Here is a 57,671-nt window from a genome sequence, read left to right as displayed (position 1 = left end):
CATTGATACAAGGTGTTGGTAAAGTTGACGGTTATTTAGATTCACATTACGTCATTCCTGCGGTCAACTCAAGTGCTGTTAAACCTTGGCAACTCGATTACTGGACACCAGAAAATACCGATGCTGAATTTCCACGAGTTTCCCTTACCTCTACAAACAATACACAAAACTCAACCAAATGGATGAGAAGTGCAGCGTATATGCGCCTCAAAAATGTACAAATCGGATACGAACTGCCTAAATCTTTTACAGACAACACATTTCTGCAAAGCATTTACCTCTACCTAAATGGACAAAATCTCTTGACTGTCACTGATTTTTATGAAGGATATGATCCTGAAATTAATTATAATCTTGGAAGCTCTGACGGTGTTGCTCTTGGAGGCGGAAATTATTATCCACAAGTAAAAACATTCTCATTCGGTATTGATGTTAAATTTTAATTCTAAAAAAAAATGAAAAACTTTATAAAAATATTTTTATTGGCGACAATTACTTCGTGCTCAAGTGCCGATATGGATTTAGAACCGCTTAATGGACCAACATCAGGAACATTCCCTGCTTCTTATGACGAAGGAAAGATGGGTCTTTTTGCAGCGTACAGAAACCTAAGCACTATCGACGCTGCAAGTACTCCTATTTGGCATGTCATGGATAATATTACAGATATCGGATATGCAAGACCAGGAACAAACTATACCTCTCCTATCACAAGTTCTATTACTACGACCAATGCATTAACCATAAAACCATGGGAAATTCATTATAAAACCATTGCAAGATGTCATGCAGTACTTGATAAATTGGATGGAATTGCAGGACTTACCGCTGCACAAAAGTCGGAACTTGGTTCAGAATTGAGATTTGTTCGTGCTTATGCTTATTCTCAACTGATTGAACTTTACGGAGATGTTCCATTAATAAAATCATCAGTTACGCTTGAAAATGCTAACGTTGCAAGAACACCTGTTGCTGAAATTCAGCAGTTTATTATTGCAGAACTTGGAGCAGTTGCACCACAGCTTCCCATATCACAATCGCAATACGGGAATGTGCGTGCATCTCGCATCGCAGCTTTAATGCTAAAAGCAAGAGTAGAACTTTATTCTAAACAATACGCAGCGGCAGCAATTACTTCAAAACAGGCTTTAGATGCAGCAGCAGGTGTTTACAGTTTGACACCCTTCAATGCTTCAGTAAATTTTGCAGGTAAAGATCATACTGCAGGAGAGCCAGATCCAAGCAATATTTTTGGACATACCGGTTTTTCGACAAGCAAAGAATGGATCTGGGTGGCAGAATTCAACAAAAATGTACCAGGATATCTGCATAATCAGCAATATTATGCTGCATCTCGTTTGGGTAAAGGAGTTTGTTATTGGGGGCCTACTCAGAATCTTATCGACTCTTATGAAATGACAGATGGTCTGTCAATACTGGAATCTCCGCTGTATGATAATACAAATCCGTTTAAAAACAGAGATCCACGTTTGGATATGTACGCAGTAAGACCACATTCAAGATATTTGGGATACCAATTCGAGCCTCATACCTCTTTCACAAAAGTTAATAATTATTGGTCGGCCGGAGCACCAACCCAAGTTACCAATGCAGATGCGACCAATGCATATCGTTCTTTCAGCGGCTATCTTTGGAGAAAAGTAGTTGATCTTGCTGATTTTAATTCTACTTCAGTAAGTGGAAATTCAGATTTAAATGTTGGGATTTTCAGATTATCAGAATTAATGTTGATTTACGCAGAAGCAAAAATTGAGTCGAATCAGTTGGATAATTCGGTTTATGATATGATTAATCAGATCAGATTGCGTGCGAAAATGCCGGCTTTACCGACCGGAATGTCACAGGCTCAATTGAGAAAAGCCCTTCGATACGAAAGAAAAGTAGAACTGGCAAATGACGGCTTGAGATGGTATGACATCAGACGTTGGGGCATTGCAAACACCGTGATGAACGGATATTTATACCTAAACCGTAACGGAAATAACTGGACAAAATCTGTAATAACAGGTTTTGATGAAAGCGCGAATCCTATTTATAATCATTCACAAGCTTCAGCATCTTTCTCAACACAGCAAGTGGTGTACACGCCAAATAAAGATGAATATTGGCCGATACCACAATCAGAAATGGACGCAAATCCATTATTAAAACAGAACCCTGGTTATTAATTTTAAAGAAAAATTATGAAGAAGAATATATCAATATTGCTTTTACTACTGTCTGCAGTGATTTTTGCACAGGACAAATTTCAGACTCCAAAATTAGATAATGAAAAATCATGGAGCATCATCCTGATACCGGACACCCAAAACTATGTGAAGTGGAACAGAAACCAGCCTGTTCTAGATTTGATGGTAAGATGGATTGAGGATAATATTTCTCCGTTAAATATTAAAATGGTTTGTCAGGTTGGTGACTTGGTGGAACATAATAACATACTTAATCAAGGATATGATGGCGACCAAAGTGCAGATGGCCAATGGAAATCTGTGCAGTCAATCTTAGGAAGGCTGAATGGAAAAGTCCCTTACGTTGCTGCAACGGGAAATCATGATTTTAGTATTAATGAAGAAGGCAGAAGATTTTCTCGTTACAACGAGTTTTTTCCGTCTAATTTTAATTATTTAAATCAGAAATATTTAGCACAGAACTTTTTTAATGATGCCGGTGCTCCAAGCATGGAAAATTCGGTTTTAGAATTGAAAGGATTAAATGGCCAGGACTATTTATTTCTAAGCCTTGAATTTGCGCCAAGAAATAAAGCATTGGAATGGGCTAAAAAAGTATTGGATATGCCTCAATACAAAAACCATAAATCTATTTTAATCACCCACGCCTTTTTAAATGAAAAAGATAAGAGAACCGAGAAGGATAATTCATGGTTTATGTATGAGCCTTTTTTGGTAAACAATGTACCTCAAAAGTCCAAAACTATTAAGCTTCCGGAGTCTAATAATGGTGAAGAGATATGGAAAAAGCTTATTGAGCCTTCACAAAATCTCCAGTTGGTATTAAGCGGGCATATCTCAGGAGAAGGTTTTCGTGTAGATCCCAACAGTTTCGGAAAAAATGTAAATCAGATGCTTTTTGATATGCAAAGTGAAGGCGGTGGTCATCGTGATGGAAATGGAGGTGATGGCTGGCTGAGAATTATTGAGTTCTATCCGGATAATAAAACGGTAAAAGTGAAAACATACTCTCCTCTTTTCGGTATTTCGCCAATTACCCAAAAATATGCTTATAAAACAGATTCAAGAAACGAGTTTACTTTCAAACTTTCAGAATAATAAAGTCACATTATAATTGTTCAATTACTTATATTTTCAGCACAGAACATATAGTTTGCGATATAAGAAGTTGAAATTTTATTTTACATAAACGATATTAGACCGCTTGTTATGAGGAATTCTTTATGGTAAAAAGACTTGCACTTAATCCACCATTTAAAATAAATCATAAAGACTGGGGTTGTGAAACTTCCATGATTCTTTCTAAATCTTCCACCAGATATTCCGACATCTCTTCGGTTATGGGTACAATGCTAAATGGCGCCAACAAAAGACAGTTGGTGCCATTTGCTTTTATAGCATTTCTAGTATAAATAAAATCATTATTCGTCATAACATTTTAAATTTAGTAAAAAAAGCTCTTAAGCACTGAATTTCAAAGACTTGAAACTAATTTATATTATTATGAATTTACAATCACCACAACATAATCATCAGGTGCCGTTGGATCCAAATAAAATGATGTTACAGTCACATTAGCATCAGTATAATTCATAGGGTATGATAAACAAACATTCGGACTTCCCGGTGATTCCATCCGTACATCATAATTTAATGCAAAACCTCCATTGTCATAAGGCCCACCGATCGGATTCCAATACTCAACTTCAATCCCACCCCATCTTGCCAAAGTTCCAAACGGATTATCTAAAATAGGATTGTTTGCAGATTGAGTGACATAAGTATTTGCAGTAGTTGCAACCCTCCATTGGGTAATGGGAACAATGGCATTTTGAGAATTTCTAAATTTTTTGTAATAAGTCACATTTCTCCCTAATGGATCGCCATCAGGATATATATTATCACTGAATTCTCCTCGCAGTGCAGGAAAGCAATTGTCAGCACGAGCACTGATATGCCCACCAAGTGTATATCTGCTGTAATTAAGTATCTGCATCTCATCACTAATGCTATATGCTTTATAAAGTGGAACAGATGCTAAAGCGATACATAAGATTAATAATTTTTTCATGATAAATAGTTATTAGTTTGATTTAATTTTATTTCTGTATTGCGCAAGATTCTCATGATACACTGAGAATCCTTTTTTAAGAATTTTTCTTTTTTCCATTCTTTTAAGCTCAGTCTCTGACATGTTATTATCAATCAATAGTTGTGAAGCTGCTGGCAGCAAAACTTCGACACCTTCTTCATTAAGCGCTTTATTGCTATCAATAAATCTGGTCTGACCTTTTGCTATTGTTTTTAAAGCATTCTCGAAATTTTCCATAGCATCACTCTTTAGTGACACTACTGTTTCTGCCTGTTCTGTGCTTTGCCTTTGTTCATTTTGGCAACTGACTGTTAATAAGCTTAACATGGCTATGCAAGCAATTTTTCTCATTTTTTTTTTGATTTTTGGTTAATATATTTAGTTTAAACTATATTTAATTTTGACCCTTTAAAGTTGATGGTAGTTTTTTAACCCTTTTACCGACGCAACAAATAATCTCTGCAACAAAAACAGGAATAAACCCTATAGCACTATGATTCACAACAAGTTAAACTCATTAGTATATGTAAATATATGTTTTATGGGTAATGCAGAACTCAATACATAGCGAGGTAAATGCTCAGGCAGTGAAGCAATCACAAATAATATTGTAAGTGAATAAATTTCACGTTAAAATCTCCATTGAGATCTAATTAGACCGGTTTCGGAAGAGTCAAAATGAGCCTCTGAAACTTCTTCGTAATTGAAAGTTTGTGACGATAATAAGTGTGATGATGGAATGCAAATAAAGAAATAGAAAATTGCTTTATTTTACATAACATTTTAATACAAAAATGTATCATGTTAATAGTTTTGATGTGATTATTAGTGTAAATCTATCCAAAGAAGATTCGTGACAAATATATAAATTATTTATACACTTTGATGTTTTTGTTTTAAAAATAAAATTAAAACACAATATTAAATCGTTATTAATAATTAATTCGCAATTAAAAAAATCATAAAAAACAATTGATATGCAAATTTATTTTTTACATTTGTAACGAATTTCACTGTAAGTGATAGTCAACTAAAACCATTCAAATTATTAATATGAGATATACAACTATACAAAAATTGTATCGGGTAAAACATGCCCAGAAACTCCCTGATCTTTACAGCAAATTTACTTAGCAAACTCAAAATTCTGAGATGACTATCCTAAACTTTCTTGTATACCCTAGAAGGAGTTTAATGCATATATTTTGAAAATATTTCTCCTTAAAATTCAACCAATTTAATCTAGATCAATAGAAGATCATAGTAATCATTTCTTGTTTACATAAACATTACTATAAGAAACTTATCATAAAACCTAAAAACAATTTATTAAACAATTTTAAACATGAAAAAACTAACTTTTACATTGATGATTGCTTTAGCGGGACTATTTACGTCATGCTCAAACGAACAAACAGCTATCAGTACTCTTGAGAATTCGAAAACGCAGGAAATGAAAAATTTTGACGGCGCCTTAAAATCCCTGATGAAACCTGAAAACAGATCTACACCAGAAGAAAAATCCAGATTGGGTGCGCAGCTTAATGAACGAAGTCTTGACATACTCTATAAGGCCTCCAACAATTTATTAACAGTTAACCGTATTGAATTTGCAAAAGCAGAATCCAGAGAGGGTAAAGAAAAAGTTATTTCTCAGGCGACAAAGCTTTATTTTGAGAAATTACGCAGGATGGAACAAAATGCTAAATCAGAAAACTAAAAATTGAGCCATGAAAAAATATATTTCTATCACTCTGGTTCTTATATGTTCCTTTGCTTTTGGGCAGGGAAAAATAAACATATTTAATTATACTGCATATAATTTGAGTAATTCTTTGGTGGGTTATAATTCAAGCAATGGTAACTGTCTACCAAGTTTTAATGGAACTAATCATCCGGTTCCTGTTCCACCAGGGGCAGCTGTAACTTATAACGGCTATTACCAGAGCGGGCTCGTAAATCCTCCGATACCAAGCTGGACTGTATATACAGCAAGTGGTGCTGTTACCACTCAGGCTCATACCAACCTTATTTTGAATACACCTTATGCGACCACAACGTCTTGGCAACTCAATAAGTTCTCTCTGCATTATGTCAGCGGCGGCGGCGTTCCATATGGTGGCGGTAGCGTGGGAACTATTGTTTGCAATACCCCGCTTGTTGACTATGAAGGGGGCGCTCCATGGGCATACGAGGCATTTTGGTTCGTTTCAGGAGGTGAAACTTATTTTATAATTCAATAAAAAATATTATGAAAAAACTTTTTTTAATTTTAGTTTGCGTTATCTCAAATTCACTATTTTCTCAAGGTACATTAAATCTTTTTAATTATAGTGTTTACAATATGCAGGGAAGATTGTTTGCCAGAGGAAGCCAAAATTGCTTACCATCGGTGTGGACTTCATATGAATTTCCTGCGTCTACTTCTGCAACAATTTTAGATTACAATGATAGTTTACCCTATATAGGAGGCTGGTCAGCTAGAACTTCAGCTACAGGGGCAATTACCAACCATGTCCCTCCGAATTCAGGTTTTTTAACTACGGTAAGCCCAATTACCCGCTGGCAGTTTTCTTGGTTTTTGACAAAAGACGCAAACGGGGTACAGACTGGAGACCAGTATATGATGGGAGATGATGCTTTTTCTGCACCATGCGGAACAACGCCGGTATATGATTACCAGATTGGCAGCAATACACTTGTAGAATCCTTTTGGTTTTATTTGCCCGCAACAAATGAGACTTACTTGGTTGTGCAGTAAGTTTCAAAAAACTTATCAAACATCACCTCATCTTTCTCGTGTCATATTTTATGAGAAATATGTGGTACATATCTGGACTGATTTACACAGCAAATATTGCCAGAATATATTAATAAATAATCCCACATGGTTAGTGTGGGATTATTATTTTATTTCTTAATAATATTGTACGAAGCTATATAGCTGTCTGCGGTAATGTATCGTTAAGCTACATTTTTTTAATTTTTCGTTTCAATTAATTAAATTAGTCAACAGTTTTAATTTAAGTAAAGCCGCTACCCGTTTCTTAAATTTCTTCTTACAATTCGGATTTTTAAAGATAGCTGTGCCTGTGCTTTTTTGTGATATTCCTTATATTTTTTTATGCTTTTTTCAAGTTGACTTTTATTTTTTAGATATTCTTCATAAAGGTGACCAAGTTCTGAAACTTCCTCAATATCAATTGGGCATTGAGAATCATTATCTTTTTCTGATTCGATCAATAAGCAACGGTAATATTTAGCTTTTTCAATTAGATTATGATGAAACTTTGGCTCGATACCTTGCATATTTTATTTAAAATTTAATTTTGAAAGAACAGTAAAAGGACTATCACTTTGAAATAAGACTTTTACACTTGTTGATTGAGCTTCTGCATTGACGGACTTAGAGTAAATTTTATCCATCACAGAAGAAAGCAATATCTCGTTAGGATCACCTAAAGGAAGTAACGGCAATGATATAAATTCATTAACAGGAATTTGCGGAAAAATTCCGTTGTTATAATTACCTTCACCATTAGCATTGAATACTTTATAAATAACAGGATGTATCTGCCAGGTAATTTTTTTAGGTTTTCGTTTGTCGTCAATTACAAAGCCTGCCATGTCTTTTCCTAATGTATCTTCACCTACCTGAATGACCTCTAGGTAAGGTTTAAGATTATTGATAACAATTTCAGAAGCCGAAGCTGTACTTTTTGAGGTCAGAATATATACTTTTTGTAAACCAAGGGAATTGGCTTGTAAAGCATTGAAATCAACTGAATTGGAATCATAAGCAATTTGCTGTGAAAAAGATCTCTTAACTTCGCCCCCGTTTTTATTTCCTTTATAGGTAATAAACTGAGAATTTGTAGAAATCCCCGCCGGAATCAACGCACAAAGTGCCGCAGCTGATGAAACAGAACCTCCGTAATTGTACCGAAGATCAAGAACCAAATCCTGTACTCCTGCACTTTTAAATTCCGCGAATTTCTGATTGAGAGCCTGACTCATACCATCCGGAAAATCATAGATATAAAGATACCCTGTTTTCTTTCCGTTTTTATCAAATATTTTAGACATCAAAGGTTGCTCAAAAGTATATCCATAATAGACCGTCATGTTTTTTTCATTAACAACGGATCCGTTTTGCCAATTTCCTACGGTAAGCTCAATCACCGTTTTCTCGGCAATGGATGAGGTTAATTGTTCTGCATTAGAAGCGGTAATATTTTGCCCGTTGATTTTTTTGATGATCATTCCTCTTTCCAATCCGGCATTCTGAGCGGGAGAATTTTTTAAGACCAATTTTACTACCGTAACAATTTCACCATTTTCTAACTGTAAAACAGCATAATCAAAGCCGTACATATTTCTCACTGAACGAGGATAAGTAGATGCATCGCTTGTATTAACGATAAATGAAAAACGATCCTGAGGAAGCAGCAAACTTTTAAAAAATTCTTTTACAGGAAGATGATAATCGGGCTTTGCCGGCATATGATCTGCCCAATAGTAATATCGCCTCATACTGTCCTGAACCCAGACATTCACAGACTCGGTGCTTCCTTCGGGAAAATTGGGTATCTCATCATCTGTACGATTGCACGAAATGATCAAAAAAGATAATATAATTAAAGCCAGTAACTGAGTTTTAGAAAAAGTATTGCTCATAAAATTTAAAAATCATTTATAAATAATCAGCAACATCAATATCGCCTTTTACTACCAAAATTCCATTCTCCATTTTTTCCTGAAGAACAATCATATTAGCGCCAATATCCTGTTTTAAAGTCACTTTAATGATGCTTGAACCCGTGTAAGGAAGATTGGCTCCAATTTTATACAGTTCCAGATAAACAGGAGCCGTAGCGCTGAAAAATGTGTAAATTTTAACAGCTGTAAAATCTTTTTTTCCAATGTGATCAAATTCGGCAAGTACAGTTCCGTTTTCTCTCTTCAAAACACCTTTTACCCCTTCTGAAGATGCTCCCGAAAATTCACCAAGATTAGGAAAAATAAATTCGAATCCTACTCTACCCAAGTTAACCTGAGGTTTTACAGCATAGGTCTGTAAATAAATTCCGGGTAAATTGAAGAAATACAAATCTTTGTAATCTAAGGCATTATCAAAACTGATGTTGTATTTGGCAATCTGAGCTCCGGTTTGATTATTGTAAATTCCAATTTCGTCGGTCTCACCTTTGTCTACAACAAAATTGAGCTGAGTTTCTATTTTCTCGGTGTAAGAAGTATTTCCATTAACCGATATTGGCACTCCGTTGAGCCTCATCTGAATAATATCTGGTTTTGAGTATCCTTTAATATTTATCTGTGCTGCCCTCTGAATTTTATCATAAACTTCTAAAGAACTATTGTCTGTACAAGAAAAAAGCAGTGAAAATACAGTCAGTGCTAAAATATTTTTCATTTATTTAATTTTAAAAAAGTAAAACTGTTGATCATAAAAATTGCCTCAACCCAAACATAAAAGCTGAGGACAATTGCTTAATTATAAAAAATTACAGAGGATATGTTTTAGTTTTCATGGTTATAAGTTTTTATAAGAGAAATCTATTTTTTAATAAATTTCATTCGCTCAGAGACTATTCCGTCTGATACCTCAACAATATAAGTACCTGCCGGAAATTCTGCTACATTGATATTTTTAGAATATTTTGTTTTTAAAATCTGCTGACCACCCATATTATAAACACTTACTGTTGTGTTATTTTCTTTTAAAGCCGCATCAAGCTTTATTTGTAATGAAGATGATACCGGATTTTCTATTATTTTGCTTAATACTTTTCCCGTTTTTACTTCTTTTGTACTTAAAACAGAAGCATAGATTGCCATCTCATCTATATTGATATTCTGAGAATTTGGTGCTCCTCCTGATGAAACTCTGTTTGACCAAAGCCCTATATAAATTTTCTTTCCTGCAAAAGCTGAGATGTTTACCAAAGATTCTGCAAACTGTGTAAGATCAGAAGGAAGGTTACTTGAAGCACTAAATCTATATGTTGCACCACCTGCACTTTGAGCATCAGTTGCTAACTGTTGAAAATCTGCAAGACCTGGAACAGGCTTCTGAGACGTACTTACAAAAATGTATAAATCTCTGCTTACACTTGCATGGGTAGATCTTTGTCGCCCTACATATCCAGCTAAAGTAATATTTCCGCCAGCACTGGTAAGATCTATTTCCGGAGAAACTATCCAATCGTTTTCAGTTGCAAAACCTGTTGCATTACCTGTAGGAACCAAATTGATAGAATGACGAAGAACACCTGCAGTTCCGTATGCTAATGAAGTTCCGTTGTGATAGATATTTTGTCCTTGCATCCAACCGTTTCCATTTCCGTTTGTATCATAGAAAGTCCATCCTTGTAAGTCACTTGGTGTTTCAAATGTGTTCATCCAAACAGGGATTTGAGCAAATACCGCCTTCGATAAAAGTATTACAGATAATAAAATTATTTTTTTCATAATGCCAATTATTAATATTAAAAAAGTAAAAGCAGGGAATGTAAAAGCTACACTCCCTGCTTGATAAGTATTAGTCTATTGTACCAAAATTATATTTTGTCCAGATACCGTCGTAGTTACCACAGTTTCTTGGAGAAACATTCCAACCTCCGATGTTGAAAAACGGCTGGCTCATACCAAAAAGCTGAGCAGAAGCTCCCGTAAACAAGTTTCCAGAAGGAATTCCTGCTGTACCTAGACCTGTAACAGAAGTGGTAAACCCATGAACTTTGATCGAGCTATAGATAGATGCAGAAGATAATTCTGAACCAGAACCTTCTACTTTTATACCTGTAGGATATCCTGTAATAACAGCATCATTTAATGTTAATCTACCGTTTCTTCTGATATGAATTCCGTTTTCGTAAGCAGGACCTACCCCCGGAACTGTAGAAAATACATTTGTACTTGGTCCTACGATAGTAAGGTTATTGATTACAGGGTGGGTAAGCAACGAAGTTGAAGTACCTGAAGCATTGTTATCTAACTCGATACCGTTGGTATCAGAAACGCCACCACTTGTGGTATGTGACGAGTTGGTATCTGCTAATGCAAGAGCACAAGTAATTGTACCTGTATATCCGTTATCAAAATCGAAGTTATCATCTTCTGCAGCAAAAGAAATCAGGTTAGAAGCATTCACTGTTCCTCCGAAAAATTCAAAAGAATCATCCTGACCGAAAGAAACCTGAATATGATCTAAAGTAGTACCATTTCCAACACCGGCCAATGTCAAAGCATTAACTTCGTTACCAGAATTAGCACCTACAAAGTCATAACCTGCAAACTCGATACGAACATACTTCATGGTTCCCCCATTGTGAGCAGTGTTTGAACCCCCGAAATAAAAATCACTTCCTGTTAAACCTTCTACAGTAGTTGTTGTAGGAACGTTTGTAGGAGCATCTCCTAAGATCACTACTCCACCGAAATCTCCAGAAGTTGCCGTAGTATCTTCGTTTCCGTCTAATAAATTATAACTTGTAAAAATAATCGGTTGAGACTCTGTACCTGTTGCATTAATTTTACCGGTTTTTGTAATGACCAAAATACCAGAACCTTCACCTATCGCATTAGGTTTAGCTTTAATAAACGTACCTGGCATAATAGTAAGCGTGGCTCCGTTTTTTACAGATACAATACCGTTGATTTCTATTACTCCGCTCCAGACAGTGCTAGAAGTGATGTCACCGCTAACTGAAGTTACAGGAAGAGCAGATGCAGTAAGATATTCAGCAGAAGTAGCTTTCATGTTAAAAGAGTCTGAAGAATATACTAAAGAATCATGTTGACAAGCAGTAAGAGACAATGCTGCTACAGCGATTAAAGTTAATTTTTTCATTGTTAAAGTTTTTTGGACATCAAGCTTTCTGGTTAATATTTTCCGGCCTGATTTTTAAAAAATTTAGAAATACACGCCTCTGTATTTCAGCAATTTGGTTTTTATTACTCTACGCTACAGGAGGAGCTATATCGAAGAGTTCCCTTTTTCTTTGCCAATGTCTGGGACAACGGATGGCATTGGTTATTTTTTATGAATCTGAAACTGTGTTGCGCGTTCATCAGTTATATTTTTTTGATTCACTTTCAGGATACCAAACCTGTACGTTTCACTACTGAGCTCTTTTCTTTATCTTTATAATTAAAAAGTATAGTTCACACTTAAGCCGAATATTCTTCCGCTGTAAGCACGAAATAAAATTTTATCAATATTTTTATCATATTTATTGGTAGCACCGGGAAGAAGCTCCAGCATTTCTCTTTCTGTTTGTAAACCGCCGCCTTTGGATACCGAATAAGAATTGAAATTATTATAAAACTCTTTCACTCTATTGAAAAGATTTCTTGCATTAAACTTCACCTCCAAATTTCTGTTTCTTAAAAATTTGTACGAAAGCTGTGCATCTGCAACTGCATAAGGTCTTTGAATCTCTTCTCCGTTGTAACCATACCCTACAGTAATGTATTGCTCACCTTTTGCATTATACAAAAGACTTATTCCCAACCTTTCACCATCATACATCAGTCCTAAATTATAAGCATAAGGAGTTTGACCGTAAAGCGGTCTGTCTACCTCATATGTATCATCAAGATCTGTGGTTTTAGTTCTGTCTTTAAAAGATATTACCTTGGTATCGTTATAGGTAAAGTTTCCGCTGATAAAAAGTTTTTCGAAAAAAGAATCTGCTTCGATGAAACTTAAATTTTTTCGTACCTCAGCTTCAAATCCTTTCAGTTCTGCATTTTTAGAATTTCCGTTGTAAAGATGTAAGTTTCCTTCATTTGAAATATATCCTTCTCTTTCAATGGGTCTGTCGATATTTTTGTAGTACAATCCGACTGAGAATATTTCACCTAAACCGGGAAACCATTCCAATTTAAAATCATAATTATTCACCACAGACGACACCATTTCTGTATTATGAATCAATCCATTCGCAATAGGATCAAAATAGGGCAATCCGGTTCTTTCGTTAAACTGAGGACGAATAACCATTCTATTGTAAGCAAGCCTCACATTGGTTTTATTGGTCGGGCTGTAAGTAAAATTGGCAGAAGGCATGAATTGCCAAGGTTTGTCCTCCACCGCTTCTTTGTAAACATTCTGTGGATCATTAGGATCTAGCTGCTGAGAAAGCAATTTATATTTAAAATATTCGGCCCTCAATCCCCAAACCAACCTAAATTTGCTTTTCCATCGATTATCAAACATAATAAACCCTGCATGCTGCTCCACTTTACCTTTATATTGTTCGTCAGTGTAAAGCGGTCTTGTCTGCCATCCGATTCCACCAGGTACATAGTGCGAACCATCCAACCATTCAGAAAGTGCACCCTGCAAAGCCATAAGATTGCTTCCTGTTACTTTTTCGTCAACTCTTAAGAGAAATTTTTGCTGAAAATTGGTATTGCTTTTAGATACTCCTGCATAACCGGCCTTTATATCATTTTTAAAATCTCCTAAATCTTTGCCCCATTTAAAAGAAGCACCGTAATTATAATCTGTTTCTTTATTTTCTATATACCCTCTCGCAAAATCGCTGGAAGAGTTATTAGCTTCATGATACGCTATAATTTCATTCCCGATGAAATTATAAAGTGTATTGTGCAATGTATAATCTTTTGTATCAGATGCTACACCCGTTCTTGCCGCAAACCAGTCTACCGCTACATTACCTATTTTATGACTTCCTTCTATTTTATTTTGTAAAAGAGTTTGATAAATCGGGTAATTGGCATTATTTGTATAAGGTCTGTCTAAAGATTTTATCTGTTCGGGATCATTATTGGGAACAATTCCGTTGTAGAAATAATTGTAAGCCAATTCTGCATTAGCCGGCAAACCACTTCCTGAAGTATATTCATTCCAGCCTGTAATTCTCGTCAGGGTATTATCATAAATATGAGTATAAGAATTTCTGAATGAAAATCTGTTTTTACCCAACTGCAATCCAAAATTCAACATTCCGGCAACCGTAGAATTATAATTATAAGAGGCTCCCTGGTTTTTGAAGTTGTAAAATTCTACAGGATTTGAGCCGGTTGTTTGCCAATCCGAAAGCAAGTAACTTGTGTCTAACCAGTTTCCTCTTCCTGTGTGATCGATCTCTAATTTATTTTGTTCGTTTCTTACAATCAAAGCTCCCGCAAATCCCCATTTGCTATTATTTTTAAGCTTATAATTTCTTCCCAATGCGATCTGGAAATTAGATCCCATATCTGCTGTTGTAGCATAATTGGTAAAATTATCATTCTTAAACTGTCTCGATTGTTCAAAGAACAAAGGGTTTTCCCAATTTGTAAACTTCAAGCCCAAAGGGAAATCTCTCGTTCCGTCATCATACCCGAAGTAATCATGTTTTCCGCGTTTTCTGGTAAGAAATTCCTTAAAAGTTGTCTGGTCATTGTAAGAAGTTCCCATCGTTACCGTTGTGAAATTTTCATTGGGAATATCTTTAGTTTTAACTTCTACAAAACCTCCTGCAAAGCTTGCATTCATATCCGGAGTGGCTGTTTTACTCACAATCACACTTTCTACCATAGAATTGGGAATAATATCGAACGAAAAATTTTGGTTATAAGCTTCTGTACTTGGAAGATTAATCCCATCCATCGCTGCCGTATTCCAGCGTTCTCCCATCGAGCGCACCACTACATATTTATTATCAATTGTAGTAATACCTGTTATCCTTTTCAGCGTTCCTCCCAAATCATTATCGGGTGTTTTGGAAATTTGTTCAGCCGAAATTCCATCACTCATCTGTGCTGCTTTTTTCTGTAAAGCCAGTAATCCTGCCTGTGTATCTGCTTTTCGAGTTCCTGTAATCACAACTTCTTTTATACTCGCGATCTTATCAGAAGCTGACCTCATAACAAATGAAACGGTGTTGGTTTGATTATTTACGATCGATAATTTTTCTACACGTAGAAGAGTGTATTTCGTAGCTTTCACAATTAATGTATAAGATCCCGAAGGAAGCTCTATCGAAAAATCACCATTGCTATCAGTAATTGCATTCTTTCCAGCAATGCTTACGTCTGCACTGATCACAGGGTTACCAATTTCATCTACTATCTTCCCGGAAACTCTGCCATCACCTACAGCAGAGACATCCGACCCTTGATATTTTATTGAAATGAGATCTCCCCGAAGACGATGCACAATAGGAAGACCACTTGTAATATCTTTTAAACATTCATTGACAGGAATATTGTCACACTTAATACTTTTTACCTTTAATTCTTTAATATCTGTTTTGGAATATACCAGTCTCATTCTGGTTTTTCCGGCAAATTCTTCCAAAACTTCTATCAGTGGTTTACCTACCGGCGCAGAAAAAGATACTTTTTGAACTAATTCCTGGGCTTCTATTGTTACTGTAAGGAACAGAGCCGCAATTGTAAAACCACATTTCACACTTTTCATTTTTACGTTTTCTTTTAATTAAAATTTTATCTGATTATTAGTTTTCAATGCTTACAAAAGGCTATTTTTTGAAAATATAGGTTTGCTTTTCTTTCTGAACCTCCAAGTCTAGGATAAATGCCAATGCCCCAATATTCTCATCGGTATTTCCGCCAGTGAAATCTGCCGTTATTTTCTTCTCTGCCAATTCTTTGGGGTAAATAATGCTGATGCTGTAGTTTTTCTGAAGAACCTCTGCTACTTCCTTCAGCATAACATCATTAAAACTTAAGGATAATAATGAGGGTAATTTTTTGGTTGATGTATGAGCAACTGTAAATGAAATGACTGCTGCTGTACGAGATACTCCAAAGTTTGTCCATTTCTGATTAGGTTTCAGAAATGTAACAGGTGCACCTACATACGAAACGGCTACTTTTCCTTCATAAAGATCCACCGCTTTATCATTACCAGACTGTGTAATTTTAAACACCGTTCCTAAAACTTTGGTACTGAAACCATCTGCACGAACAATGAAAGGATGTTTTTTAGATTTTGCAACCGAAAAAATAGCGTCCCCTTTTAAAGCAACCACTCTGGTATCTGCCGGAAATGATTTTTCAACAGTAAGTTCTGCACCCGGAAACAATGTAACCACCGAACCGTCTTTGAGATATATTTTTTGATTTCCTTTTTCTGTGACATAGACATCCGGCTTAAAGAAAGTATTATAAGAGAAAATGCCTCCTACTGAAAACAGAAGTAAAATGACAGCTGCAATTTGGTAAAAATACTTTCTAAAGCCATTCGGATGATTTATATAGGTTGTTTGTGTTAAATAAGATTCCAAAACCAAGAGAACTCTTGCTTTAGACTCCAGAATATGATTGCTTTCCAGATCTTTCTCTACATTGATCTTCCACTGATCAAAAAGTTCCGTTTCTTTCTCCGAAATTATTTCGTCTGAAACCTCTCTTTGCCAAAGCCTGAAAACAAATGCCTGAATATCTTTAAAATTTAAATTTCTCATATAGATTTTACTATCAATTCGTAGTTACATCTATAAAACAGCAGAATTTTAAAACTTCCCCAACTTGGTTTTAACATTATATTCACATTGCAGATCATTTTCCTTTCATTTCACTATTTATCAATATCTGATTCATATTATAAGCGTCATTTCTTCAAAATAATTAACATGGGATTCTTTAAAGTTCACAAAACGTTAATTTTCCTTTAGGTAATTTTGCAACATCATTATGAACCCAACAGACAGAATATTACTACATAAAATAAAAACAGGCGACCGACCTGCTTTTATGACACTCTATGAGCGATATTGGGACAGTTTGTACCGTTTTGTTTTTGCTCGTACAAAAGATAAAGAGGTCACCGAAGAGCTGTTGCAGAATCTTTGGATAAAAATTCTTGACAATACAGAAAGTATCCAGACCAATGATGAGGAAAGTGCCAAAGGATATCTTGTAAAATATCTTCACTATAGAGTTATCGATTATTTCAACAGTCATAAAAACGTATCCTCAACATTGCGTATTGATGAGGCCGAAAACTCTATCGACATTACAGACACGGATTATTTCGAAATACTAGAAGAAAATGATATTTCAGTTCTTTTCAGTATGATCGATGAAGTCGTTTCGCAACTTCCGGTTACTGAGCAAAAGATTTATGATCTGAGAATCCGTAAAAATTTGTCGGTCGACGAAACAGCAGAGATTTTAGGTTTAAGCAATAAAACAGTGAGCAATAAACTAAGCAAGGCTATTGGTAAAATCAGGGAAGAATTAACTCCCGAATATAAATCATCTAAAAAACTTATTTCTTTGCTGGTGCTTATGGAAATTTTGGTGAGGTAATTTAGTAGATATTATCTTGGGAAAAAACTTTTAAAATATTTTAAGATTCCCTTAACACATTCTTCTAACGAAACAGATGCAATATTCTGTATCATAATAAATTTCTTATATAGCGTTTTCGGTATAAAACAGCAATATTATTTGGTCCCAATCAACTTTCTAAACATATCACTTTTGAAACTTTAAAAAGGGTAAAAATTGCATAACTATTTCAAAAGAATCATCTTTATTTTTTTGATAATCGTAATTCATATGTTAAAAATGAAGATATTTGCCATACTTTTATCATGTGGTTAATTTTTCTTATGTTCAAATGGTCATGAGCTTGTTAGCAACTCAAAATGATCAAAGAATTTATGGGATAAGTAGCGTTTCAGTAAAGTAGAGAACCAATTACTTGTTTTTATATTATCATTAAACTTATTTCAATGCCGAAAAAAATTATTAGAAATCTTCAGATTGGTGTCGTACTTTCTTTATTACTGCTAATTGCGAGTTCTATAGCATCTTATGTTAGCATACAGAAGCAAATGGAGAATAGGGAAAGCTTTTTAAAAAGCAAGGAATCTATAAGTCTGGTAAAAGATGTTTTAAACTCGCTCTTAGATGCAGAGACAGGTAACCGAGGATATCAAATTACGGGTCAGGAAGATTTTCTGGATCCCTTTAACGAAAGTGTAAAGCAATATCCAGCGCTTATTTCCAATGAAAATAGGCTGAATATCAAAGATAAACATCAAATAGAGCTTATCAATGAACTCTTTCGTACTTCCAAAATGATGATGGAAGAGGATATCTTGTTAATTCAAAATCGGAAAAAGGGAATATTAATGACCCCGGAAGAACTTCTACAAAATAAAACAACTATGGACAGGTGCCGTATACTTGTAGAGAAATTTGTAAAATATGAGGAGGCTCAATTGGCTATTAAAAATAAAGATCTCAACAGGTCTTCCAAATCGACAGTTTTATTCATCATTTTTTCTGCTCTTGCAGCTATTGGTGTTACAATTTTTTTCTACAAACAAATAAAATCTGACATTATCCGCAGGCAGAAATTAGAAAAAGATCTTTTTTACACTAAAGAAATTCTTGAGGAAACAAGTACGGTAGCACAAGTGGGAGGCTGGGAACTGAACATGAAGACCAACAACTTTTTCTGGTCTCAGAGTACACGAGATATTCATAAAATAGAAGATGATTTTGTTCCGGATTTCGAAAATGCCATCAAATTCTACCAAGAAGAAAGCAGAGAAAAAATAAAATATCTTTTCGACATGGCCATAAAAGAAGGAGCTCCCTTTGACGAGGAGTTTCAGCTTGTCCGGTACGATGGTGTTATGATCTGGGTAAGATTAAAAGGAATTCCCGAATTTGAAGGTAATGTCTGCAAAAGGGTTTTCGGAATCATTCAGAATATTGATACCTTCAAAAAAATGTTTCTGGAAGTGACCAGAAAGGAAGCCATGATGCAGTCTTTTGTCACTGACGTTCCTATTCCTCTGGCAATGTTTGATAAAAACCTTAACTATGTGTCTGTAAGCACTAAATGGAGAGAAGAATTCAATATGACCGGTGTCGATCTTATCGGAAATAACCTCTTTACCATATCTCCGGATATTTCCGAAGAAAGAAAAATAATCTATAAAGATGCTCTGCTAGGAAAAACTTATATAAATGGTAACTTTCCTATAAAGGTAGACGGTCGGGAAGAAATTCAGCATTACGACCTTAAAGTCGGACCATGGTATCTGACAGAAGATGAAATCGGAGGTATCATTATTTCCGTACAAAATATTACAAAAGCCATAATGGCAAATGAAGAACTTAAAAAGGCCAAGGAAATAGCAGATATAGCAAGCAAAGCAAAATCTGAGTTTCTGGCTAATATGAGCCATGAGATACGTACTCCTTTAAACGGGGTCATCGGATTTTCAGATCTTCTCCTCAAGACGCCACTGAATGAGATGCAGGCGCAATATATGAAGTACATCAATGAATCTGGAGAGAATCTCCTCAACATCATTAATGATATTCTTGATTTTTCTAAAATAGAATCTGGAAAAATGGATCTCTTAGTTGAAAAAATGGATCTTTATGAAACCGTGAACCAGGTCATTAATGTCATTCTCTATCAGTCTAGGAAAAAAAATATCGAGCTTCTCCTTAATATCGAGCCCGGACTACCTAAAACGCTTATCATTGATCAATCAAGATTAAAACAGATCCTGATTAATCTTCTGGGCAACGCAGTGAAATTCACAGAAAAGGGAGAGATCGAGTTGAAAGTTGAAAAGTTACGCATAGATGAGAAAAATATTGCCTTACGCTTCTCTGTAAGAGATACAGGCATAGGTATTCCTGTCGAAAAACAGAAATATATTTTTAATGCTTTTACACAAGAGAACAGTTCTATTAGCAAACAATATGGAGGAACAGGTCTCGGTCTTACCATCTCGAACAATATTCTCAAGTATATGGGTAGCCATTTATCGTTGATCAGTGCACCAGAAAAAGGTTCCGTATTTTTCTTCGACGTTGAGATTCCATATGAAATTTCTGAGTTTAGAAAAGATGAAGATATAACCATCAAAAAAGCTTTGGTGGTAGATGATAATGAAAACAACAGGATAATTCTTCAGCAGATGCTTGCTTATAAGAATATAGAATCTACGCTGGCTGCTAACGGAATGGAAGCTTTGAAGATCCTACTGAAAGGAGATCGGTTTGACGTAATCCTGATGGATTATTATATGCCGGTTATTTCCGGATTGGAAACAATAGATAAAATCAAAGAACTTTTTCATAAGAATAAAGAAAATACTCCATTCATCATACTTTCTTCATCATCGGATGAACTAGACGTAATTACTTCAATTCGCGAAAGAGAAAATACATATTTCCTGTTGAAACCAATCACATCAAATGGTTTATACAAAGCCCTACAAGGAGCACCACAGAGTAATGTTGTAGAAATTCCTGAGGATCAGTCCGAGAAAGCTTCTTATGCATTTGAGCCGGAACTTGATGTTCTTTTGGTAGATGACAATCCAGTGAATATGGTATTGAATAACAGGATGATGAAATCCCTGGCTCCAGATGCACACTTAACGGAAGCTGTCAATGGTCTGGAAGCTTTAGAAGCGTGTAAGAAAAAGCATTTTTCCATTATTCTTATGGATGTTCAGATGCCAATCATGAGCGGTATCGAAGCGACACAACAGATACGGATGCTGCCCGGATACGAAAATATACCCATCATAGGGGTTACAGCCGGAAATATTCTGGGTGAGAAAGAAAAATGCCTTGAATCAGGTATGACTGACTTCCTTCCCAAGCCTCTCAGGCAGGCAGACCTTCTTGAAATACTAAAAAGAAATATTGGCAGTAACGGCTATCTACATTAAAGAAAATTATAAACTAGGATATTGTTGGAAAAATCCACCTCTACAATTTAAGAGGAAACTCATTATGCATTTACCCGTCTGTAGGATTCATTAGTAGTAATTCTATATATTAAGGTTCAGGCTGATGCATCATGACTTAATTCTGGAAATTAAAGAGAAACAGCATAAATGTTGTATTGGGCCACTATTTAATATTTCATTTCTATTAATTGTGAAATTCTTTTTAAATCTTCAACTAAAAGTTTTGATATTTCTTCGGTTATTGGATACCTTTTTACAATCAATAAGTTAAAATTTATCAATGCTTTACTTATTTAATTATTATAATATGTTAAACACTAATAATCAATTAATTAAAACTTTATAATTAATATTTTCAATTTTTTAAAGGAACTGTTTTGAAAATTCTTTAATCATGTGGAGTTTTTGCTCGCATATTCTTTTTCCGCATAAATATCTGAAATATCCATATTTCTCTACCAATTTAGGCAAAAGTTGAGAAGGCGAATCGGCGCCTATCAACAAATCGCTACCCAATTGGTCTAGTTGATCCTGCAAATCGACAACAGACTGTTGCATAAATTAAACCCATTAATATCACATTTTTTAATTCCTAGATCCAGTTTTTTTGAAATGGCCTTTTTCTGTTGGATAGCAGAAAATAATTTCATCACATTCCTCAATTGCTTTTGTTAAAGCTTCATTATCATAATCCTTAAATCATTTTTAAACCAAACCAATCCTGTTTTCATAGCAGCTTTTTTTTAATGCTAACAAATTCAAAGCCTTTTAATCTTTAATTGATTCAATCTTTTTAATTTTTAGGTCACAAGCGGCGTACTTTTTGACATGAGATCAAGAAATATCTAAACATGAACATCAAATCTCTATTTTATACGTCCTCCATTATATTGCTTGCAGGAATTACCTCAATACAGTGCAGCAGCAACAATGATAACGATAACGCTTCAAATCCTGTCTATGTGGAGTAAGATTGAAAGTGGAAATATTACGTACGATATCAGAATCGGAATTTTGAATTAATTGATGTAAAAAAGTTTACCAATAATTCGACTAAAGGATATACTGACGAAAATACAATTTTTACAGAAACGAATTTTGATTTAGTTAAAGGGATCAGAACCGAAACTGATGAAATATTTGGTTCAGAAAAACCATTAAGTAAACGAAAAAAAACAAAATTAATCAGGCCCTTACCTAAAATACAAGATTTCAAATATTCCGATAAAAATTTATATTAAGACTCGTGCAGTTCTCTTATTTTAACGTCTTCTTCTCATTCTTAAATTCAAGTATTAGCAAGTATTGGAAATGGCTTAAATTTTCCTCAAGGGTTCGATCTGCTTCCAGTCCGAAAAAATCGAATATCTCCCTTTTGACATCAATTTTGAGCAGGTTTCTAAGATCCTATTTTTTATCATACAAGTGATTGCTTTCCCAAAAGGGTTTGTTCGATTGGCTTGCAATACAACCTTTAAGCTTTTAGTATCAGATCCATAACCGATCGATTCTTTTCTGTACGGATTTTCATTGTAATCAGTATACAAATAAATAAGCCCGTATTGCAGGTAAACAGTGTTTTTATCATATGAACTGATGCTTTTGCTGTACAATATCATCATATTATATTCTGATAATGCTAAATTCTTATATCCTATGATCACCTTTTCTCCATAAATTACAGCCTGTGATGGTAAAACTCATGACTTTGAAAGTTGGTCCAGATTAAAATCAAGTGTATTGCTAATTTTTTGAGACACCCTTGACAATTAAAGTTTCTCCCATCAAATGAGTTAAACCGTAACTTTTACTATCCGTTAACCTATCTGTTTTTACTTGGTTAGCAACATTGTAATCTTCTCCAAAAGCTAGAGTAATGATTTAATAAAGATATTGCTATTCAAAATGTATTTTATTAATAAGTATTTATGATTATCACGTTTTTCTTTGAATTTACTCATTAAAAAACAGTAAAAAATCGTATTTTTTTGTGAGTTTAGTTATGTTTCTATATATTTGAAATGTCAATAATGGCAGAATAAACAAAATTTTTAACATGAAAAATCTTAAGAAAATTTTAAGAAGTGATCTAAAAACAATTAGTGGAGGAAAATTACCGGGAGGTGGCGCTTCATTTGAATGTTGTTGTGGAAACGATTCTTTAGGGCAGTTTACAAGTGCTAGCGCTTGTTTACTAGCTTGTGAACTACATACTACCCCAAAGAACTAACAACTCCAACTTAAAAAACAATATTGAAATTTTCTCGAGAAAAATCAATGTAAGATATACTTTCGCAGCAAAGTAAGTAGAAAGTATAAGATTAGAACTAGGTTGACCAAAAAGTCAGCCTAGTTTAATAAATAAAATATTATGAGAAAATATTTGTTCATTTTTATGTGTTTATCTCTAACATTGCAAGCACAATATAACGCTTTATATGCGTACAAATTTGTTCCTGATCCTAACAAAAAAGACTCCACAATTACCAACTTAATGACGCTTGAAATTAGCATTGATAAAAAATCTAAATTTTATAACGATGACAAGAAAAGATCAGACTCATTAAATAATAATCTTTTACAAAACAATTTTCGTGATGGCAATTTAGCAAGTTATAATGTTAATACGAATTATATAATTACAAAGGATTTAAAAAAAGATGAAACAGTATATCACTTTATATATTCTGGAGTGAAAATGAAAATTTTAGAAAAAGAAAAACCTAGTTGGGAAGTTAAAAAAGAGACAAGAAAAATAGGAGATTATCTATGCCAAAAGGCTGTAACAAACTATAAAGGTCGAGAATGGATAGCTTGGTTTAGTAACAAGATCCCCGTTTTTGATGGTCCATATAAATTTTCAGGATTACCTGGATTCATTGTAGAAATACATGATGAGAAAAAAGAGCATGATTTTTTATTAATTAAATTGAAGAAAGATAGCACTATTAATTTTTGTAACTCTACCGCAACTGAAAAAGAAATTACCAAAGATCAATTAAATAAGATGTTAAATTCATCATCAGGTAGTATTAATGGCAGTATTAAGTCAATGAATGTATCTGGTGATATAGCTACTTTTACTATGAAAGATGGTAATGTAGTACAGATAAATAAAAATGTAGAAAATATTGAAGTAGAGCTGTCTAAAAAGGTTAAACGTAATTTAAATCCTATCGAATTAGAATAGTTTAAATTTCCAGTGAGGTTAACTTTGACATTCTTAAATGACCTTACATTAATAATAGATATATTATTTAGCTTACAGCCATTTTTCTATTTAAATGGATTTAATTATTTTATACTCCATTTATATGTCGATAAAAGTTGTTCTGTTTAAAGCATTTGTGTGATTTAAAATTGTGTATAATTCACATTTTTTTACATTTCGATGTGATACGTATCCTCCGGATTTAAATTTAGAAAATTGAATTCTTGAAAATCCAAAAGTATTAAAGTTTAGTGTATTGCTTCCACTCAAGATTCTATATAATATATTTCAGATAATATTTTTTAATTTATTCTCGCTGTCAATGAGATCGAGGTCTACTGTTCCGGTTACAAGGAGATCTATGAAGACAAGTTTGAATCATTTAGTCTTGATGCCTTAATCCCTGAAAAAACTGAAACCGGGAACATGTCCAGTATACGTTAAGAGAAAAGTTGGGCATTGGATTTATGAACTCCGAAACAAAAGAAAAGTATAAAGAAATAGCAAAAGATCTGGTAGACAAAGGAGCAGAATGCATTGTGCCGGGGCTGGTAAGTAAGGACGATTTTGAAAACCGGTGTTTGACACTACAAAAATTCATTCAGAAGCTATTGTGGAATCATAATTACCTAACAAGCGTAATTTACCAGATAAAAAGAGTTTAACAGATGGGTCATATAAAAGAACTTAGAGACAGAAAATGGTTCCTATCACTTAAAAGTACACCTTCCGATCTTCTATTTTTACAAATCCCTCTTTCTCAAGCTTTTTCAAAGTTCTGATAACGGTTTCTGTACGTAATCCGGTAATTGATGCAAACTGTTGTCTTGTCAGCTTGACTTCATATGAAAATGGAGTTTTATCCGGAAAAAAACTTTTAAAATATTTTAAGGTACCTTTAATACGTTCTTCTGCGGAAGTAGATGCAATATTCTGCATCATAATAAATTTCTGATATAGCGTTTTTGATATATAGGTTCGAACATCTATTGCTGCACGAGGATGTTCATCTAACATATGTAAAAATTCTACCTTCGGTACTTTCATAATGGTGCAATCAGACATTGTAACAGCATTTACAGGGTATTTATGATCAACAAACAGAAGCAATTCACAAACGCTTTCTCCTTTAGTCAGAAGGCTCTGGATCAATTCTTTACCATCCTCGTTGGTGTAATTTAATTTTACATCTCCTGAAACTATTTGATAATAGCACCTAGGGGTTTCTTCTATTTGAAATATATAATCATGAGAGTCATAGGTACACGAAGGTTGGAGAACAGGATTTTATGAACCCATGATAAAGGTAAATGGCGATGCTGCAGTAAAATCATGGATGGAACATCAGGTTTATCTTTCATTAGGCTATTTTTTAAGTGCTTGCATAAGTATGGGGCTTGATGCTACACCAATGGAAGGTATCAACCGTGAAGCTTATCAACAGATATTAACACAAGATGGATATGCTCCTTTATTTGCAGTGGCCGTAGGCTATTCTGATTTAAGTGATTTTATGCACCCCAGTGTTTTTCCAAAATCCCGATTTGAATTGGACGAGGTAGTGCAATCCATTTAAAAAAATAATTCTAAGGAAGTTTATTTTAGTTGTTTGTCTTCTGATGATTAATTATTGCAGCCTGCTTCCTACATGTATTTATGCAGCGAGTTCATCTACCAATGAATAATATTTTTGTGTAAACCAATCAATTGTAGATAGTGTTTGCAAAAAGTGTATTTGGTGAGTTAGCTTATTTTTCTATATTTGGTGACTAATTAAAGTGTTTTTTGTGAAAAAATTTTAATTGATAACAAGCAGCGTTTTGCTATATATTTAAGAAACGGAGTTTCACAAGTGTTTCCGGCTATGCTGTTAAAAGACAGTGTCATTCAAGTGGACAATGTTAGTGATGGTGATAAAATAGTTATATTTTTAATTTCATAAAGCCCCACTTGGGGCTTCATTTCTCAATAATTATCAAATTAATCCTTCTAAAATTTTTGTACTACACGTTATACTATACCGGTAGCTCTTCAAATTCTTCATCGCTTCCGGAGAAATAAATCTGACAAGCCTGTCCGAAAGTTTCGGTATTTTTAGTCACAAGAAATTGTTGTCACAATTTGAACTTTAAGTAATAAAAACATATCAAATGTAAATTATAGCAATTTATCAAAATGGATAGGAAGATCATAAATTCTTTTGCCTGTCGCATGAAAAATGGCATTCGTTACAGCAGGAGGCATACCTACTCCCCCTATTTCACCGACTCCTTTCACTCCCAGATCATTTACAAACTGATCTTCTTCATCGATAAATAATACCTGTAAATCATGAATATCAGCATGCACGGGAATATGATATTCTGCAAGATTGGCATTCATGTATTTTCCAAGTTCATGATCTACAATAGTTTCTTCATGAAGCGCTTTGCTGAGTCCCCAGATCATTCCACCTAAAACCTGACTTTCAGCCGTCTTAGGATTGATAATCTTTCCGGCTGCAACTGCTGTAAGTGCTCTTTTGACTTCAATAACTCCAAGCTCTTCATCCACTTCCACCTCAACAAAAACGGCGCTGTGAACGGCTCTTGCTTTTTTGCCATATGTTAAAGGATTAGGCATTGCAGAATTGGTTGTCTTGATGGGTTTCCCTTCATTGGCTTCAAAAATTTCACTGATGCTCACTTTTATTTCTGGATTATCGTTATGAATGATGAATCCGTTTTTAAAGGTAACTTGATTAAATTTAGTATCGCCCAATACTGAATTTTTAAGATCTTTAGCTTTTTTAAAAAGCTTTTTATTTAATGCCTGACAAGCTGCCTGAACTGCAGAGCCAACAGTTGCTGTAGTAAATGAACCACCCTGAATGGGCGCAAAAGGCATTTTACTGTCTGCGTAAGAAAAGGTAACATCTTCAATCGGAAGCCCAAGTTCATCAGCTGCAATTTGAGTCATAATTGTAAATGTTCCGGTTCCAATATCTGTAACAGCACTTTTCACTTGTACTTTTCCATCTGATGTCATGATGGCTTCCGCACGACCGAAAATCCTGTTGGCATCCCAAATTCCGGTTGCCATTCCGTAACCGACCAATTTATTTCCTCGTTTCATGCTTCGGGGTTTAGGATTTCTTTGATTCCAACCAAATTTTTCTGCTCCTTTGAGGTAGCATTTCCTCAATTCTTTACTGGAATATTCTTTATCGCTGCTTTTATCAATTTCAGAATAATTGATTAATCTTAGTTCTAACGGATCAATATTTAATTGGTAGGCAATTTCATCCATTGTAACTTCTATGGCGTGCATTCCGGTACTTCCGCCCGGGGCTCTCATATCCAAAGGACTGTAAACATCCAGTGGAACAAGTTGATGTTCTAATAAAGTGTTTTCGGCTGGATAGAGCATATTTGCCCAATTCACCACGATCTCTACATAATCCTCGAAACGGGAAGTTTCGCCGATGGCTTTGTGATACATCGCATTCACTTTTCCACTTTTATCAGCTCCGAATTTCGTATGCTGCAATGTGGGCGGTCGGTGGCCAATCATATACATTTGTGCCCGGCTCAGCGTCACTCTTACATTACGTTTCAAGGCTAAAGATGCCATTACCGCCATAAAAAGCTGCTGCTGTGGCCTAAGTCCCGAACCGAAACCTCCACCAACAAAAGGAGAGATCACCTGAACATTTTTCATTTTCAATCCGAAAACATTGGCAACGTACATCTGCGAATTAATTGTCCCCTGCGTTTTATCGTAAATCTTTAACTTATTTTTTCCTTCATAAATTACGGTCGACGCATACATTTCCATAGGATTGTGATGTTCTGTTCCGTGGCTGAAATGGCTATCCGTTTTTACAAATGAATGATCATATTCTTTTTGAAAGTCACCGTTAGGCTTTGGTGGGGGCGGTTTTAATAAAGATGCCATGCCTTTTTTAGGATCCCTTGCCTTTTCAAGATTAGTTTTTAAATCTGTCTCAAAATTTTCTTCTTCATAAACGATATTGATCTTTGCAGCCGCATACCTTGCCATTTCAAAGGTTTCTGCAACGACCAAAGCGATAGGCTGGCCATTGTATTTTATTTCATTATCTTTTAGTGGCTTAAAAACGATTCCGGGAGGCGCATCCATATCAGCATATTGGAAATCAAACCAGGCAGTGGAGGGTTTATTCTCATGCGTGAAAACTTCAATCACACCTTCCATTTTTTTAACATATTCGGTATCGATCGATTTTATTTTGCCTTTTGTGATGGTACTGTTGACAATATAACCATACAGTAAATCGGGTGCTTCATATTCTCCTGCATATTTTGCACTTCCGGTGACCTTAAGATGACCTTCGAGGCGACTGACTGGTTTTCCGACAGAGGGTATATTTTTCATCTAATTTTGATTTTAGAATTAATAATAATTTATAAAGAAGGTTTTGCACCCGGACGTTGTGATGACGGATCAAGTGCCATCATACAGTTTCTCACAATTGCTTTTTTAGCTAAATCGATTTTAAAACTGTTGTGATCGAAACCTTTTGCGCCATTAAGAATACGATCTGCCGCAGCACTGAAACTCTCCTGATTTGGTTCTTTGCCAATAAGAAAATCTTCTGCTTCTTTTACCCGCCATGGTTTGTGAGCTACACCTCCAAGGGCAATTCTTGCCTCTTTTATAGTTTTGTTTTCCAGCTCCAGGCCTGTCGCTACAGAGACTAATGCAAAGGAATAAGAACTTCTGTCACGTAATTTCAGGTAAGAATAATTTTTGGAGAATCCCTTTTCAGGTAGATTAATCGAAGTAATGAGTTCACCCTTCTTTAGATTATTATCAATATCTGGTCTATCTTCGGGAAGTCTATGAAAACCTGAAAATTCTATGGCTCTCTCACCATCCGGTCCGGAAATATTGATGACAGCATCTAATGCAGATAGTGCCACGCACATATCCGAAGGAAAGACTGCAATACAGTTTTCATTATGTCCTAAAATAGCATGAATACGGTTATATCCTTTAATTGCAGAACATCCGGAACCCAGTTCCCGTTTGTTGCAAGGCGTATGAATATCATAAAAATAATAACATCGTGTGCGCTGCAGTAAATTACCGCCATTGGTGGCCATATTTCTGATTTGAGGAGAAGCGCCTGCTAAGATTGTTTTTGATAACAAAGGATATTTTTCTTCAATAACAGGGTGATATGCAGTATCTGCATTTGTAAGCAACGCACCAATTTGGATTCCGCCATCTGGGAGTTCAGTTAATTCATTAATCCCTGAAATTTTATTGATATCAACCAATGTATCGGCTTCGATTATAAAATATTTCAAAAGATCGATAATGTTAGTACCTCCCGCAATGATTTTGTTGTCATCACCTGCATTAATCAATGCAACAGCATTGTCGATATCGGTGGCTTTTGTATAGGTAAAATTATTCATGACATCCCTTGTTTTACAGCCATTACAGCATTAATAATTCCCTTGTTAGCACCGCAACGGCAGAGATTTCCACTCATCAGATCCTGAACCTCTTCACAGGTATTGGCTTTATTTTCATTAAGCAGACCAATGGCACTGCAAATCTGTCCCGGAGTGCAATATCCGCATTGAAAAGCGTCATGATCAATAAATGCCTGTTGTACAGGATGAAGAGTTCCGTCACTAGCAATTCCTTCTATGGTTGTAATTTCTGATCTATCTTTCATAACGGCAAGGGTAAGACAGCTTAATGATCTTTTACCGTCAATTAAAACAGTGCATGCGCCGCACTGACCGTGGTCGCATCCTTTTTTTGTGCCCGTAAGATGAATTCTTTCCCGAAGAGCATCAAGCAGGGAAACCCAAGGTAAAATTTCCAAATGATGATCTTCACCATTTACATTGAGTGTAACTGATTGTTTTTCATTACTTGCCATATGCGTAAGATTTGGTATTACGAAAGCACTACAAAAAAAGAACCGTTATGCGAAGATAACGGTTGATGTGGTATAATTTACCGGTAATTTAATTAAAATAATTAGCGGAAATATTGATTTATCTTTGATTTAATGCCAATAATATTTTGTCAGGCGTAATTGGCAAATCTCTCATACGCAATCCAATAGCATTATAAATAGCATTAGCAATCGCCGGAGCTGTTCCAATAATTCCGACTTCACCAAGACCTTTTGCCCCGGACGGATTAATATTGGGATCTGGTTTATTGATGAATTCAACCTCAATGATCGGTGCATCTGCATTAACGGCAAAATGATACCCCGCCAGATCATTGGCAATCAGAGTTCCTAATTTAGCATCAATCTGATTTTCCTCCATCAAAGTCATCCCAATACCGCCAACTGCCGCACCCGACATCTGATTTGCCGCTGCCTGGGTATTGATGATCTTTCCGCCGTCTCCTACTACGGCAAGTTTCTCTATTTTGACTTTTCCGGTTCTCTTGTTCACCCTTACTTTACAGAAATGAGCTGCAGATGAACAGAATGCATATTTTTCACGCTCACTTCCCGGTTTAGATGAAACTTCCAAACGGATGTCATTTAAATTATTTTTTTCGAATAATTCTGAATACGCAACAAAAATGACTGATTTATCTTTTAAACTAATTCCTTTATCTGAAAGAATAATATTTTCCAGAGCAGCATTTTTAAAGTTTTGATTGACTGAAGAAGCATAGTCTGCCAACTTTACTTTTAATTGATTGCTCGCATCATGAACTGCTCCACTCACAGATGATAATCCTGTACTTCCGCCCTGACTGGGTGCCGGCGGAAGCGTTGAATTTCCTAATTCAATATTGATTTTATTTTTAGAGATTCCCGTAATTTCATGGGCAATATTCTGCATACCCGTTCCGGTACCCGTTCCAATATCTGTCATTGCCGTTTGTACAGTAATACTACCGTCCTTATGCATAATGATGGCAGCTTTAGCTTCCTGCCTGCCGGCATTCCACATCCCAACAGCCATTCCGTAACCGATGTACCAATCTCCGTCAACACTGCTTTTAGGAATAGCTTTTCTGGAATTCCAGCCAATCATTTTTGCCCCTTTTCTAATTCCTTCATCAAGGAAGTGGGTCGACCACGGTAAACCGGAATCCGGATGCTTTTCAAGTGAAATATTTTTTAATCTTAATTCGACAGGATCCATTTTCAGTTGATAACTTAGCTCGTCGACAGCAGATTCTAAGGCAAACACGCCTGTACAATCGCCGGGACCCCGCATCCAGGTGGGTGTGCTTAAGTTTAATGGAACAATTGCTGCTTCTGCTTTTAAATTGGGTAGTTTATATATTAATCTGCTGACGCGGGTAATTCCATCGTTAAAATTTTCATATACAGAAGTTCCATTTTTTGCCTGATGTAGAATCCCCAAAAGATTACCTGACCCATCTGAGCCTAATCTGATACGCTGCCAGGAAGCAGGTCTGTAGCCTGTTCCAGCAAACATTTGGGGACGAGTAAGCATGAGTTTTACGGGTCTATTGACCTGTTTTGAGGCCATTATCGATGCCAATACATGCGGCCAGACCCGAAGCCCGGAGCCAAAACCTCCGCCTACAAATTCACTGAAAACTTCAATGTTTTTTTCAGGTAACGCCCACAATTTGGCGAAGGTTTTCTGTACATTATTTACCCCCTGATTCTTGTCATATAGCCTTAAGGTATCATTACCGGTCCAATGTGCAATCGTTGCATGCATTTCCATAGGGTTGTGTACATCAGCTTTAATATTATATTGTTGATCTATAATAAACTGAGAATTCCGCCAGCTATCCTGACTTCCTCTTTCCTTACCTTCAGGCTTCAACGGTACAGATTCTTTCGTTGCATCAAAATCAACACTAAAGCTACCTTTGTGATATTCAATTTCTATCAGTGAGGCTGCAAAAGTGGCATCCTCAAGCGTTTCTGCAATCACCATTGCAATAGGCTGGCCTTTAAAATATACTTTATTGGTATGGAAAACAGGCAGGCCTAATTTTGCCTCTTTAATTTTTTCTTCGGTAGATAAACCCGGAACTATAGGTTTATTGAGATGGGTAATTATATCGAGAACACCTTCTACCTCTTTTGCTTTATCAACCAAAATTGACTGTATTGAGCCTGCCGGAACAGTACTTCCAACCAAGACGGCATAAGCCATATTCTTCACCTCGTATTCAGCGGCATATTTCCCTTTACCGGTTACTTTGTCCACCCCTTCCACACGCCCTTCCGGCTTTTTAAATTTATCTTTTATCAATTCAATTAATCCCATAACATTTACTTTTTTTTTAATGTATATATTCAACTTATTGATTGATACAATTTTTTAAAGCTGTTACAATCGCTCCCTGAAGCATGGGTATTTTATAGCCATTTTCAGATAGTGGTTTCAAATCTTTGGTTGCCAGTTTTGCCGCCTCTTCAAAAACATCTTCGGCAACTCGTTTTCCCTCTAAAAACTTCTCAACTTCAAACCAGCGCCAAGGTTTATGTGCCACCCCTCCTGATGCAAGACGGGCTTCCTTAATTCTTTTTCCGTTTAAATCTAGTGCTGCGGCGACAGAAATTAATGCAAAAGCATATGAACTTCGATCTCTTAATTTGACATATGTAGAATGTTTGCTGAAAGAATTATTTGGAATTTCTATTTTGGTTATGACAGCGTCCTGAGGCAAATTATTATCCAGCCACGGTGTATTTTCCGGTAATTTATGAAAATCTTTAAACGGAATTGTAATCTCTTTCTGTTCTTTTGTCACTGCTGTTACGGTTGCATCCAAAGCCGCTAAAGCTACACAAAAGTCAGATGGATGAACTGCCACACACTGCTCGTTATATCCGGCAATCGCACTCATTCTGTTATTTCCGTCAACTGCGCTGCAGCCACTGTTTGGTATTCTCTTGTTGCATGGAGTTGTAATATCATAAAAATAAGGACATCTCGTCCGTTGCAGCAGATTTCCTGCAGAACTAGCCATATTCCGGATTTGGGGTGAGGCACCTGCTAAAATAGCTTTAGAAATGAGAGGAAATTTTTCAATTACTTCTTTATCAACTGCTACTTTAGTGTTACTAGCAACTGCGCCAATGATCAATACATTGTTTTGATAATCAATTGAATTGGTTAACGCTAAATGAACATCGATCAAGGTTTCCGGTTGTGCTATATTTTTTTTCATCAGGTCAACCAAATTGGTACCACCCGCAATGAATTGTTTATTCACAGATTTCATGGCTGAAGCTTCAGCAACAGAATTTGCTTTTTCAAAATTAAATGGTCTCATTGTGCTGCTACTTTTTGAATGGATTGAACAATACCGTTATATGCTCCGCAACGGCAGAGATTTCCGCTCATGTATTCTTTAATTTCATCAACAGAACCGGTGTGTCCTTCATTAACACAGGCAACGGCTGACATAATTTGCCCCGGTGTACAATAGCCGCACTGGAAACCGTCACATTCTATAAACGCTTTCTGCATCGGATGAAGTTCGCTTCCGTTTGATAAACCTTCAATGGTTGTGATTTCTTTTCCCTGAGCCATTGCAGCTAACGTAAGGCAGCTTAAGGCTCTTTCTCCGTCAATATGTATTGTACACGCACCACACTGCCCATGGTCGCAACCTTTTTTTGAGCCCGTAAGATTAAGCTGCTCTCTAAATAAATCGAGCAATGTTGTACGGGTATCTGCATAAAGCGTATGACTTTTTTTATTGATGGATAAGGTAAGCCGCGACACATTTTTCTTGGGGATAAAATATTGCTTTACATCCTGATAGAAAGCTTTTACCGAAGACGGAATAGTTACAAAAGCCGCCAGCAATCCCGAAACTTTTAGGAAGCCTCTCCTACTGTATTGTCCTTTTAATTCCATAAATTATTTTTTATCAAGTTAATAATGATATTTCAGAAATTATATTTGTGAATAATTATTGTAAACAAAAATCACTAAATCAATTGAGTATACAATTATACATATTACGGTTTTATAGACCAATATTACTGATTAGCGTATTACAACCACTTAAAAATATAATATTTATGTAAATTTGAATATACATAAATAAAGTTAAGTATATTTTTCATATTAAAGACATACTTACTGTGAAACAAACTTAATAATCTGAAAAATGTATCTTCATGAAAGAGATAAAAGACATCGTAAAAGCCTATAAAAAAGCCTATAATGATGGATTAAAAACAGCGTTGGCTACTGTTGTGAAAGTAGAAGGCTCTTCATACCGGCAAGCTGGAGCAAGAATGCTGGTGACAGAAGACGGACAACTCACAGGAGCTATCAGTGGCGGCTGTCTGGAAGGTGATGCATTGAGAAAAGCCGTCCTTGCCATTCATCAGAAAAGTAAAAAACTCGTTACGTATGACACGAGTAATCCCGATGATGTAGAATTTGGTGTACAGTTGGGGTGCAACGGAATTGTTCATATTTTATTCGAATATATTGATGAGAGTTGTGCTCAAAATCCAATTCACCTTTTAGAAAAATCAATAGAGAACAGAATGGCATCCATTGTTATAACATCATTTTCCATTGAAAACAGAAGCATGCAGATCGGAACTGTCGGATTGATGAATAATCATAAAGTGACTTTGTTAACCTCAGATTTCATTACAGATACTGAATTACAAAATCTTTCACTACAAGTTTTGGAAAAGAAACAAAGCGTACTGAGTAAGATATCTTCAAGTGAAATTTTACTTCAATATATATCCCCACAGACGACTCTGCTTATTGCAGGAGCAGGAGATGATGTTAAACCTCTCGTAGAAACAGCCTCTATTCTGGGCTGGAAAACCATCGTTGTGGACGGAAGAGCAACACATGCTCTCAAAAAAAGATTTCCCACTGCCAGTGAAGTTATCTTATCCAAGCCTGAGGAAATCATTAATACCATTGAAATTGACGAGGCTACAGTTTTTGTTTTAATGACCCACAATTATAATTATGATTTGGCATTGTTAAAGCTAATTATCGATCAGCCAACACAGTATATAGGATTATTAGGGCCTAAAACTAAACTTAACAGAATGCTGGAAGATCTTAAAAATGACGGGATCGGCGTTGGTGAAAAAGAATTAAACAAACTTTACGGACCTGTTGGAATGGATATTGGTGCTGAAACGTCGGAAGAAATTGCCATTTCGGTCATTGCTGAAATTAAAGCGGTTCTGAGTGGTAAAAAAGGTTTATCGCTAAGAGATAAAAAAGAAAAAATTCATACTGACATCATCAGGATTTAAAAAGAAAATTATGTTAACAGATCAATTTGGAAGGGTACACAATTATCTCCGGATATCGCTGACAGACAACTGCAATCTCCGTTGCTTTTACTGCATGCCGGAAGAGAATTATGATTTTACACCGCATTCAAAACTGATGCAGGTGGATGAAATTGATATGCTAGCAAAGCTTTTTGTTCAAAATGGCGTTAATAAAATCAGGCTCACAGGTGGTGAACCATTTGTAAGAAAAGATGCCGCAAAGATCATCACCAATTTGGCTAAATTACCTGTTCAATTGAGCTGCACCACAAACGGGATTCGTATCGATGATTTTCTTCCTGAGATTATTCAATCTAATTTTCACAGTATTAATATCAGTCTCGATACCTTACAGAAAGACAGATTTCAAAAGATAACGCGCCGAGATTATTTTGACCGCGTGATGAGAAATATAAATCTTCTACTGGAAAAGAACATCAAAACCAAGATCAATGTCGTCTTGATGAAAGGAATTAATGATGATGAGATTTGTGACTTCATTGCATTTACAAAAACACAGCTTTTGGAAGTTCGTTTTATAGAATTTATGCCCTTCAGCGGGAACAAATGGAGCAGTAATCAGGTGATGACACAAAAAGAAATTCTAGAAATTATCGGAGAGAGATACAATTTTAAACCTTTGCCAATGGGCATTCACGATACAGCAAAAAATTTCAGCATCAATGGACATCAGGGAAGTTTTTCCATTATCAGCACAATGAGCGAACCTTTTTGCAGTGGGTGCAATCGAATAAGACTTACTGCAGACGGTAGGCTGAAAAACTGTCTTTTTTCAAAAAAAGAAACAGATCTGTTAACTCCGTTTAGACAACGTCAGGATATTGTACCGATTATAGAATCAGCAATTTGGTCAAAAGCAAAAACGCAGGGTGGACAACTGAATGAAAAGTTTGAAAAAATAAATGCTTCGATTATTCAGAACAGAAGTATGATTAATATTGGCGGATAATGAAAAACACCGGAATTATATTATTGGCTGCCGGAAATTCCACAAGAATGGGGTCGCCAAAACAACTGTTACTTTATCAGGGAAAAACTCTGCTGGAAAGGATAGTTGATACCTCTTTACAAGTATTCGATAATAATAAAATCATCCTTGTCTTAGGTGCAAATCACAGTGAAATAGCTTTTCAAATTAAGGATAAAATTACATTAATATCAGTCAATGAAGAATGGGAATCCGGAATGGCTTCATCCATAAAATCTGGACTGCAAACCTTATTGAATCATTTGCCGGAAATGGAAAGATGCTTTATTTCAGTTTGCGATCAGCCTTATCTTTCAAGCGAAGTTTTTATCGAAATGTTAAAACTTGCTGATTATTCTTCAAAAGAAATTATCGCCGCCAAATATGCAGGCACGATCGGCGTTCCTGTATTGTTTTCAAAAAAATATTTTAAAAAATTACTACATCTTAGCGGTGAACAAGGTGCAAAAAAAATCATTCAGCAAAATATGGATGACGTCAATATTTTTACCTTTGACGAAGGCGCTATCGATATTGATACACCATCAGATTATGAAAATTTAAAAACTAAGGAATGATCAGCATACAGGAAGCTCAGAAAATCATCAATCAAAATATTCCACAAAGAAAACATCAGAATCTTCCTTTGAAAGAAGCCTTTGGATACACGACTAGCGAAGATATTTATTCTAAATACAATATCCCGAATTTTACACAATCTTCGATGGATGGCTATGCGCTTAGATTTGAAGATAAAGATTTAAAACTAAAAATTGTAGGCGAAATACCTGCCGGATCTACGGAACGAGCTAATCTAGAACATGGTACAGCTTATCGGATTTTTACAGGAGCACCACTTCCCGCTGGAGCAGATACGGTCGTAATGCAGGAGAAAGTCAAAATTGAGGGTGATGATTTGCTTATCATTGAAGATAGTGATCTTGAAAAAGACGTTAATGTAAGACCTATCGGAAGTGATGCTAAAAAAGACACCGTTGCAATAAGCTCTGAAAGTTACCTTTCAGCTGCGGCAATCGGATATTTGGCGGGAATAGGATGTACTGAAGTACAAGTTTATTCGCCCCTTTCTGTCTCCTTAATTTTAACGGGGAATGAATTGGTAAAGCCAGGCGAAAATCTTGATTTTGGGCAAGTTTTTGAATCTAATTCTTATCAGTTGGAAAGCGTTTTGAGACAGTCTGGAATTAATCATATTGAGACATTTTGGGTAAAAGATGATTCTTTACAAGTCGAAAGAACTTTAAATTCGGCACTTACCAAAACAGACATTGTGATTTTGGTTGGTGGCGTAAGTGTGGGTGATTACGATTATGTGATTGATGCTGCAAAAAAGTGTGGAGTTGAACAGAAATTTCATAAAATCAGACAAAAGCCCGGAAAGCCATTTTATTTTGGAACTAAAGAAGAAAAGTTAATCTTCGGACTGCCGGGAAATCCATCTTCTGCCCTGACCTGTTTTTATTTATATATCGCTCCGTTACTTTCAAAAATAATAAATCGTCCGTCAATTACTACAGAAACCAAGGCCATTACAACAACTAGATATCAAAAGAAAATCGGTCTTACTCATTTTCTTAAAGCCACTTATCTCGACGGAAAGGTCACTCCGCTTCATGCGCAGGAATCTTATCGTTTGCAGTCTTTTGCCGAGGCTAATTGTCTGATGATTCTCAAAGAAAATTCAGAAGGTTGTGAGAAGGATGAAATTGTTGACATCATATTATTAAAATAGGAATTCGAAAATGAGCGTAGAATTTTTTTATATTATTTTATTTGTAATTGCAGCTCTATATGCGGCAGTAGGACACGGCGGTGCAAGCGGTTATTTAGCTTTGATGGCTTTGTACGGAGTTGCCCCTAAAGAGATGAAGCCAACCGCACTCGTACTCAACTTATTTGTGTCTCTCACTTCTTTCATCCAATATTACAGAGGCGGGCATTTCAAGCTTCGTATTTTTATTCCTATTGCGATCGCATCGATACCGCTTGCGTTTATTGGTGGAATGATTCATATTGAAGATACTCTGTACAAACGCATTTTAGGTGTATTATTACTTTTCCCGGTGTTCCGGTTTTTCTTTTTTAAAAGTCCGAATGAGGATGAGCTGAAAAATCCTCAAATATATTTATCATTGATTTTCGGTGGAGTTATCGGCTTATTTTCAGGAATGATTGGTATTGGTGGCGGAATATTACTTTCTCCTGTCCTTATTTTATTGAAATGGACCAATCAGAAACAGACCGCTGCGATCAGTGCGGCCTTTATTTTTGTCAATTCTGTGGCTGGTTTAGGTGGTATGTTTACGAAAGAAATTGCTTTTACCAGCAATATGTTGTTGTATATTGTCTTTGCATTTGCAGGAGGATTGCTAGGATCTTATTTAGCCTCAAAAAGATTAAGTCAAAATGGACTGAAATATGTATTGGCAGTAGTACTTTTAATGGCTTCCTATAAATTGATATCAAGCACAATTTAAAATAAATGAAACATTTAATTTTTTCAGTTACTATTTTTATCTCAACTTTATCGTTTTCACAGGCGAAGAATAATATCGAAGTCATCGCACCAGATAAAGAAAAAACAATAATTACGACTGCTGATCTGGGAAAACTCCCTAAGCATACCCTTGACAGTATTCAGATAACCAATCATTTAAAGGAGTATAAATCTACAATTAAGAATATAAAAGGTGTTTTGCTTAAAGATGTTCTTTCAAAAATTTCGTTTAAAGAGAAGTCGCCGAAAGTTTTAAGTGAATATTATATTGTCTGTAAGGCGGAAGACGGTTATAAAGTCATTTTTTCATGGAACGAAATCTTCAATACTTCTGTTGGTGACAATGTGTTGGTTATTCCGCAGGTTGAGGGCAGACTTAAGGACGGTTTTTCTACCTTATCGCCTACCGATTTTGTTACAGGCAGAAGATATGTAAAAATGCTGAAAACCATTGAACTAAAAAAAGTGGATTAATGAGTACAATAAAAATAATAAGCTTTGGCAGACTGAAAGAGATTATAGGCTTAGATTTTGAATGTAAAGCTGAAAATACAGATAGGTTGCTGGCACAGCTCAATGAAAAATTTCCCGATTTAAGGGAATTAAAATTGCGAATTGCAGTAAATGAGAAAATCATTTCAGGAAATACAGAATTAAATAATAACGATGTGGTAGCACTGATGCCACCCTATTCAGGAGGATAATTTATGTTGAATTTGGAACGATATCAGAGACAGATAACATTGAAAAGCTTTGGCATAGAAGCTCAGAAAAAGCTTGCGTCAGCTAAGGTTCTTGTTGTCGGAGCAGGAGGCCTAGGATGTCCTGTTCTTCAATATCTAACCGCAGCCGGAGTTGGAAACATTGGAATTATTGATGATGACAAAGTTTCATTAAGTAACTTACACAGGCAGATTTTATTCACTTCAAACGACATTGGAAAATTGAAGACCGAAGCGGCGTTTGAAAGACTAAATGCAATGAATCCGGAGGTACAAATTAATATTGTTTCTGAAAGAATTACTACAAAAAATGCTGTTGAAATCATATCGGATTGTGATGTAATAATAGATTGCACCGACAATTTCCCCACACGTTATTTGTTGGATGATGTTTCCAGACTGATGGAAAAGCCATTGATCTTTGGAGCTATTTATCAGTATGAAGGTCAGGCTGCAATTTTTAATGTTATCGATGCTGATGGATTTGCCACAAATTACAGACATCTTTTTCCCGAACCACCAAAACCTGGCGAAGTTCCAGATTGCAATGATGCGGGAGTTTTAGGTGTCTTACCCGGAATTATAGGAACGATACAAGCTACCGAAACCATTAAATTAATTACAGGAACGGGAAATCCATTAATCAATAAATTAATGACAATTAATATTCTTGATTATCAGACCGCAATTTTTCAAATTCCTACAGAGAATTTAACAAATGAAAATATTCCCTCGACCTTAAAGGAATTTGAACAGATGAATTACGAACTCCATTGTGGAATTAAACAAAAGGGAATTACAAATATTTCTTCTTCAGAATTCAAAGAAATTGCAGAAATTCCGGATACAGTTATTATTGATGTCCGCGAAACTGATGAGCTTCCTAAGCTTGAATTGCCCTATTTATCAATACCTTTAGCTCAGTTAAAGGAAAATTCAAATCAAATTAATAAACAAAATATTATTGTTGTTTGCCAATCAGGCAAAAGAAGTATGATTGGAGCTCAGATCTTAAAAGAAATATTGGATCAGGATTATACAATCGGTCATTTGGAAGGCGGTATCAATCAATTAAATAAAGAAATGAATGAGTAAGATTAAAAATATATTTCAAAATAGTCCTGTTTCACCGTTATTTATCGCAGAAAGTATCACCAAACATTCTACGAAAACTGAAATCGGGGCGCATCAGATTTTTCTAGGACAAATTCGTGCTGATGAAGTTGATGGAAAAACGGTAAAAGCAATAGAATATACCGCTTACCAAGACTTGGCTTTAAGCCAGATGGCGGCAATCAGAGAAGAGATTTTTGAAAAATATGATATAACTTGTATGCACATTTATCACAGCCTTGGAACTGTACATGTAGGAGAAATCTGCCTGTTTGTTTTTACCTCGTCAAAACACAGAAATGAAGCGACAATGGCTTGTAATGAAGTGGTAGAACGCATAAAAAACGAACTTCCTATCTGGGGCAAAGAAATTTTTGAGGACGAAACACATCAATGGAAAATCAATCAGTAAAAAAATGGTAGATATTACTTTTAAAACTTTTACGTTGCGAAAAGCAATTGCTTCAGCTACAATTAAAGCTTCGAGCGCTGCAACAATTCAAGCTGTAAAAAACGGAACCGTTCCCAAAGGAAATGTGCTGGAATTTGCAAGAGCTTCGGCTTTACTTGCCATCAAAAAAACAAGCGATGTTATTCCTGACTGTCATCCTCTTCCCGTTGAATTTGCTGCGATAAGCTATGATTTTGATGAAATAAATATTCACATTAAAGTGGAAGTTCATACCATTTACAAAACCGGGGTTGAAGTCGAAGCGATGCACGGCGCATCAGTTGCCTCGCTCGTCATTTACGATATGCTGAAACCGATCGATAAAAATGTTGAGATTTCAAATATTAAATTATTGGAAAAACAAGGTGGAAAAAGTAATCAGAAGAATATTGATGTGACGCATTTAACAGCCGCAGTTGTAGTGTGTAGCGATTCGGTTTCGCAAGGTATAAAAGAAGATTCATCCGGAAAAATATTGGTTGAAGCACTTCAAAAGCAAGGCATTAATACTATTGATTATTCAGTTGTTTCTGATGACATTTCAGCAATACGTCAAAAGATTGATTATTTTAAAACTAAAAGCCTTGATCTTCTTTTATTTACCGGCGGAACTGGTTTGTCAGATCGTGATGTAACACCTGAAGCTGTGCATCCATTTATTACCAAGGAAATTCCTGGAATTATGGAAACAGCAAGAAATTATGGACAGGAACGGGTTAAAACTTCAATGCTTTCCCGAGGAATAGCGGGATTTTCTGATGATATGCTTATTTTGACACTTCCCGGATCTTCAGGTGCTGTTAAAGAATACATTCAGGCATTATTTCCGCAGATTTTACACATTTTTTCAGTAAAACAAGGAGCCGGACATTAGTTAAACGTTTCGCAACTGAAACACTATTTTTCGAATTTTTTCTACTGCCGTTTCAATTTCTGCTTGGGTAGTGAATTTCCCTAAGCTAAATCTTATCGAAGAAAGTGCATCGAGGTCATTCATCCCCATTGCTTTCAATACGTGAGAAGGTTTTGATGTTATAGCGTTGCAGGCCGAACCATTTGATACACAGATGTTACCAAGCCTTAAGATCATCTGTTCTGAATTAACGCCGGTCAAGCAAATATTTGTTGTGTTGAAAATCCTATTATTTTTATCTCCATTGATATAAGTGTCGGGAATTTTTAATAATGAATTTTCAAGAAGATCTCGTAATTCTTTAATGTATTGAGCGTCTTTCTGCATTTCTTCGATAGCAATTTCTGCTGCTTTTCCCATTCCGATAATTCCCGGAACATTCAGCGTACCACTTCTCAGGTTGAATTGTTGACCTCCACCGTGGATCTGAGAATTCATATTTTTTTTAAGCTCTGAAGAAATATACAGCGCTCCGACTCCTTTTGGGCCATAAAATTTATGAGCCGAAAAAGCCATCAGGTCAATTCCAAAATCTTTTACATTGACAGGAATCTTACCCACTGCCTGTGTAGCATCACAAAAAACAAAACATCCTTTTTGACGTGCAATCTCAGCAATTTCTTTAATCGGCTGAATGACTCCTGTCTCATTATTTACAAACATCACACAGACCATCAATGTTTTGTCATTAATCTGTTTTTCCAATTCATCAAGATTAATAAGCCCATCTTTTCCAACATTAAGATAGGTAATATTAAAATCTTGTTGTTCCAAATGAAGACAAGTGTCCAAAACTGCTTTATGTTCAGTTTTTACAGTAATGATGTGATTTTTACCTTCTTTTTTTTCAATTCCTTTTAAAGCTAAATTTACGGCTTCCGTTGCTCCGGATGTATAAATGATCTCTTTCGTATTGGCGGAAATTAGTTTGGCGATCTGTTCAGTTGATTGTTCAACAGATTCTTTCACAGTAAGTCCTAAAAGGTGAGAACTGCCTGAATTGGCAAATAAATTATTAAAATAAGGCAGCATTACATCTACTACTCGCTGATCAACGGGAGTTGTTGCATTGTAGTCTAAATAAATAAAATCATTATCCATCATAACATTATAAATTGAGTATAAAAATAATGATCTTTTTGCAGTAACTTAAATCTTTCTAACAGGATTTGGTATGATATGTTAGCATCTGCGTGAATAGTTGCATTCCATTACAGTCGTATTCATATCCTTCATTGCTGTCGGTTGGCAATATTCCTCATCTTACAATTTAAAGCTTGCTAATTTTGGATAATATTTAATACAAAGGAGAACGACTATAAATCAATCGCTCTCTTTTTTATTAATCTGTTACTTTTAAATACTTAATCTGTCCGTCTGTAATATCAAAATGAAATATTATTAATCTCCTCCCATTCAAATGATGGTAATATTATTTCTCTTCGAATTCTTAAATGAAAACTCAATTTTACCCCTTCTCCAATGAAAATTCAAATATCCCCGATATTTTTAGCATTCTTATTTACCAACCCATAATTATAAACCTTCTCCCCTGCCTCAACTCATTCATCTGCCATTACAAAGATACTTCTGCTATTTTAAACAGGAAAATTAGTGTACATAGAAATCTATTCATTTACATTTTATAGGCTGCTAGCGTAACTTCTTAGTTAAACAGCTAAAAGCGACAGATGTATTTAGGTATTTCAATGTCAAGTCTACTGTCGAAAATATTAAGACTCAACTTACTTTACGCCTAACCCTCGACGATATTTCAATAATAAAAACTGCCGACAAAAATTGTCGACAGTTTTCTTGAAAGTATATAGTAAAAATTAGTAACCTTCGTTCTGTACCAAATATCCGGGTACACTAGATGCTCCGTCAATAGCCGATTGAGGGATTGGGAACAGTCTTTTTCTGGGATCTGTATTTGTTTTTGAAGTGTAGATGTCTTCATAATGACCAAATCTGATCATGTCTGTTCTTCTCGAATATTCCCAGTAAAATTCAAAACCTCTTTCGCGATAAAGCAAATCAAGATTGATTGAAGTTAAAGCTGGTGGAGTTACTGAAGGTCTGGCTGTTCTTGAAGCTCTTACCAAATTTACATCTGCTAAAGCTGCTCCTGCATTTCCTTTTCTCAGCTGAGCTTCTGCTCTCATCAAATAAATATCAGCTAAACGTAGAAGTACAATATCGGCATTTCCTCTGTTTCTTCCAGTATCGGAAGTTCTGCTGAATTGATATTTTGAAACTCTATATCCGTCTGTGTAATCTTTATTGTTGGGATTTTCAAGATCGATTTCCAAAGTGTGATTAACGTAATTTACAAAACCATTTCTCTGCTCGATAATCGGGTAAATTTTATATTGTCCGTTTACCGTTTGGAAAGGTTGTCCGTTTGATGCATTTCTCAATCCCCATTGAATTCCTCTCTGGATTCCTCTGTTGATTTCGTAAGTTGCACCATTCACAAGGAAGTAATGGTTTGCATCATTTGCCGGAGTAACGCCCGTTAAATTCTGTAAATTTTGCGGAACGGTAAAGTTTTCTTTGTAAAATCTTGCATCTGCCTGTGCAGGATCTGTACTTCCATACGCTTGAACCCAAGTGTTGAAAAAATCAGATGTAATTGCAGGCCCGTCTGTTCCGTTTGCTTTTGGGAAAGCTGCTAAAGGATACTGACTACCTGATAAAGACCAATACCCCAGCCTGTTATGAGATGTTGTAAGATCCTGACGTTGATCAATAGCAAAAATAAGCTCCTTATTAGAATGATTATTATCGTCAAAGATGGCAAAATATTCGGGTGATAATGAAAATAATCCTGAGTTGATTACTTTATTGGTGTATTCAATCACTTTATCCATATCTGCTGTTGCAAAAGAGGCAGTTCCGTAAGGATTTTTGTAAACTCCTGCATTTAGATAAAGTTGTGCCAAAAATCCGTTCACAGAAGCTTGAGACATTCTTCCCGGACCTTTTGCATTGTCAAGATCATTTAACACAGCAAGAAATTCGCTTTCGATATAAGAAAATGCTTCTTGTCTTTTTAAAATCTGTGAATCTTCAGAAGTTGAATCTTTTTTGAATGCCAATCCCCAATAATCCAACATCAGCATATTGTAGTATGCTCGTAAAGCTCTCATTTCGGCAAGTCCTTTAGCTGCTTCCGGATTTGTTGCAGCAAGTGGCTGCAATCTTTCGATGGCAACAACCGTTCTTGAAAGCATTAACTTGAAAGCATTCCAAGTATCTTTTACGACAACGTTTGCGGTAGTGGTATTATGCTGATGAAGTTCGATGTATTTACCACCGTCGTACCAGTCGTTTCCACTTCCTCTTGGAGGAAGAATTCCCTGATCGGTACTGATTAACTGAAGACCATAATTTTTTGTATGAGTAAATGCATCAGGAAGCGGTCCGTAAGCCGGAGCCATTACTTCTATCACGACATTGCTCGTCTGTACATCCAGAGATTCGTCGATTACCTGCTCAGCAAGATCGCTGCATCCCATATTGACAAGAGCACTTAGGCTTAAAATACTTATTAGAAATTTATTTTTCATTGTTTTCTTGTTTAAATAGTTAATTAAAATGCTACGTTTACACCAAATGCAAAGCTTCTTGCCTTTGGATAAGTTGCATAATCAATTCCGAAAGATTGAATTCCTCCTTGAGAAACTCCTGTGTTGATTTCCGGGTCGAAACCTGAATATTTGGTAATCACGAATAAATTCTGAGCGGTTACTGTAAATCTTATGTTTCTGATGTGTTCTCCGATTCCTAAAACTTTAGGATTCAGGTTATACCCCAAAGTAGCATTGTTTAATCTTAGGAAATCACCTTTTTCTAGATATCTCGTTGAGATCACATTGGTATTGTTAGCGCTTTCGTTCGGAAATTGTGTCGCTGCATCGGTTGTATTCTGCGATAAGCCCAATCTTCCTCTTGTAAATAAAGTTGAAGCAGTGTTGTTGTAGATCATATTTCCTGCAACTCCGTTGAAATTTAGTCCAAGATCAAAGTTTTTGTAAGCTGCCTTCAGATACAGATTGTACGTGAAGTCTGGTAATGCACTTCCTGCGGCAACTCTGTCATTATCAGTGATAATTCCGTCGCCATCTACATCTCGGAAAATATTGGTACCGTTTTCATTTAGACCTAAAAATTCTCTTACATAGAATGTACCAATTGGTTGATTATTGATGTATCCATTGATTACGGCATTAGTTGTTCCGGGACCTTGTGCTTCTCCGGTAGAAAGAACTCTGTAAGGTGAATCTTTTACTTCATTTTTAATGAAAGAGGCATTTCCGCCAATGCTATAAGTGAAAGCTTTATTTGGATTGCTGTTATAGTTTAAAGATATTTCATAACCTGTATTATTAATGGTCATATTTGGAATATTTTTCCACATTTTTTCTTCAGCACTGATTGGGTCAACAGGATTAATGTCTAGCAAAATATTATCTGAAACCTTATTAAAGAAATCAAATGTACCGGTCAATCTGTTGTTCATAAATCCGAAATCTACCCCGATATTGGTTTGTGTTGTTACTTCCCATTGAATTCCCGGGTTATCAGCTCTCACCAGATAAAATCCTACAGGATAATTTCCGCTTCCGTCCATTGGGTAGGTTGCCTGTCCACCACCATCTGAAGCCGATTTATAACTTCTTTTCGTGATTTTATTAGGCATTTCCTGATTTCCAGTTTTCCCCCAGCTTGCTCTCAGTTTCAAGTTGCTTACCAAACTGACATCGGCTAGAAAATTTTCTTTACTGATATTCCAGCCTGCTGCAAAAGATGGGAAGATTCCGTAACGGTTGTTTCTACCAAATTTTGACGATCCGTCTGCTCTTAAAGTAGCTGTTAATAAGTATTTATCTTGGTAACCATAATTTGCTCTACCAAACCAAGACTGAAGCTCATTTTTTGTAGCACTAGATGTAGAAGTAGTATTGTTTTTATTAGCCGCTCCAATTTGGTATTGAGGCTCAATTCCGTTATTTGGGAATACCGAATAATCCCAACCTCTTTCAATCATCATGAATTTTTGGTAAGAATGTCCTGCCAATACATTAAAATCATGACGGTTGATCTTGAATTTATATGTCAAAGTATTTTCTACAAGTGTATTATTGTTTGAGAAATAGTTTAAATCTAAAGATCCTATTTCCAAAGGAACTGCGTGCGGAATATTTTGAATAATTCTGTCAGCTGTAGAATAGTCAACACCAAAATTTAATTTATAAGTTAAACCTCTAATGATTTCGACTGAAGGCGAAATATTAGCTAAAATTCTATTGTTGTTGGTAAAATCTTTGTAAATCTGCTGACGAATAAGTGGGTTGAAAGCACCATTATTAAAAACTGTAGTAGGTGAACCATCCGTATATGCAGGATACGTAGGGTTCCACGTCAACATATTAGAAACTGTACTTGTCGCGTTTGGTCTATTGTTTTCAGTTCTTGATCCGTTTAGGTTAAAATCAATATTTACTCTTCCGTCAAAAGCTTTTTGTGAAATATTTGCACGTCCGGAATATCTTCTCAGATTACTGTTGTACAAAATACCTTCTTGATTTTCATAACCTAAAGCAGCATAATAGTTTGAATTATCTGTTGCACCTGCTGCTGAAAAATTAACGTTATTTGATAGTGCAGTTCTTGTCAATTCATCCTGCCAATCAGTATTTCCACCCATGTCGTCTAATTTTCCGCCCATTGCAGTCACCTGCGTTCTGAATTCATCAGCGCTGAAAACATTCATTTTATTGGCAAGATTAGAAATAGTAAGATTAGAAGAAAGATTCAGCTGGGTTCTTCCCTTTTTACCTTTTTTAGTAGTAATTACAATTACCCCGTTTGCACCTCTCGCTCCATAAATGGCTGCTGCGGAAGCATCTTTCAAAACATCCACCGATGCAATATCATCAGGATTGATGAAGTTCATCGGGTTATTGGCAACTCCTGTATTTGTGTTATCGATTACAAAACCATCGATAACGTAAAGCGGAGTAGTTCCTGAACGTAAACTTCCAACCCCTCTGATAATGATATTTTGATTGGCTCCAGGTTCTCCACTTACATTGGAAACGTTTACTCCGGCAACTTTCCCCTGAAGTAATTGGCCAACATTGGCGACCATCCCTTTGTTGAAATCCTCAGCTTTTACAGATCCTACTGCTCCGGTTACATCAGATTTTTTTTGAGAACCATAACCAATCATCACGACTTCTTCAATGTCTGTCATTTTGTTGTCACTTTTGATGGTGTCGGATTCTTTTTTTTGTGCAAATGTTAGACTGACACAGCCCATCAAAACAGTTGGCACGAGATAAATACGCTTCATTCCTTTTTATTTTGGTGCAAAATTAGTCCCAAAAAAAGCCGAGTTCCGTTAATTTACCGTTAAGTAACTTATTTTCCAAATTAATAAAATGTGAATTATGTTGCGAAAAATTAAATTTCAGTAAACTTAATGTTAAGCAGTTTGATTTAAACACCTGTAAATAAGATAAAAGCTTGTTAATATTGGATTTTGGTGTTTTGGGTCTACGATTTTAGCTTAATAAAATGTCTAATTTTGCCCCTTGTTTTTAAATATAATCAATTGTTAAAATAGTAATCAATATGAATTATAATTATAAAAGTCTTAATTTAAAGACTGTTGCGTTAATTTTTATGCTTCTTTTTGAATCATTATTAACAGCACAAAGTCAAAAACCCATCAACGTCATTTTTATGATAGGCGATGGAATGGGAGTATCTCAAGTTACTTCTACCTTTTATTTCGGAGAAGGAAAACCAAATTTTCAGAACTTCAAATTTGTAGGGCTTTCTGAAACCTCAAGTACAAGCGATAGAATTACAGATTCTGCAGCCGGAGCAACAGCTTTGTCTACCGGAAAAAAAACATATAAAAGAGCGATTGGTGTAGATAAAGATTCTTTGGCAATTCCCACAATTTTAGAACAGCTTCAAGATAAAGGCTACAAGACAGGATTGGTAAGTTTAACGAGTATAACCCATGCAACACCGGCTTCTTATTATGCTCACATCAAAGACCGTGATTGGCACGAAGATATTGCGTTGGATTTTATTAAATCTGATGTAGATTTTGCTGCTGGCGGTGGTTTAAAGTTTTTCAGCAAAAGAAAAGATAAGAAAAATCTTTTGCAGGATTTATTGAATAAGAATTATAGAATAGATACAGTTTCTCTTTCAAAGCCTGTTGCGGGGAAAAGAAATCTTTACCTTTTGGCTCAAGACGAATTGCCCAATAAAATTCAGGGGAGACAAGATTTTCTACCGGAAGCTACACAAACCGCTTTAGATTATTTTTCAGCGGAAAAGAAACCTTTCTTTCTTATGGTTGAAGGTTCTTTTATCGATTGGGGAGGCCATGCAACTGATGCTGATATGATGATAAAAGAAGTTCTTGATTTTGATAAAACAATCGGTGTTGTGATGAATTTTATTAAGAAAAATCCAAATACATTACTTGTGGTGACCGCTGATCACGAAACAGGTGGAGCAAGTATAGGAAAATTTATGGAAAAAGATGCTGCAACAGGAAAAATGAAGGAGGTAAAAGATAAAGTACAGGTTAATTTTATCGACAATCAGCATACTGCGGCTTTGGTTCCTGTTTTTGCGATGGGAAAAGGAGAAGAATTGTTTTCAGGGGTTTATCCGAACAATATGATCTATCACAAATTGATTGAGGCATTGAAAAAAAGCGGAATCAAGATTAAATAATTCGAATTTAAAAGAAATATCATGTATTTAAATCTAAAAAAAATCGTCTTTTTTTTCATTCTGATTTTTACGACAGCAGTTTATGCACAAACTATAAAGGTTCATTCGCATAATGATTACGAACAAAAAGTTCCTTTTTGGTATGCATTGGGAGCTGGTGTAAGCTCAATTGAAGCTGATGTTTTTCTTGTGAATAATCAACTGTATGTTTCACATGAAGAGAAAGGTATTCAGAAATCAAGAACATTTGAAAGTCTTTATTTAGAGCCTATCAACAAAGCTTTAGAGATGAATATGATTTCTATGGAGTCTCTTCAGATATTAATTGATTGCAAAACTGATGCACAATCAACTTTATCAGAAATTGTAAAATCAATTCAAAAATACCCCAGAATTACGGCTCAGAATAAAGTGAAATTTGTGATTTCCGGAAATCAGCCGGCTCCTGAAGAATACAATTTATATCCTGATTTTATCTTATTTGATTATCAAAAACTAAATAATTTAACAGCAAATCAGTGGAATAAAGTTGCATTATTAAGCTTAAATTTTAAACAATATTCAGTCTGGTACGGAAAAGGTGGTTTAACGGAAGAAGATTTGCCTAAAGTGACTGAAGTTATTAAAAAAGCGAAATCATTTGGAAAACCTTTCAGATTCTGGGCAATTCCTGACGGGAAAACTTCATGGGAATTTTTCGCTCACAATGGTGTTGATTTTATCAATACCGACCACCCGAAAGAATGTGCAGAATATGTAAATTCTTTGGAGAAAAGGACTTTTAAAAACAATATATTTTCAGAAGTCTATCAGCCTAAATTTTCCTATCTAAAGAAAAATATACCTATAAAAAATGTTATTTTATTAATCGGTGACGGAAATGGTCTTTCACAAATTTCTTCATCAGTTTTAGCCAATAAAGGTCAATTAACTTTAACGCAATTGAAAAATATTGGTTTAATTAAAACCAGCGCAGCAGATAATTTTACCACAGATTCTGCAGCCGGAGCCACTGCTTTCGCAACCGGAAAGAAAACAAAAAACAGATTTATCGGAGTAGATTCTGAGGGCCGAAAAACGGCAAACCTTACGGAAATTCTTTCAGAAAAAGGTTTCAGCACCGGAATTATTACTACTGACGAAATTGTGGGAGCTACACCTTCTGCATTTTATGCCCATCAAAAAGACCGTGGTATGGAAAAAGAAATTGCCGAAGATTTGCCAAAATCAAAACTCAACTTTTTTGCAGCGGGTGGTAGATCTAAAGTTTCCGGTCTGCATGATTTTAAATTAGCCGAAAACACGAAGCAGGTTGCAGAAAGTAAAGCAGATCGTCTGGCTTATTACCTTTCTGATAACGGTGTTCCACAAGTTTTGAAAGGTCGAGGCAATCTTTTGGCTGAAACTGTAGAAAGTGGACTGCAATTTTTAAAAATCAAGAAAAAACCATTCTTCATCATGATTGAGGCGGCGCAAATTGACAGCGGCGGTCACAGCAATAATGTGGGAACCATCGTAACTGAAGGTATTGATTTTGACAGAGCGATTACAAAAGCTGTACAGTTTGCAGATCAAAACCCGGGGACTTTGGTGATCATTACTGCAGATCACGAAACAGGTGGTTTTAGTATTCCTCATGGAGATATGAAAACCAGTACCATTGAAGGAGATTTTACAACCGATGATCATTCAGCTACATTAATTCCTGTGTTTTCCTACGGTTCAGGCTCAGAAATTTTTACGGGAGTATATGAGAATAATGAGATTTTCCATAAAATGTTAAAAGCTTTGAAAGTAAATTAGTATTATCATTATTTTTTCTAAAATATACAATTTTGAAAAAGCATTTTTCTATTCATCTTCTGGTTACTTTACTGCTTTCGCTAAACGTATTTGCACAACGGAAAACCATTCAAATAGCATTTTTGGCAGATGTTCATTTTCAGGATCTTTACGGAGACTTTTCAGATAATGCATTCCGAGGCGTAGAAAATCCAAAAACAAAAAAGAAAACCCTATTGAGAACAATGGATTCTCAGCTGCGTTCAACAAGAATTTTTAATGAAAATTATTTTGCTTTTCTGGCGGCTTTGGATGATATAGCAAAACGGGGGATTAAAATCGTCGCACTTCCCGGTGATTATACTGATGACGGACAAGCCTATAATTTAAGAGGATTAAAACGTATTTTGGATGAAAACCAAAAAAAATATGGAATGAGGTTTTTTATTACCACGGGAAATCATGATCCGGTAAGTCCTTTTTTGAAGGATGGTGGAAAATCTGATTTTTTAGGCGAACATGGAAGCCCTATTAATATTTTCAGTAATAAAGATTTAGTTAAAGATAAGGATCAGGATACTTTCATTACCAGAGACATTGCAATGTCCGGTTATTTAGAAATTATCAACGAGCTTAAAGAATTCGGGTTCTCCCCTTCTGAAAAAGATTTGTTTTGGGAAACTCCATTTAGTCATCGTTCTTATAAAAATTATAGTTTTAAAAAAGCTTTAAAAAGTTCAGAATATTCCAACAGAATGTATGAAGTCAGTCCAGGATTTTCTGTTCCTGATTTGAGTTATGTGGTAGAACCCGTAAAGGGAATTTGGCTTTTAGCAATTGACGGAAATACCTATTTGCCAAAAAATAGTAATGAAAATCCAACAGATCCTGATAATTTCCATGGAGCTTCCGTTGGATACAACAATGTACTTTCCAATAAAAAGCATTTGATTGATTGGGTGAAAAACATTTCAAAGCAAGCAGAAAAAAACCGCAAAGTTCTCATTGCATTTACGCACTATCCGATGCTTGATTACAATGACGGAGCTTCTGAAGATATTAAAAATTTACTCGGTAAAAACAAATGGCAGCTTGACAGAGTACCAAATGATCAGGTTGCTCAGGTTTTTTCCGATGCAGGACTCAAACTTCATTTTGCAGGTCATATGCACATCAATGACACCGGAATCAAAAAGTTTGAAAACGGAAAAACGCTCGTCAATATTCAGGTTCCTTCTTTGGCAGCTTATCTTCCGGGATATAAAATTTTAACAGTTAATTCTCCCGCTGATTTTGAAGTGGAAACAGTTCCTATTAAAGATGTTCCCCATTTTGATGAGCTATTTCCTTTGTATCAGAAAGAGTTTGAGGCTTTAAAAAGTCAGAACACAAAAGATATTTGGAATATTGACATTTTGAAAACAAAGAATTATCACGATTTCACATTATTTCATTTAAAAGAACTGGTGCGACTGAGATTTGTTCCTTCAGATTGGCCTAAAGATTTTATTAAAAAAGCTTCCAAACTTTCAGGAGAAGATTTACTTAATTTAAGTATTGACAGCGCAAATTCAAATAAAATAAATGCAGCAAAATTTAAAACATGGAATCTTGAAGATGCTTTATTAAATCTTTATCAATTGCAGTCTGCAGACGAACTAGCAAAAAAAGATATTCCTGAAAGCCGGCTTTTGCAATTCAAAATTTTGCATGAAAATTTCGAAAAATTAAATACAGAAGATGAATTCTTAAATCAACTGAAAACATTTTTCAGGGTTCTATCTAAATTGTCATCGGGAGATCCTACAGATCATTTCGAAATTGATTTTAAAAAAGGAATGATTTTAAAATTAAAATAATCACTTATTAAACTGAATTACTGTTTACAATTTTTCTTATTCCCGATTCTCAACCTTTATAATTGAAATAATTCAGTTTTTGAAATTCAGCGAAATCTCCACTCATTTCCCATTTGAGAGTAAAAGATCATAATAAGGATAACTGAAAATTAGTTAATCAATAACAATAAATGATTTTGGTTATGTCAAATAATGTTATTAAATTTGATTAAATGATAATTGTCAGTATAATTAATTTTAAATGACAACATTTTATTACACCACCACTAAATTTATCCATATCATGAAAAAACAAATCTTTATCGCTGCGCTGTCTCTGGGAGCAATCGTTTTAGGAACGGATAAGGTTCTGGCACAAAATTCTGAGCAGGTTAATACAACAGTAAATATTATTTTAGCCGACGTTATTGCAATGGACGTAGGCACTGCTGCTTCAGAAGGCGCTGTAGACTTTAATTATGGGAGTACAAACGACTATAATTCATCAAAAAATGTGACGGTTCCCAATAGTTTAGTCATTATTTCCTCCAAAAATTTTGATGTAAAAGTAAAGTCTGAAGGCGCAAATTTTGTAAGCGGAGCAAACGCAATTCCAGTGGATATATTACAAGTAAAAGCAGTACCTGGCGGAAGTCTAGTAGGAACTATGAATGAGGTCACCTTATCCACAAATGATCAGGTTTTGGTAAGTAATGCAAGTTTGGGTTCCAAACAATCTTTGAATATCGCCTACTCTATTTCGGCGGAAAAAGCATCGAAAGTACTTCTGGGAAAACCACGGGGAACTTACACACAAAAAATAACTTATACTGCGACTGCTTTATAATAAGATAAGCAACAATTTTTATAAAAGTCCTCAACACTTTCAAGTGTTGAGGGCTTTTTATTATGATTATCCATAATCTGTTATCATTGAAAATACTTTGTATTTCGTTGCTAAGTTTACGCCTTTGTATAACCTAAAAACAATTAGTATTTAAAATTCTTTGTTTGTCATTGCGTTAATGGAAAACAGCAGACATTCAATTTCTATTTACCCCAAATGAATAACTCATGTAGTTATTTTACTACATCAACTTCCATTTTCAACTACAAAGAAAATTTTAGCGCCGCCGTAGATTTGTAGTGTTCAAAAGAGAACAATTAAACAAAGAATAAAAATAAAATAATACTATTATGACAAAACTAATCGTAATCACAGCCTTAACTATCGGAGCAACTATATTAGGAACAAACAATGTTCAGGCTCAAAATACAACCGCAACAACAACAGTAAACATTACCCTGAACGATGTGATCTCAATCGACGCCGGAAGTACTGCCATCGGTAATACGGTTGACTTCAACTATGCTACTGCAGCAGACTATAACTCTGATCAGACGATTACTAAAGCCAACTCTTTAAAGGTTACTTCAACCAAGAACTTTAACGTTAAAGTAAAAGCAGGAGGTGCGAATTTCATGAATGGAACCAACTTAATCCCTGTAAATGTTTTGACAATCAAAGCTGCTGCATCTACCGGAACAATGGGCGGAACAAAAAATGCTGTCATTTTATCTGCTACTGATCAAAATTTAGTGTCAAACGCTCCGCTTGGAAGTGCATTAACACTGAATCTGGATTACACAATTCCTGCAGCGAAATCATCTTCTGCCGATATTTTAGGTAAACCAGCAGGAACTTACACGCAAACAGTAACTTATACTGCAACTGCTTTATAAGTAAAATTTTTTCATATTAATATTTTGTGATTTGGTGTTCGAAGGCTTCCTACAGGAGGCCTTTGATTTTGTTTGTATTGATAACAAATTTACAAACCTGTAAATATTTTTATGAAAACCTAATGAAAATTATACGCTAACAGTAATTTATATTACGACAGATTTATAATAGAAATAATAGCAATTTATATACTCCCCCAACACTTCTAGATGTTGAGGGCTTTTCTATTTAAGCCACATGAATAATTCTGTAGTGATTTTACTACATGAACTTCCATTTTCCACTACAAAGAAAATTTTATCGCCGCCGTAGATTTGCAGTATACAAAAGAGAACAATTAAATAAAAATAAAAATTAAATAGTACTGTCATGAAAAAACAAATCGTAATCGTAGCCTTAACTTTTGGAGCCATCATATTAGGAACTAATAATATTAAAGCTCAAAACACTACCGCGACCACAACCGTAAACATTACCCTGAACGATGTCATTTCTATCGACGCCGGAAGTACGGCAATCGGTAATACAGTTGACTTCAACTATGCTACTGCAGCAGACTATAACTCTGACCAAACGGTTACTAAAGCCAACTCTTTAAAGGTTACTTCAACAAAGAACTTTAACGTTAAAGTAAAAGCAGGAGGCGCTAATTTCATGAATGGAGTTAACTTAATTCCTGTAAATGTCTTGACGATTAAAGCGGCTGCGGCTGCCGGAACAATGGGCGGAACAAAAAACGCTGTCGTTTTATCTGCTACTGATCAAAATTTAGTAACAAATGCACCACTTGGAAGCGCTTTGACACTGAATTTGGATTACACAATTCCTGCAGCAAAATCATCATCTGCTGATATCTTAGGTAAACCAGCGGGAACTTACACGCAAACAGTAACTTATACTGCAACTGCTTTATAAGTAAATTTTTTTCATATTAATATTTTGTGATTTGGTGTTCGAAGGCTTCCTACAGGAGGCCTTTGATTTTTTATGTATTGAAACAGGTATATAGAAACTTCAAAATCCGGGAATAAGATCTATCAGCTTTAAGGTAGATTCCATGTATTTGGGCTTTGAATCTAATTAATTTCAGTTGAGTATATAAATCAATAAACCTAAGATTACCTTACTAACATTCATTAAAAACAAGTACAATGAATTTTAAAAGAAATATTAAATAAAGCGACTGCTTATATAGCTGCTGGTAATTACGATCAATTTTTAGCATATTGTACCACTGACACTCAATGGACATTCGTAGGTGAAACATCTCTAACGGTAATTGATGAAGTCAGGATTAGATGAAAGAAGCCTACATCGAACTGCCCAGGTTCAAGGTTGATTTAATGATCGAGGAAGGAAATTATCTCAGAGCAGAAGTACAAGAAGCATAGTGAATACTGACTCTCTATGGATAGCCTATGAGTATAGCAATGTATGGAGGTTCGAAAATTGTAAACTGGCTTCCTTGGTAAGATATGGACGTTCCACTACCTTAAGCTTTGCTTTGTAGCTTAGAAAAGGATCTTTTGAGAGCCATCCATTTGCCATAACCGAATGATCTTTTTGAAATTCTTGATGTATTTTACTGCAGTATTGTTTGCACATTTACGAACACTACGAAGCCAGAAATCATAATCCATGATGAAAGCGTGGTCAATCTTTGTAATGTTAATATCAGAAGTTTTATATTTCCAGATTAGAAATTTCTGTGTATGCTTTAACGATGTTTTATAACGCTCCAATGTTCCAACGGCAAAATCCTGACCTACTAGTGCTTCCACTTTATCATTATGATCCTGAAAAATAGGAATGAGCATTCGAGTGGAAATATCGGTTCCAAGCAGTTTAGATTTTAAACCTTCTGATGTTACAAATTCTTCTTCTTTCAGCATCTGGTAGTGAGAATCGTAAACTTGTTGCTCCAAAGTTTTAAGATAGACATTAAGCGTTTTCGCCTCCTGAGAGTTGCCAACTGCTTTATGTGCTTTAACATCCCATTTCTGCGGGTCGATGCAATGTCCGCTGCTTTGCCATCTATCGTGATTCTTAAGTAGGTGGGAGCGGTTCCGTTTGTTCGGATTTTATTCTTTTTTATAAAGAATAACAGGTTGAATATTTTGTTCATTGTGTGGTGACTTTAATTGTTTAATAATTTAGTTTTTGTTACCACTTTTTGCAAGATGTACAAGCGTTAAACTGCCTATTGGCCTGGATTCCCTGAATTTTTCGTGACCCATTTTCAAATTTTCAGGATGGGTCACGGAATAGGTCATATAATGGATCAATCACAAAACTTGGGGAG

Annotated in this window: 49 protein-coding genes and 1 pseudogene (1 of these 50 running past the window's edge); 26 read left to right on the top strand and 24 right to left on the bottom strand. The window is 35.4% G+C overall.

The window, feature by feature from the left end; translation table 11 throughout:
• The 3 genes in view from OH814_RS14490 to OH814_RS14480 are tightly spaced (at most 15 nt apart) and all read left to right on the top strand, a layout consistent with a single transcriptional unit that may run on beyond the window.
• Window positions 1-443, top strand: partial view of a TonB-dependent receptor gene (locus OH814_RS14490; protein WP_308828649.1) — the 3' portion only. 2,683 nt of this gene lie to the left of the window's left edge; only the last 443 of its 3,126 coding nucleotides appear in the window; its start codon lies off the left edge, out of view; the stop codon is at window positions 441-443.
• A gap of 12 nt (window positions 444-455) precedes the next feature.
• Window positions 456-2,189 carry a RagB/SusD family nutrient uptake outer membrane protein gene (locus OH814_RS14485; RefSeq protein WP_308828648.1) on the top strand — a complete coding sequence of 578 codons (1,734 nt, stop codon included), beginning with the start codon at window positions 456-458 and terminating at the stop codon, window positions 2,187-2,189.
• A gap of 15 nt (window positions 2,190-2,204) precedes the next feature.
• Window positions 2,205-3,308 (top strand): metallophosphoesterase, encoded by a 1,104-nt coding sequence (locus tag OH814_RS14480; RefSeq protein WP_308828647.1) that lies wholly within the window; start codon window positions 2,205-2,207, stop codon window positions 3,306-3,308.
• A gap of 166 nt (window positions 3,309-3,474) precedes the next feature.
• Here the strand turns inward: OH814_RS14480 and OH814_RS14475 are convergent, their stop codons facing one another.
• From OH814_RS14475 to OH814_RS14465, 3 genes are all read right to left on the bottom strand, one after another.
• Complete coding sequence (locus OH814_RS14475) at window positions 3,475-3,642, bottom strand: hypothetical protein (RefSeq protein WP_308828646.1); 168 nt, start codon at window positions 3,640-3,642, stop codon at window positions 3,475-3,477.
• Between the two features lie 69 nt (window positions 3,643-3,711).
• A complete protein-coding gene (locus OH814_RS14470; protein ID WP_308828645.1) occupies window positions 3,712-4,281 on the bottom strand; it encodes a hypothetical protein in 570 nt (189 codons plus the stop codon).
• A 12-nt stretch (window positions 4,282-4,293) separates the two neighbouring features.
• Window positions 4,294-4,653, bottom strand: coding sequence for a hypothetical protein (locus tag OH814_RS14465; protein WP_308828644.1), 360 nt, complete (start codon window positions 4,651-4,653; stop codon window positions 4,294-4,296).
• A gap of 994 nt (window positions 4,654-5,647) precedes the next feature.
• Here OH814_RS14465 and OH814_RS14460 point away from each other — a divergent pair.
• Genes OH814_RS14460 through OH814_RS14450 form a run of 3 tightly spaced genes read left to right on the top strand, consistent with a single transcriptional unit; the run spans window position 5,648 to window position 7,063 of the window.
• Window positions 5,648-6,022: a hypothetical protein gene (locus OH814_RS14460; RefSeq protein WP_308828643.1), complete on the top strand. Its 375-nt coding sequence runs from the start codon at window positions 5,648-5,650 to the stop codon at window positions 6,020-6,022.
• Between the two features lie 10 nt (window positions 6,023-6,032).
• On the top strand, window positions 6,033-6,545 hold the full coding sequence (locus OH814_RS14455; protein ID WP_115619311.1) for a hypothetical protein: 513 nt from the start codon (window positions 6,033-6,035) through the stop codon (window positions 6,543-6,545).
• 8 nt (window positions 6,546-6,553) lie between these two features.
• Window positions 6,554-7,063, top strand: coding sequence for a hypothetical protein (locus OH814_RS14450; RefSeq protein ID WP_115619312.1), 510 nt, complete (start codon window positions 6,554-6,556; stop codon window positions 7,061-7,063).
• 275 nt (window positions 7,064-7,338) lie between these two features.
• Here OH814_RS14450 and OH814_RS14445 read toward each other — a convergent pair whose 3' ends face one another.
• The 7 genes from OH814_RS14445 to OH814_RS14415 all read right to left on the bottom strand — a co-directional run bounded on the left by OH814_RS14445 (window position 7,339) and on the right by OH814_RS14415 (window position 16,769).
• A complete protein-coding gene (locus OH814_RS14445; RefSeq protein ID WP_308828642.1) occupies window positions 7,339-7,611 on the bottom strand; it encodes a hypothetical protein in 273 nt (90 codons plus the stop codon).
• A gap of 3 nt (window positions 7,612-7,614) precedes the next feature.
• Complete coding sequence (locus OH814_RS14440; RefSeq protein WP_308828641.1) at window positions 7,615-8,979, bottom strand: S41 family peptidase; 1,365 nt, start codon at window positions 8,977-8,979, stop codon at window positions 7,615-7,617.
• A gap of 16 nt (window positions 8,980-8,995) precedes the next feature.
• Complete coding sequence (locus OH814_RS14435; protein WP_308828640.1) at window positions 8,996-9,736, bottom strand: hypothetical protein; 741 nt, start codon at window positions 9,734-9,736, stop codon at window positions 8,996-8,998.
• A gap of 143 nt (window positions 9,737-9,879) precedes the next feature.
• On the bottom strand, window positions 9,880-10,794 hold the full coding sequence (locus OH814_RS14430) for a T9SS-dependent choice-of-anchor J family protein (RefSeq protein ID WP_308828639.1): 915 nt from the start codon (window positions 10,792-10,794) through the stop codon (window positions 9,880-9,882).
• Window positions 10,795-10,864: 70 nt separating this feature from the next.
• The gene (locus OH814_RS14425; RefSeq protein ID WP_308828638.1) at window positions 10,865-12,175 is read right to left on the bottom strand and encodes a hypothetical protein; all 1,311 of its coding nucleotides are present in this window, start codon (window positions 12,173-12,175) and stop codon (window positions 10,865-10,867) included.
• Window positions 12,176-12,475: 300 nt separating this feature from the next.
• Complete coding sequence (locus tag OH814_RS14420) at window positions 12,476-15,760, bottom strand: TonB-dependent receptor domain-containing protein (RefSeq protein WP_308828637.1); 3,285 nt, start codon at window positions 15,758-15,760, stop codon at window positions 12,476-12,478.
• A gap of 61 nt (window positions 15,761-15,821) precedes the next feature.
• Window positions 15,822-16,769, bottom strand: a complete 948-nt coding sequence (locus OH814_RS14415; RefSeq protein WP_308828636.1) for a FecR domain-containing protein — start codon at window positions 16,767-16,769, stop codon at window positions 15,822-15,824.
• Between the two features lie 229 nt (window positions 16,770-16,998).
• Between OH814_RS14415 and OH814_RS14410 the strand changes: the two genes are divergently transcribed.
• Together OH814_RS14410 and OH814_RS14405 are read left to right on the top strand one after the other, a co-directional pair.
• A complete protein-coding gene (locus OH814_RS14410) occupies window positions 16,999-17,616 on the top strand; it encodes a sigma-70 family RNA polymerase sigma factor (RefSeq protein WP_308828635.1) in 618 nt (205 codons plus the stop codon).
• A gap of 428 nt (window positions 17,617-18,044) precedes the next feature.
• A complete protein-coding gene (locus tag OH814_RS14405) occupies window positions 18,045-21,023 on the top strand; it encodes a response regulator (protein WP_308828634.1) in 2,979 nt (992 codons plus the stop codon).
• Between the two features lie 384 nt (window positions 21,024-21,407).
• Here OH814_RS14405 and OH814_RS14400 read toward each other — a convergent pair whose 3' ends face one another.
• On the bottom strand, window positions 21,408-21,602 hold the full coding sequence (locus tag OH814_RS14400) for a hypothetical protein (RefSeq protein ID WP_308828633.1): 195 nt from the start codon (window positions 21,600-21,602) through the stop codon (window positions 21,408-21,410).
• 1,813 nt (window positions 21,603-23,415) lie between these two features.
• Here OH814_RS14400 and OH814_RS14395 point away from each other — a divergent pair.
• Window positions 23,416-24,234, top strand: coding sequence for a GLPGLI family protein (locus OH814_RS14395; protein WP_308828632.1), 819 nt, complete (start codon window positions 23,416-23,418; stop codon window positions 24,232-24,234).
• Between the two features lie 735 nt (window positions 24,235-24,969).
• Here the strand turns inward: OH814_RS14395 and OH814_RS20670 are convergent.
• Together OH814_RS20670 and OH814_RS20665 are read right to left on the bottom strand one after the other, a co-directional pair.
• On the bottom strand, window positions 24,970-25,194 hold the full coding sequence (locus OH814_RS20670; RefSeq protein ID WP_374990582.1) for a helix-turn-helix domain-containing protein: 225 nt from the start codon (window positions 25,192-25,194) through the stop codon (window positions 24,970-24,972).
• 75 nt (window positions 25,195-25,269) lie between these two features.
• Window positions 25,270-25,506, bottom strand: a pseudogene (locus OH814_RS20665) (Crp/Fnr family transcriptional regulator); the annotation flags it as partial.
• Window positions 25,507-25,552: 46 nt separating this feature from the next.
• Between OH814_RS20665 and OH814_RS14385 the strand changes: the two are divergent.
• Window positions 25,553-25,831, top strand: a complete 279-nt coding sequence (locus OH814_RS14385) for a nitroreductase family protein (protein ID WP_308828631.1) — start codon at window positions 25,553-25,555, stop codon at window positions 25,829-25,831.
• 581 nt (window positions 25,832-26,412) lie between these two features.
• Here OH814_RS14385 and OH814_RS14380 read toward each other — a convergent pair.
• From OH814_RS14380 to OH814_RS14355, 6 genes are all read right to left on the bottom strand, one after another.
• The gene (locus tag OH814_RS14380) at window positions 26,413-28,650 is read right to left on the bottom strand and encodes a xanthine dehydrogenase family protein molybdopterin-binding subunit (protein ID WP_308828630.1); all 2,238 of its coding nucleotides are present in this window, start codon (window positions 28,648-28,650) and stop codon (window positions 26,413-26,415) included.
• Window positions 28,651-28,679: 29 nt separating this feature from the next.
• Window positions 28,680-29,699: a xanthine dehydrogenase family protein subunit M gene (locus tag OH814_RS14375; RefSeq protein WP_308828629.1), complete on the bottom strand. Its 1,020-nt coding sequence runs from the start codon at window positions 29,697-29,699 to the stop codon at window positions 28,680-28,682.
• Window positions 29,696-30,175 (bottom strand): 2Fe-2S iron-sulfur cluster-binding protein, encoded by a 480-nt coding sequence (locus OH814_RS14370; RefSeq protein ID WP_308828628.1) that lies wholly within the window; start codon window positions 30,173-30,175, stop codon window positions 29,696-29,698. Before OH814_RS14370 ends, OH814_RS14375 begins: the two co-directional genes overlap by 4 nt.
• Before the next feature lie 118 nt (window positions 30,176-30,293).
• Window positions 30,294-32,522: a xanthine dehydrogenase family protein molybdopterin-binding subunit gene (locus OH814_RS14365; RefSeq protein ID WP_308828627.1), complete on the bottom strand. Its 2,229-nt coding sequence runs from the start codon at window positions 32,520-32,522 to the stop codon at window positions 30,294-30,296.
• Between the two features lie 34 nt (window positions 32,523-32,556).
• Complete coding sequence (locus OH814_RS14360) at window positions 32,557-33,534, bottom strand: xanthine dehydrogenase family protein subunit M (protein ID WP_308828626.1); 978 nt, start codon at window positions 33,532-33,534, stop codon at window positions 32,557-32,559.
• Window positions 33,531-34,124, bottom strand: a complete 594-nt coding sequence (locus tag OH814_RS14355; protein ID WP_076562854.1) for a (2Fe-2S)-binding protein — start codon at window positions 34,122-34,124, stop codon at window positions 33,531-33,533. The genes OH814_RS14360 and OH814_RS14355 overlap by 4 nt, the downstream gene beginning before the upstream one ends.
• Window positions 34,125-34,390: 266 nt before the next feature.
• On the opposite strand from OH814_RS14355, the gene OH814_RS14350 reads away from it, so the two are divergent.
• The 10 genes from OH814_RS14350 to moaCB are packed head-to-tail and all read left to right on the top strand — an operon-like array spanning window position 34,391 to window position 42,196.
• Window positions 34,391-35,509: an XdhC family protein gene (locus tag OH814_RS14350; protein WP_308828625.1), complete on the top strand. Its 1,119-nt coding sequence runs from the start codon at window positions 34,391-34,393 to the stop codon at window positions 35,507-35,509.
• Window positions 35,510-35,519: 10 nt separating this feature from the next.
• The gene (gene moaA / locus OH814_RS14345; protein WP_308828624.1) at window positions 35,520-36,500 is read left to right on the top strand and encodes a GTP 3',8-cyclase MoaA; all 981 of its coding nucleotides are present in this window, start codon (window positions 35,520-35,522) and stop codon (window positions 36,498-36,500) included.
• The gene (locus OH814_RS14340; protein WP_308828623.1) at window positions 36,500-37,096 is read left to right on the top strand and encodes a nucleotidyltransferase family protein; all 597 of its coding nucleotides are present in this window, start codon (window positions 36,500-36,502) and stop codon (window positions 37,094-37,096) included. The genes moaA and OH814_RS14340 overlap by 1 nt, the downstream gene beginning before the upstream one ends.
• Entirely contained in the window at window positions 37,093-38,271 is a 1,179-nt protein-coding gene (gene glp / locus OH814_RS14335) for a gephyrin-like molybdotransferase Glp (protein ID WP_308828622.1), read from the top strand. The genes OH814_RS14340 and glp overlap by 4 nt, the downstream gene beginning before the upstream one ends.
• A 10-nt stretch (window positions 38,272-38,281) precedes the next feature.
• Window positions 38,282-39,016, top strand: coding sequence for a sulfite exporter TauE/SafE family protein (locus OH814_RS14330; protein WP_076562846.1), 735 nt, complete (start codon window positions 38,282-38,284; stop codon window positions 39,014-39,016).
• Between the two features lie 5 nt (window positions 39,017-39,021).
• Window positions 39,022-39,510, top strand: a complete 489-nt coding sequence (locus OH814_RS14325) for a molybdopterin-binding protein (protein WP_308828621.1) — start codon at window positions 39,022-39,024, stop codon at window positions 39,508-39,510.
• On the top strand, window positions 39,510-39,740 hold the full coding sequence (locus OH814_RS14320; protein ID WP_076562842.1) for a MoaD/ThiS family protein: 231 nt from the start codon (window positions 39,510-39,512) through the stop codon (window positions 39,738-39,740). Before OH814_RS14325 ends, OH814_RS14320 begins: the two co-directional genes overlap by 1 nt.
• A gap of 3 nt (window positions 39,741-39,743) precedes the next feature.
• A complete protein-coding gene (locus OH814_RS14315) occupies window positions 39,744-40,853 on the top strand; it encodes a ThiF family adenylyltransferase (RefSeq protein WP_308828620.1) in 1,110 nt (369 codons plus the stop codon).
• Window positions 40,846-41,283 (top strand): molybdenum cofactor biosynthesis protein MoaE, encoded by a 438-nt coding sequence (locus OH814_RS14310; RefSeq protein WP_308828619.1) that lies wholly within the window; start codon window positions 40,846-40,848, stop codon window positions 41,281-41,283. Before OH814_RS14315 ends, OH814_RS14310 begins: the two co-directional genes overlap by 8 nt.
• A gap of 4 nt (window positions 41,284-41,287) precedes the next feature.
• Window positions 41,288-42,196, top strand: coding sequence for a bifunctional molybdenum cofactor biosynthesis protein MoaC/MoaB (gene moaCB, locus OH814_RS14305; protein WP_308828618.1), 909 nt, complete (start codon window positions 41,288-41,290; stop codon window positions 42,194-42,196).
• Here the strand turns inward: moaCB and OH814_RS14300 are convergent, their stop codons facing one another.
• The 3 genes from OH814_RS14300 to OH814_RS14290 all read right to left on the bottom strand — a co-directional run bounded on the left by OH814_RS14300 (window position 42,197) and on the right by OH814_RS14290 (window position 48,596).
• A complete protein-coding gene (locus tag OH814_RS14300) occupies window positions 42,197-43,339 on the bottom strand; it encodes a cysteine desulfurase family protein (RefSeq protein WP_308828617.1) in 1,143 nt (380 codons plus the stop codon). It abuts the gene before it with no gap.
• Between the two features lie 731 nt (window positions 43,340-44,070).
• Entirely contained in the window at window positions 44,071-45,807 is a 1,737-nt protein-coding gene (locus OH814_RS14295; protein WP_308828616.1) for a RagB/SusD family nutrient uptake outer membrane protein, read from the bottom strand.
• 23 nt (window positions 45,808-45,830) lie between these two features.
• Complete coding sequence (locus OH814_RS14290; RefSeq protein WP_308828615.1) at window positions 45,831-48,596, bottom strand: SusC/RagA family TonB-linked outer membrane protein; 2,766 nt, start codon at window positions 48,594-48,596, stop codon at window positions 45,831-45,833.
• A gap of 281 nt (window positions 48,597-48,877) precedes the next feature.
• Between OH814_RS14290 and OH814_RS14285 the strand changes: the two genes are divergently transcribed.
• The 6 genes from OH814_RS14285 to OH814_RS14260 all read left to right on the top strand — a co-directional run bounded on the left by OH814_RS14285 (window position 48,878) and on the right by OH814_RS14260 (window position 56,284).
• The gene (locus OH814_RS14285) at window positions 48,878-50,005 is read left to right on the top strand and encodes an alkaline phosphatase (RefSeq protein WP_308828614.1); all 1,128 of its coding nucleotides are present in this window, start codon (window positions 48,878-48,880) and stop codon (window positions 50,003-50,005) included.
• A 21-nt stretch (window positions 50,006-50,026) separates the two neighbouring features.
• Window positions 50,027-51,808, top strand: a complete 1,782-nt coding sequence (locus OH814_RS14280) for an alkaline phosphatase (protein ID WP_308828613.1) — start codon at window positions 50,027-50,029, stop codon at window positions 51,806-51,808.
• Window positions 51,809-51,840: 32 nt separating this feature from the next.
• Window positions 51,841-53,646, top strand: coding sequence for a metallophosphoesterase (locus OH814_RS14275; RefSeq protein ID WP_308828612.1), 1,806 nt, complete (start codon window positions 51,841-51,843; stop codon window positions 53,644-53,646).
• A 283-nt stretch (window positions 53,647-53,929) separates the two neighbouring features.
• Complete coding sequence (locus tag OH814_RS14270; RefSeq protein WP_308828611.1) at window positions 53,930-54,472, top strand: peptidoglycan-binding protein LysM; 543 nt, start codon at window positions 53,930-53,932, stop codon at window positions 54,470-54,472.
• Window positions 54,473-54,822: 350 nt separating this feature from the next.
• Window positions 54,823-55,368 (top strand): peptidoglycan-binding protein LysM, encoded by a 546-nt coding sequence (locus OH814_RS14265; RefSeq protein WP_308828610.1) that lies wholly within the window; start codon window positions 54,823-54,825, stop codon window positions 55,366-55,368.
• 370 nt (window positions 55,369-55,738) lie between these two features.
• The gene (locus OH814_RS14260) at window positions 55,739-56,284 is read left to right on the top strand and encodes a peptidoglycan-binding protein LysM (protein WP_308828609.1); all 546 of its coding nucleotides are present in this window, start codon (window positions 55,739-55,741) and stop codon (window positions 56,282-56,284) included.
• 596 nt (window positions 56,285-56,880) lie between these two features.
• Here OH814_RS14260 and OH814_RS14255 read toward each other — a convergent pair.
• Together OH814_RS14255 and OH814_RS20660 are read right to left on the bottom strand one after the other, a co-directional pair.
• Window positions 56,881-57,294, bottom strand: coding sequence for a phage integrase SAM-like domain-containing protein (locus tag OH814_RS14255; protein WP_308828608.1), 414 nt, complete (start codon window positions 57,292-57,294; stop codon window positions 56,881-56,883).
• Complete coding sequence (locus OH814_RS20660; protein WP_374990579.1) at window positions 57,255-57,494, bottom strand: hypothetical protein; 240 nt, start codon at window positions 57,492-57,494, stop codon at window positions 57,255-57,257. Before OH814_RS20660 ends, OH814_RS14255 begins: the two co-directional genes overlap by 40 nt.
• Window positions 57,495-57,671: the final 177 nt, after the last annotated feature.

Source organism: Chryseobacterium sp. CFS15, assembly GCF_031118795.1.
Taxonomy (GTDB): domain Bacteria; phylum Bacteroidota; class Bacteroidia; order Flavobacteriales; family Weeksellaceae; genus Chryseobacterium; species Chryseobacterium indoltheticum.
Note: the sequence above shows the minus strand (reverse complement) of the source record. Positions and strands in the feature narration are given on the sequence as shown.

Coding starts and splice junctions, on each gene's coding strand:
- OH814_RS14485 (WP_308828648.1), top strand. CDS start 456: ATGAAAAACTTTATAAAAATATTTTTATTGGCGACAATTACTTCGTGC.
- OH814_RS14480 (WP_308828647.1), top strand. CDS start 2,205: ATGAAGAAGAATATATCAATATTGCTTTTACTACTGTCTGCAGTGATT.
- OH814_RS14475 (WP_308828646.1), bottom strand. CDS start 3,642: ATGACGAATAATGATTTTATTTATACTAGAAATGCTATAAAAGCAAAT.
- OH814_RS14470 (WP_308828645.1), bottom strand. CDS start 4,281: ATGAAAAAATTATTAATCTTATGTATCGCTTTAGCATCTGTTCCACTT.
- OH814_RS14465 (WP_308828644.1), bottom strand. CDS start 4,653: ATGAGAAAAATTGCTTGCATAGCCATGTTAAGCTTATTAACAGTCAGT.
- OH814_RS14460 (WP_308828643.1), top strand. CDS start 5,648: ATGAAAAAACTAACTTTTACATTGATGATTGCTTTAGCGGGACTATTT.
- OH814_RS14455 (WP_115619311.1), top strand. CDS start 6,033: ATGAAAAAATATATTTCTATCACTCTGGTTCTTATATGTTCCTTTGCT.
- OH814_RS14450 (WP_115619312.1), top strand. CDS start 6,554: ATGAAAAAACTTTTTTTAATTTTAGTTTGCGTTATCTCAAATTCACTA.
- OH814_RS14445 (WP_308828642.1), bottom strand. CDS start 7,611: ATGCAAGGTATCGAGCCAAAGTTTCATCATAATCTAATTGAAAAAGCT.
- OH814_RS14440 (WP_308828641.1), bottom strand. CDS start 8,979: ATGAGCAATACTTTTTCTAAAACTCAGTTACTGGCTTTAATTATATTA.
- OH814_RS14435 (WP_308828640.1), bottom strand. CDS start 9,736: ATGAAAAATATTTTAGCACTGACTGTATTTTCACTGCTTTTTTCTTGT.
- OH814_RS14430 (WP_308828639.1), bottom strand. CDS start 10,794: ATGAAAAAAATAATTTTATTATCTGTAATACTTTTATCGAAGGCGGTA.
- OH814_RS14425 (WP_308828638.1), bottom strand. CDS start 12,175: ATGAAAAAATTAACTTTAATCGCTGTAGCAGCATTGTCTCTTACTGCT.
- OH814_RS14420 (WP_308828637.1), bottom strand. CDS start 15,760: ATGAAAAGTGTGAAATGTGGTTTTACAATTGCGGCTCTGTTCCTTACA.
- OH814_RS14415 (WP_308828636.1), bottom strand. CDS start 16,769: ATGAGAAATTTAAATTTTAAAGATATTCAGGCATTTGTTTTCAGGCTT.
- OH814_RS14410 (WP_308828635.1), top strand. CDS start 16,999: ATGAACCCAACAGACAGAATATTACTACATAAAATAAAAACAGGCGAC.
- OH814_RS14405 (WP_308828634.1), top strand. CDS start 18,045: ATGCCGAAAAAAATTATTAGAAATCTTCAGATTGGTGTCGTACTTTCT.
- OH814_RS14400 (WP_308828633.1), bottom strand. CDS start 21,602: ATGCAACAGTCTGTTGTCGATTTGCAGGATCAACTAGACCAATTGGGT.
- OH814_RS14395 (WP_308828632.1), top strand. CDS start 23,416: ATGAGAAAATATTTGTTCATTTTTATGTGTTTATCTCTAACATTGCAA.
- OH814_RS20670 (WP_374990582.1), bottom strand. CDS start 25,194: ATGCAGAATATTGCATCTACTTCCGCAGAAGAACGTATTAAAGGTACC.
- OH814_RS14385 (WP_308828631.1), top strand. CDS start 25,553: ATGATAAAGGTAAATGGCGATGCTGCAGTAAAATCATGGATGGAACAT.
- OH814_RS14380 (WP_308828630.1), bottom strand. CDS start 28,650: ATGAAAAATATACCCTCTGTCGGAAAACCAGTCAGTCGCCTCGAAGGT.
- OH814_RS14375 (WP_308828629.1), bottom strand. CDS start 29,699: ATGAATAATTTTACCTATACAAAAGCCACCGATATCGACAATGCTGTT.
- OH814_RS14370 (WP_308828628.1), bottom strand. CDS start 30,175: ATGGCAAGTAATGAAAAACAATCAGTTACACTCAATGTAAATGGTGAA.
- OH814_RS14365 (WP_308828627.1), bottom strand. CDS start 32,522: ATGGGATTAATTGAATTGATAAAAGATAAATTTAAAAAGCCGGAAGGG.
- OH814_RS14360 (WP_308828626.1), bottom strand. CDS start 33,534: ATGAGACCATTTAATTTTGAAAAAGCAAATTCTGTTGCTGAAGCTTCA.
- OH814_RS14355 (WP_076562854.1), bottom strand. CDS start 34,124: ATGGAATTAAAAGGACAATACAGTAGGAGAGGCTTCCTAAAAGTTTCG.
- OH814_RS14350 (WP_308828625.1), top strand. CDS start 34,391: ATGAAAGAGATAAAAGACATCGTAAAAGCCTATAAAAAAGCCTATAAT.
- moaA (WP_308828624.1), top strand. CDS start 35,520: ATGTTAACAGATCAATTTGGAAGGGTACACAATTATCTCCGGATATCG.
- OH814_RS14340 (WP_308828623.1), top strand. CDS start 36,500: ATGAAAAACACCGGAATTATATTATTGGCTGCCGGAAATTCCACAAGA.
- glp (WP_308828622.1), top strand. CDS start 37,093: ATGATCAGCATACAGGAAGCTCAGAAAATCATCAATCAAAATATTCCA.
- OH814_RS14330 (WP_076562846.1), top strand. CDS start 38,282: ATGAGCGTAGAATTTTTTTATATTATTTTATTTGTAATTGCAGCTCTA.
- OH814_RS14325 (WP_308828621.1), top strand. CDS start 39,022: ATGAAACATTTAATTTTTTCAGTTACTATTTTTATCTCAACTTTATCG.
- OH814_RS14320 (WP_076562842.1), top strand. CDS start 39,510: ATGAGTACAATAAAAATAATAAGCTTTGGCAGACTGAAAGAGATTATA.
- OH814_RS14315 (WP_308828620.1), top strand. CDS start 39,744: ATGTTGAATTTGGAACGATATCAGAGACAGATAACATTGAAAAGCTTT.
- OH814_RS14310 (WP_308828619.1), top strand. CDS start 40,846: ATGAGTAAGATTAAAAATATATTTCAAAATAGTCCTGTTTCACCGTTA.
- moaCB (WP_308828618.1), top strand. CDS start 41,288: ATGGTAGATATTACTTTTAAAACTTTTACGTTGCGAAAAGCAATTGCT.
- OH814_RS14300 (WP_308828617.1), bottom strand. CDS start 43,339: ATGATGGATAATGATTTTATTTATTTAGACTACAATGCAACAACTCCC.
- OH814_RS14295 (WP_308828616.1), bottom strand. CDS start 45,807: ATGAAAAATAAATTTCTAATAAGTATTTTAAGCCTAAGTGCTCTTGTC.
- OH814_RS14290 (WP_308828615.1), bottom strand. CDS start 48,596: ATGAAGCGTATTTATCTCGTGCCAACTGTTTTGATGGGCTGTGTCAGT.
- OH814_RS14285 (WP_308828614.1), top strand. CDS start 48,878: ATGAATTATAATTATAAAAGTCTTAATTTAAAGACTGTTGCGTTAATT.
- OH814_RS14280 (WP_308828613.1), top strand. CDS start 50,027: ATGTATTTAAATCTAAAAAAAATCGTCTTTTTTTTCATTCTGATTTTT.
- OH814_RS14270 (WP_308828611.1), top strand. CDS start 53,930: ATGAAAAAACAAATCTTTATCGCTGCGCTGTCTCTGGGAGCAATCGTT.
- OH814_RS14265 (WP_308828610.1), top strand. CDS start 54,823: ATGACAAAACTAATCGTAATCACAGCCTTAACTATCGGAGCAACTATA.
- OH814_RS14260 (WP_308828609.1), top strand. CDS start 55,739: ATGAAAAAACAAATCGTAATCGTAGCCTTAACTTTTGGAGCCATCATA.
- OH814_RS20660 (WP_374990579.1), bottom strand. CDS start 57,494: ATGAACAAAATATTCAACCTGTTATTCTTTATAAAAAAGAATAAAATC.